The sequence below is a fragment of the Streptomyces sp. NPDC031466 genome (assembly GCF_055581265.1).
Window position 1 is genome coordinate 111266 of the sequence record NZ_JBVIJT010000005.1, and the last position, 56856, is coordinate 168121.

The 56856-nt window shown below is 70.6% G+C and carries 49 protein-coding genes and 3 pseudogenes (2 of these 52 only partly in view); 18 read left to right on the forward strand and 34 right to left on the reverse strand.

All coding sequences use genetic code 11. The features are described 5' to 3' along the window. From tmk to bldG, 8 genes are all read right to left on the reverse strand, one after another. Window positions 1-2882, reverse strand: the 5' portion of a protein-coding gene (gene tmk, locus ACZ5GP_RS12450; RefSeq protein ID WP_468750822.1) for a dTMP kinase. It extends 427 nt beyond the left edge of the window; only the first 2882 of its 3309 coding nucleotides appear in the window; the start codon lies at window positions 2880-2882; the stop codon falls past the left edge of the window. Between the two features lie 141 nt (window positions 2883-3023). Beyond that, window positions 3024-5876: a type I DNA topoisomerase gene (topA, locus tag ACZ5GP_RS12455; RefSeq protein WP_468750823.1), complete on the reverse strand. Its 2853-nt coding sequence runs from the start codon at window positions 5874-5876 to the stop codon at window positions 3024-3026. 414 nt (window positions 5877-6290) lie between these two features. Further along, the gene (locus ACZ5GP_RS12460; RefSeq protein ID WP_358586141.1) at window positions 6291-6488 is read right to left on the reverse strand and encodes a hypothetical protein; all 198 of its coding nucleotides are present in this window, start codon (window positions 6486-6488) and stop codon (window positions 6291-6293) included. A gap of 144 nt (window positions 6489-6632) precedes the next feature. Next, window positions 6633-8147 carry a DUF7059 domain-containing protein gene (locus ACZ5GP_RS12465; protein WP_468750824.1) on the reverse strand — a complete coding sequence of 505 codons (1515 nt, stop codon included), beginning with the start codon at window positions 8145-8147 and terminating at the stop codon, window positions 6633-6635. Between the two features lie 90 nt (window positions 8148-8237). Next, a complete protein-coding gene (locus tag ACZ5GP_RS12470) occupies window positions 8238-8810 on the reverse strand; it encodes a small secreted protein (RefSeq protein WP_468750825.1) in 573 nt (190 codons plus the stop codon). Window positions 8811-9059: 249 nt separating this feature from the next. After that, window positions 9060-11462, reverse strand: a complete 2403-nt coding sequence (locus ACZ5GP_RS12475) for a sodium-translocating pyrophosphatase (RefSeq protein ID WP_468750826.1) — start codon at window positions 11460-11462, stop codon at window positions 9060-9062. A 515-nt stretch (window positions 11463-11977) separates the two neighbouring features. Next, window positions 11978-12418 (reverse strand): ATP-binding protein, encoded by a 441-nt coding sequence (locus tag ACZ5GP_RS12480; protein WP_468750827.1) that lies wholly within the window; start codon window positions 12416-12418, stop codon window positions 11978-11980. An 81-nt stretch (window positions 12419-12499) separates the two neighbouring features. Next, a complete protein-coding gene (gene bldG / locus ACZ5GP_RS12485; protein WP_003975386.1) occupies window positions 12500-12841 on the reverse strand; it encodes an anti-sigma factor antagonist BldG in 342 nt (113 codons plus the stop codon). A gap of 80 nt (window positions 12842-12921) precedes the next feature. Here bldG and ACZ5GP_RS12490 point away from each other — a divergent pair, with 80 nt between their 5' ends. Then, window positions 12922-15384, forward strand: coding sequence for a DEAD/DEAH box helicase (locus tag ACZ5GP_RS12490; protein WP_468750828.1), 2463 nt, complete (start codon window positions 12922-12924; stop codon window positions 15382-15384). Between the two features lie 111 nt (window positions 15385-15495). On the opposite strand, the gene ACZ5GP_RS12495 is transcribed toward ACZ5GP_RS12490, so the two are convergent. From ACZ5GP_RS12495 to ACZ5GP_RS12545, 11 genes and pseudogenes are all read right to left on the reverse strand, one after another. Then, window positions 15496-15948: an Rv3654c family TadE-like protein gene (locus tag ACZ5GP_RS12495; protein WP_468751267.1), complete on the reverse strand. Its 453-nt coding sequence runs from the start codon at window positions 15946-15948 to the stop codon at window positions 15496-15498. A gap of 224 nt (window positions 15949-16172) precedes the next feature. Further along, window positions 16173-16559: a TadE family type IV pilus minor pilin gene (locus ACZ5GP_RS12500; RefSeq protein WP_468750829.1), complete on the reverse strand. Its 387-nt coding sequence runs from the start codon at window positions 16557-16559 to the stop codon at window positions 16173-16175. Then, window positions 16546-16749 (reverse strand): DUF4244 domain-containing protein, encoded by a 204-nt coding sequence (locus ACZ5GP_RS12505; RefSeq protein ID WP_468750830.1) that lies wholly within the window; start codon window positions 16747-16749, stop codon window positions 16546-16548. Before ACZ5GP_RS12505 ends, ACZ5GP_RS12500 begins: the two co-directional genes overlap by 14 nt. Before the next feature lie 118 nt (window positions 16750-16867). Continuing rightward, on the reverse strand, window positions 16868-17413 hold the full coding sequence (locus ACZ5GP_RS12510; RefSeq protein WP_468750831.1) for a type II secretion system F family protein: 546 nt from the start codon (window positions 17411-17413) through the stop codon (window positions 16868-16870). A gap of 239 nt (window positions 17414-17652) precedes the next feature. After that, entirely contained in the window at window positions 17653-18528 is an 876-nt protein-coding gene (locus ACZ5GP_RS12515) for a type II secretion system F family protein (RefSeq protein ID WP_468751268.1), read from the reverse strand. An 8-nt stretch (window positions 18529-18536) separates the two neighbouring features. Continuing rightward, window positions 18537-18851: pseudogene (locus tag ACZ5GP_RS12520) on the reverse strand (ATPase, T2SS/T4P/T4SS family); the annotation flags it as partial. Window positions 18852-18967: 116 nt separating this feature from the next. Further along, window positions 18968-20026 (reverse strand): TniQ family protein, encoded by a 1059-nt coding sequence (locus ACZ5GP_RS12525; RefSeq protein WP_468750832.1) that lies wholly within the window; start codon window positions 20024-20026, stop codon window positions 18968-18970. Between the two features lie 164 nt (window positions 20027-20190). Next, on the reverse strand, window positions 20191-21303 hold the full coding sequence (locus ACZ5GP_RS12530; protein ID WP_468750833.1) for a TniB family NTP-binding protein: 1113 nt from the start codon (window positions 21301-21303) through the stop codon (window positions 20191-20193). A gap of 9 nt (window positions 21304-21312) precedes the next feature. Beyond that, window positions 21313-23406 carry a Mu transposase C-terminal domain-containing protein gene (locus tag ACZ5GP_RS12535; protein WP_468750834.1) on the reverse strand — a complete coding sequence of 698 codons (2094 nt, stop codon included), beginning with the start codon at window positions 23404-23406 and terminating at the stop codon, window positions 21313-21315. Further along, the gene (locus ACZ5GP_RS12540; RefSeq protein WP_468750835.1) at window positions 23403-24170 is read right to left on the reverse strand and encodes a TnsA-like heteromeric transposase endonuclease subunit; all 768 of its coding nucleotides are present in this window, start codon (window positions 24168-24170) and stop codon (window positions 23403-23405) included. The genes ACZ5GP_RS12535 and ACZ5GP_RS12540 overlap by 4 nt, the downstream gene beginning before the upstream one ends. Continuing rightward, window positions 24167-26008 (reverse strand): TniQ family protein, encoded by a 1842-nt coding sequence (locus tag ACZ5GP_RS12545; RefSeq protein ID WP_468750836.1) that lies wholly within the window; start codon window positions 26006-26008, stop codon window positions 24167-24169. Before ACZ5GP_RS12545 ends, ACZ5GP_RS12540 begins: the two co-directional genes overlap by 4 nt. A gap of 32 nt (window positions 26009-26040) precedes the next feature. Here ACZ5GP_RS12545 and ACZ5GP_RS12550 point away from each other — a divergent pair, with 32 nt between their 5' ends. Further along, window positions 26041-26280, forward strand: a complete 240-nt coding sequence (locus ACZ5GP_RS12550) for a helix-turn-helix domain-containing protein (protein ID WP_468750837.1) — start codon at window positions 26041-26043, stop codon at window positions 26278-26280. Window positions 26281-26505: 225 nt separating this feature from the next. Here ACZ5GP_RS12550 and ACZ5GP_RS12555 read toward each other — a convergent pair whose 3' ends face one another. Continuing rightward, window positions 26506-27906, reverse strand: coding sequence for an NAD(P)-binding domain-containing protein (locus ACZ5GP_RS12555; RefSeq protein ID WP_468750838.1), 1401 nt, complete (start codon window positions 27904-27906; stop codon window positions 26506-26508). Window positions 27907-28011: 105 nt separating this feature from the next. On the opposite strand from ACZ5GP_RS12555, the gene ACZ5GP_RS12560 reads away from it, so the two are divergent. The 4 genes from ACZ5GP_RS12560 (at window position 28012) to ACZ5GP_RS12575 (ending at window position 30877) form a co-directional block, all read left to right on the forward strand. Next, complete coding sequence (locus ACZ5GP_RS12560; protein ID WP_468750839.1) at window positions 28012-29085, forward strand: flavin-containing monooxygenase; 1074 nt, start codon at window positions 28012-28014, stop codon at window positions 29083-29085. 84 nt (window positions 29086-29169) lie between these two features. Beyond that, complete coding sequence (locus ACZ5GP_RS12565; protein ID WP_468750840.1) at window positions 29170-29538, forward strand: ArsR/SmtB family transcription factor; 369 nt, start codon at window positions 29170-29172, stop codon at window positions 29536-29538. 26 nt (window positions 29539-29564) lie between these two features. Next, on the forward strand, window positions 29565-30080 hold the full coding sequence (locus ACZ5GP_RS12570; RefSeq protein ID WP_468750841.1) for a GNAT family N-acetyltransferase: 516 nt from the start codon (window positions 29565-29567) through the stop codon (window positions 30078-30080). A 56-nt stretch (window positions 30081-30136) separates the two neighbouring features. Next, a complete protein-coding gene (locus ACZ5GP_RS12575) occupies window positions 30137-30877 on the forward strand; it encodes a TIGR02391 family protein (RefSeq protein ID WP_468750842.1) in 741 nt (246 codons plus the stop codon). 23 nt (window positions 30878-30900) lie between these two features. On the opposite strand, the gene ACZ5GP_RS12580 is transcribed toward ACZ5GP_RS12575, so the two are convergent. From ACZ5GP_RS12580 to ACZ5GP_RS12590, 3 genes are read right to left on the reverse strand one after another with little or no spacing between them, the layout of a single operon-like run. Next, complete coding sequence (locus tag ACZ5GP_RS12580; RefSeq protein ID WP_468750843.1) at window positions 30901-31959, reverse strand: ArsO family NAD(P)H-dependent flavin-containing monooxygenase; 1059 nt, start codon at window positions 31957-31959, stop codon at window positions 30901-30903. Then, on the reverse strand, window positions 31956-33074 hold the full coding sequence (arsB, locus tag ACZ5GP_RS12585) for an ACR3 family arsenite efflux transporter (RefSeq protein ID WP_468750844.1): 1119 nt from the start codon (window positions 33072-33074) through the stop codon (window positions 31956-31958). The genes ACZ5GP_RS12580 and arsB overlap by 4 nt, the downstream gene beginning before the upstream one ends. Further along, window positions 33071-33379 carry an ArsR/SmtB family transcription factor gene (locus ACZ5GP_RS12590; RefSeq protein ID WP_468750845.1) on the reverse strand — a complete coding sequence of 103 codons (309 nt, stop codon included), beginning with the start codon at window positions 33377-33379 and terminating at the stop codon, window positions 33071-33073. The genes arsB and ACZ5GP_RS12590 overlap by 4 nt, the downstream gene beginning before the upstream one ends. Before the next feature lie 95 nt (window positions 33380-33474). Between ACZ5GP_RS12590 and ACZ5GP_RS12595 the strand changes: the two genes are divergently transcribed. Beyond that, the gene (locus ACZ5GP_RS12595; protein ID WP_468751269.1) at window positions 33475-33897 is read left to right on the forward strand and encodes an arsenate reductase ArsC; all 423 of its coding nucleotides are present in this window, start codon (window positions 33475-33477) and stop codon (window positions 33895-33897) included. Continuing rightward, on the forward strand, window positions 33894-34868 hold the full coding sequence (gene trxB / locus ACZ5GP_RS12600; RefSeq protein ID WP_468750846.1) for a thioredoxin-disulfide reductase: 975 nt from the start codon (window positions 33894-33896) through the stop codon (window positions 34866-34868). Before ACZ5GP_RS12595 ends, trxB begins: the two co-directional genes overlap by 4 nt. 186 nt (window positions 34869-35054) lie before the next feature. On the opposite strand, the gene ACZ5GP_RS12605 is transcribed toward trxB, so the two are convergent. From ACZ5GP_RS12605 to ACZ5GP_RS12625, 5 genes are all read right to left on the reverse strand, one after another. Beyond that, window positions 35055-35852 (reverse strand): protein kinase domain-containing protein, encoded by a 798-nt coding sequence (locus ACZ5GP_RS12605; RefSeq protein WP_468750847.1) that lies wholly within the window; start codon window positions 35850-35852, stop codon window positions 35055-35057. Between the two features lie 138 nt (window positions 35853-35990). Then, window positions 35991-36737 carry a class I SAM-dependent DNA methyltransferase gene (locus tag ACZ5GP_RS12610; RefSeq protein ID WP_468750848.1) on the reverse strand — a complete coding sequence of 249 codons (747 nt, stop codon included), beginning with the start codon at window positions 36735-36737 and terminating at the stop codon, window positions 35991-35993. An 80-nt stretch (window positions 36738-36817) separates the two neighbouring features. Then, window positions 36818-37243, reverse strand: coding sequence for a hypothetical protein (locus ACZ5GP_RS12615; protein ID WP_468750849.1), 426 nt, complete (start codon window positions 37241-37243; stop codon window positions 36818-36820). A gap of 80 nt (window positions 37244-37323) precedes the next feature. Beyond that, complete coding sequence (locus tag ACZ5GP_RS12620) at window positions 37324-37536, reverse strand: hypothetical protein (RefSeq protein WP_468750850.1); 213 nt, start codon at window positions 37534-37536, stop codon at window positions 37324-37326. Further along, window positions 37533-37973 (reverse strand): hypothetical protein, encoded by a 441-nt coding sequence (locus ACZ5GP_RS12625; RefSeq protein ID WP_468750851.1) that lies wholly within the window; start codon window positions 37971-37973, stop codon window positions 37533-37535. The genes ACZ5GP_RS12620 and ACZ5GP_RS12625 overlap by 4 nt, the downstream gene beginning before the upstream one ends. A gap of 170 nt (window positions 37974-38143) precedes the next feature. Between ACZ5GP_RS12625 and ACZ5GP_RS12630 the strand changes: the two genes are divergently transcribed. Then, complete coding sequence (locus ACZ5GP_RS12630; protein ID WP_468750852.1) at window positions 38144-39499, forward strand: tetratricopeptide repeat protein; 1356 nt, start codon at window positions 38144-38146, stop codon at window positions 39497-39499. A 25-nt stretch (window positions 39500-39524) separates the two neighbouring features. Here ACZ5GP_RS12630 and ACZ5GP_RS12635 read toward each other — a convergent pair whose 3' ends face one another. The 4 genes and pseudogenes from ACZ5GP_RS12635 to ssd form a co-directional block, all read right to left on the reverse strand. Then, window positions 39525-40085: a hypothetical protein gene (locus tag ACZ5GP_RS12635; RefSeq protein ID WP_468751287.1), complete on the reverse strand. Its 561-nt coding sequence runs from the start codon at window positions 40083-40085 to the stop codon at window positions 39525-39527. 129 nt (window positions 40086-40214) lie between these two features. Beyond that, a pseudogene (locus ACZ5GP_RS12640) lies at window positions 40215-40688 on the reverse strand (TniQ family protein); the annotation flags it as partial. Between the two features lie 91 nt (window positions 40689-40779). Continuing rightward, a pseudogene (locus tag ACZ5GP_RS12645) lies at window positions 40780-41646 on the reverse strand (TadA family conjugal transfer-associated ATPase); the annotation flags it as partial. Further along, a complete protein-coding gene (gene ssd, locus ACZ5GP_RS12650) occupies window positions 41643-42788 on the reverse strand; it encodes a septum site-determining protein Ssd (RefSeq protein ID WP_468750853.1) in 1146 nt (381 codons plus the stop codon). The pseudogene ACZ5GP_RS12645 and the gene ssd, both read right to left, overlap by 4 nt. 605 nt (window positions 42789-43393) lie before the next feature. Between ssd and ACZ5GP_RS12655 the strand changes: the two genes are divergently transcribed. Next, a complete protein-coding gene (locus ACZ5GP_RS12655; RefSeq protein WP_468750854.1) occupies window positions 43394-44218 on the forward strand; it encodes an HAD family hydrolase in 825 nt (274 codons plus the stop codon). 440 nt (window positions 44219-44658) lie between these two features. On the opposite strand, the gene ACZ5GP_RS12660 is transcribed toward ACZ5GP_RS12655, so the two are convergent. Continuing rightward, on the reverse strand, window positions 44659-45474 hold the full coding sequence (locus ACZ5GP_RS12660) for a Fic family protein (protein WP_468750855.1): 816 nt from the start codon (window positions 45472-45474) through the stop codon (window positions 44659-44661). A gap of 101 nt (window positions 45475-45575) precedes the next feature. On the opposite strand from ACZ5GP_RS12660, the gene ACZ5GP_RS12665 reads away from it, so the two are divergent. After that, entirely contained in the window at window positions 45576-46556 is a 981-nt protein-coding gene (locus tag ACZ5GP_RS12665; protein WP_468750856.1) for an ATP-binding protein, read from the forward strand. Window positions 46557-46575: 19 nt separating this feature from the next. On the opposite strand, the gene ACZ5GP_RS12670 is transcribed toward ACZ5GP_RS12665, so the two are convergent. Next, on the reverse strand, window positions 46576-47892 hold the full coding sequence (locus ACZ5GP_RS12670) for a polysaccharide deacetylase family protein (protein ID WP_468750857.1): 1317 nt from the start codon (window positions 47890-47892) through the stop codon (window positions 46576-46578). Window positions 47893-48190: 298 nt separating this feature from the next. Between ACZ5GP_RS12670 and ACZ5GP_RS12675 the strand changes: the two genes are divergently transcribed. From ACZ5GP_RS12675 to ACZ5GP_RS12705, 7 genes are all read left to right on the forward strand, one after another. After that, complete coding sequence (locus tag ACZ5GP_RS12675; RefSeq protein WP_468750858.1) at window positions 48191-50539, forward strand: bifunctional SulP family inorganic anion transporter/carbonic anhydrase; 2349 nt, start codon at window positions 48191-48193, stop codon at window positions 50537-50539. 188 nt (window positions 50540-50727) lie between these two features. Then, window positions 50728-51291 carry a DUF1707 SHOCT-like domain-containing protein gene (locus ACZ5GP_RS12680; RefSeq protein WP_468750859.1) on the forward strand — a complete coding sequence of 188 codons (564 nt, stop codon included), beginning with the start codon at window positions 50728-50730 and terminating at the stop codon, window positions 51289-51291. Window positions 51292-51471: 180 nt separating this feature from the next. Continuing rightward, window positions 51472-53433, forward strand: coding sequence for an acetate--CoA ligase (gene acs, locus ACZ5GP_RS12685; protein ID WP_468750860.1), 1962 nt, complete (start codon window positions 51472-51474; stop codon window positions 53431-53433). Window positions 53434-53698: 265 nt separating this feature from the next. Beyond that, window positions 53699-55099 (forward strand): Na+/H+ antiporter NhaA, encoded by a 1401-nt coding sequence (gene nhaA / locus ACZ5GP_RS12690; protein WP_468750861.1) that lies wholly within the window; start codon window positions 53699-53701, stop codon window positions 55097-55099. 84 nt (window positions 55100-55183) lie between these two features. Then, complete coding sequence (locus ACZ5GP_RS12695) at window positions 55184-55681, forward strand: phage holin family protein (protein WP_468750862.1); 498 nt, start codon at window positions 55184-55186, stop codon at window positions 55679-55681. After that, window positions 55678-56673 carry an alpha/beta fold hydrolase gene (locus ACZ5GP_RS12700; protein WP_468750863.1) on the forward strand — a complete coding sequence of 332 codons (996 nt, stop codon included), beginning with the start codon at window positions 55678-55680 and terminating at the stop codon, window positions 56671-56673. Before ACZ5GP_RS12695 ends, ACZ5GP_RS12700 begins: the two co-directional genes overlap by 4 nt. Window positions 56674-56795: 122 nt before the next feature. After that, a protein-coding gene (locus tag ACZ5GP_RS12705) for a hypothetical protein (protein ID WP_358581329.1) crosses the window boundary here: on the forward strand, window positions 56796-56856 show its start. Its footprint extends 128 nt past the window's final position; the window shows 61 of its 189 coding nt (coding positions 1-61); it begins with the start codon at window positions 56796-56798; the stop codon falls past the right edge of the window.

Consider the following 56856-nt stretch of genomic DNA (forward strand, 5'->3'; position numbering starts at 1 on the left):
GCCCCGGGAGGCGTCACGACGGGAGTCGGCACCGTGGTCTCGTTGTCCGGCACGGACGGGGTGGACGGCGCAGAAGGCACGGACGGCGCGGACGGGGCGGAACGCTTCGCCGACCCGGCACCCCCAGAAGGCCTGGCCGCCCCGGAGGACTTGGCCGCCCCCGGGGACTTCGCGGGCGCGGAGGGCCTCACCGACGCCCCCGGCACCGCGCCGGAACCGGACGCGGAAGCCGACGTAGAGGACGGCGCAGACGTAGAGGCCGACGTAGAGGCCGCCTCCGCCGCAGCCGCCGCCGCGGAAGCCGCGGACGCCGCCGCGAGCCGCCGCGCCTCCTCGGCACGCAGCAGCGCCTCCTCGGCCTTGCGCTGCTTCTCCCGCCGCCGCTCCTCCGCCTCGGCGCGCAGCCGGGCCTCTTCCTCGGCCTCCCGGCGGCGCCGGGCCTCCTCGGCGGCCCTGAGCTGCTCCTCGGCGAGCAGCCTGGCCTTCTCCTCCTCGGCCTTGCGGCGCGCCTCCTCGGCACGCTTGCGGGCCTCCTCGGCCTGCCGCTCGGCCTCGCGGCGCTGGGCCTCCTCCAGCTCGCGCCGCTTGCGCTCCTCCTCCTCGGCCCGGAGCTTGGCGAGCTGCGCCTGGCGCTCGCGCTCCAGGCGCTCCTCCTCGGCCTTGCGCGCGGCCTCTTCCTCGGCCTTGCGCCGCGCCGCCTCCTCGGCGGCCTTGCGGGCCTCCTCCTGTGCCTTCACCTCGGCCTCGGAGAGCGGCAGGACCATGTCGAGCCGGTGCCGGATCACGGTCGTGACGGCCTCGGGCTCCTTAGAGGCGTCGACGACGAGGTAGCGGCCGGGGTCGGCCGCGGCGAGCGTGAGGAAACCGGACCGCACGCGCGCGTGGAACTCGGCGGGCTCCGACTCGAGCCGGTCGGGCGCCTCCGTGAACCGCTCGCGGGCGGCCTCGGGCGCCACGTCGAGCAGGCACGTCAGGTTCGGTACGAGGCCACCGGTGGCCCAGCGGTTGATGCGGGCGACCTCGGTCGGCGACAGGTCGCGGCCCGCGCCCTGGTAGGCGACGGACGAGTCGATGTACCGGTCGGAGATGACGATGGCGCCGCGCTCCAGGGCGGGCCGTACGACGGTGTCGACGTGCTCCGCGCGGTCGGCGGCGTACAGCAGGGCCTCGGCACGGTGCGAGAGACCGGCCGACGACACGTCGAGCAGGATCGACCGCAGCCGCTTGCCGACGGGCGTCGCGCCCGGCTCGCGGGTGACGACGACCTCGTGCCCCTTGGCGCGGATCCACTCGGCGAGCGCCTCGGCCTGGGTGGACTTGCCGGCGCCGTCGCCGCCCTCCAGGGCGATGAAGAAGCCGGTGGCGCAGGGCGCCTGCGTGGGGTCGTCGCCGCCGCGCAGGGCGTCCCGCAGGTCGTGCCGCAGGGGGACGCCCTGCCGGTCGTCGGCCTTGGCGAGGACCAGCGCGGCCACGGGCAGGAGCAGCGCGCCGACGAGCATCAGGGTGAAGGCGGCGCCTCCGTGGTCGAAGACGAACTTGCCGTTGACCATGCGGTGCGGGCCGATGACGGCGGCGAGCGCGGGGGCCACCAGAGCACCCAGCGCGACGCTCAGCCGGGCGACGGCCTGGAGGTGCTCCGCGGTGCGCGTCCGGCGGTAGTCCTCGACCTCCTGGTCGAGCAGGGCGTGCCCGATGTTCGCGGCGACGCCCGCGCCGATCCCGGCGAGGGCCAGGAGCAGCAGCACGGTCGTCACGTCCGGCACGAGGCCCGCGGCGAGCAGCGCGACGCCGGTGAGGGCGATCGCCAGGGCGAGCAGCCGGCGGCGCGAGAGCGTCCTCAGCAGGGAGGGCGCGGTACGGATGCCGACGACGGAGCCGCCGGTCAGCGCGAGGACGATCAGGCCGTACGTGGCGGGCCCGCCGCCCAGGTCCTTGGCGTGCAGCAGGGCGACGGCGACGGCCGCGGCGATGGCGGCCGCGACGGCGGCGCAGGCGGCGACGAACAGCGGGATCGCGCCCGTGCGCCCCTTGTCGGCGCCGCTGCCGGTGCGCGGCCTGCGCAGCCCTTCGAGCGGGCTCCGCGCGCGGGGCGTCTGCGCGGCGGGCAGTTCGAGGAGGTAGACGATGGAGAGCGACGCGGCGAACAGCCCGGCCGCGAGGAACGAGGCGAGCCCCGCCTGGTGGGACTGGAACCAGTCGAGGCCGGCGCCCAGCAGATTGCTGATGAGCGTGATGCCGACGAGCGCGGCGGCCGCGAGGGGCAGCGCCACGAATCCCGTACGGAGCGACAGGCGCCGCAGCGCGTCCATGTGGTCCGGCAGCGGCCGTACGGTCGCCCCCTCCAGGGGCGGCGCGGGCAGCAGCGCGGGCGCCGCGCTCTCCCGGGCGACCGTCCAGAACCGCTCGGCGACACCGACCACGAAGGACGTCACCAGGATCACCGCGAGGGCGTTGTCCGGCGTCCAGTCGATCCACAGCGGGGCGACGATCAGCAGCGCGGCGCGCACGCCGTCGGCGCCGACCATGGTCCAGCGCCGGTCGAGCGGCCCGTCCGGTGAGGTGAGGGAGGTGAGGGGGCCCAGGAGCACCGCTCCGAAGAGCAGCGTCGCGAGGACGCGTGCTCCGAAGACCGCGGTGATGGCGAAGGCCACGCCGCGGTAGCCGCCTCCGAAGGCGCCTTCCACGATGGCCGACTGGAGCGCGAGAATCACCAGCACGAGAAGGGCGAGCGCGTCGCCGACACTGCCGACGAGTTGCGCGCTCCACAACCGCTTCAGCTGCGGTACGCGCAGCAGAGCGCGGACCGCACGCTCTCGGGAATCTGCGACCAGGGCGTCGTCGGGGGCCGGGATTCCGGCCGTTGGCTGCTCGGCACGCGTCATCCGTCCAGCCTATCTGGACGCGCCGCTTCCCCGTATGCCCACCCGAACATGCGCGCGGCCCGCCCGCCCGAGGCCAAGGGCCTGCTCAGGACGTGCCGGTGCCGGGTGCCTCGTCATGGGGCACCCGGCGAGGGCGGGAGGTCACTCCTCCGTCGAAGCCGCCTTGCTGGAAGCCGCCGTCTTCTTGGCAGCGGTCTTCGTGGCCGTGGTCTTCGTGGCGGCCGTCTTCTTGGCCGTGGTCTTCTTGGCGGCCGTTTTCTTGACGGTCGTCTTCTTGGCGGCGGCCTTCTTGGCGGGGGCCTTCTTGGCGGGGGCCTTCTTCGCCGTCTTCTTGGCCGGCCCCTTCGCCCGCTTCTCCGCGAGCAGCTCGTAGCCCCGCTCGGGGGTGATGTCCTCGACGGAGTCGGCCGCCCGCAGCGTCGCGTTGGTCTCGCCGTCGGTCACGTACGCCCCGAAGCGGCCGTCCTTGACGACGACCGGCTTTCCGCTGACCGGGTCCTCGCCCAGCTCCTTGAGCGGCGGCTTCGCGGCCGCACGGCCCCGCTGCTTGGGCTGGGCGTAGATAGCCAGGGCCTCTTCGAGCGTGATCGTGAAGAGCTGCTCCTCGCTCTCGATGGAGCGCGAGTCGGTGCCCTTCTTCAGATACGGGCCGTACCGGCCGTTCTGCGCGGTGATCTCGACGCCCTCGGCGTCCGTGCCGACCACGCGCGGCAGCGACATCAGCTTCAGCGCGTCCTGGAGGGTGACCGTGTCGAGCGACATGGACTTGAAGAGCGAGGCCGTGCGCGGCTTGACCGCGTTCTTGCCGGTCTTCGGGGTGCCCTCGGGCAGGACCTCGGTGACGTACGGGCCGTAGCGCCCGTCCTTGGCGATGATCTGGCGGCCGGTCTCCGGGTCCGCGCCCAGCTCGAAGTCGCCGCTCGGCTTGGCGAGCAGTTCCTCCGCGTACTCGACGGTCAGCTCGTCGGGCGCCAGGTCATCGGGGACGTCCGCGCGCTGGTGGTTCTCGGAGTCGCGCTCGCCGCGCTCGATGTAGGGGCCGTAGCGCCCCACGCGCAGCATGATGCCGTCGCCGACCGGGAAGGACGACACCTCGCGGGCGTCGATCGCGCCGAGGTCGGTGACGAGTTCCTTGAGGCCGCCGAGGTGGTCGCCGTCGCCGTTGCCCGCGTCGGCCGCGCCGCCGGCGGCCTCGCCGCCGCCCTCGCCGAAGTAGAAGCGCCGCAGCCACGGCACGGCCTGCGCCTCACCGCGCGCGATGCGGTCGAGGTCGTCCTCCATCCTGGCGGTGAAGTCGTAGTCGACGAGTCGCCCGAAGTGCTTCTCCAGGAGATTGACGACGGCGAACGACAGGAAGGAGGGGACGAGCGCCGTCCCCTTCTTGAAGACGTATCCGCGGTCGAGGATCGTGCCGAGGATCGACGCGTACGTAGAGGGGCGGCCGATCTCGCGCTCTTCGAGCTCCTTGACCAGCGAGGCCTCGGTGTAGCGGGCCGGGGGCTTGGTGGCGTGGCCGTCGACCGACAGCTCGTCGGCGGTCAGCGCGTCGCCCTCGGCGACCTGCGGGAGCCTGCGCTCGCGGTCGTCCAGCTCGGCGTTGGGGTCGTCGGCGCCTTCGACGTAGGCCTTGAGGAAGCCGTGGAAGGTGATGGTCTTGCCGGACGCGCTGAACTCGGCGTCGCGGCCGTCGGCGGCACGGCCACCGATCTTGACCGTGACGGAGTTGCCGGTCGCGTCCTTCATCTGGGAGGCGACGGTCCGCTTCCAGATCAGCTCGTAGAGCCGGAACTGATCACCGGTCAGGCCGGTCTCGGCGGGCGTGCGGAAACGATCACCCGAGGGACGGATCGCCTCGTGCGCCTCCTGCGCGTTCTTCACCTTCCCGGCGTACGTACGCGGCTTGTCCGGCAGGTAGTCGCCGCCGTAGAGCTGGGTGACCTGTGCGCGGGCGGCGGTGACCGCCGTGTCGGACAGGGTCGTGGAGTCCGTACGCATGTAGGTGATGAAGCCGTTCTCGTACAGCTTCTGGGCCACCTGCATGGTCGCCTTCGCACCGAAGCCGAGCTTGCGCGAGGCCTCCTGCTGCAGCGTCGTCGTACGGAACGGGGCGTAGGGCGAGCGGCGGTAGGGCTTGGACTCGACGGACCGTACGGAGAAGGCCGTCTCCTGGAGGGCGGCGGCCAGGGAGCGGGCGCCCGCCTCGTCCAGGTGCAGGGTGTCGGACTTGAGCCGGCCGACGGAGTTGAAGTCACGGCCCTGCGCGACGCGCTTGCCGTCGACCGCGGCGAGCCGGGCGACCAGCTGCGAGGGGTCGGAGGCGTCACCGGCGCGGCCGGTGCCGAACGTGCCGGTCAGGTCCCAGTACTCGGCGGAGCGGAAGGCGATGCGCTCGCGCTCCCGCTCGACGACGAGGCGGGTGGCCACCGACTGGACGCGGCCGGCCGACAGGCGCGGCATGACCTTCTTCCACAGGACCGGCGAGACCTCGTAGCCGTAGAGGCGGTCGAGGATGCGGCGGGTCTCCTGGGCGTCGACCATGCGCTTGTTGAGCTCGCGCGGGTTGGCGACGGCGCTGCGGATCGCGTCCTTGGTGATCTCGTGGAAGACCATCCGGTGGACGGGGACCTTGGGCTTGAGGACTTCGAGGAGGTGCCACGCGATGGCTTCGCCCTCGCGGTCCTCATCGGTGGCCAGGAAGAGCTCGTCGGAGTCCTTCAGCAGGTCCTTGAGCTTCTTGACCTGGGCCTTCTTGTCGGCGTTGACGACATAGATGGGCGCGAAGTCATGCTCGACGTCCACGCCGAGGCGGCGCACCTCGCCGGTGTACTGGTCGGGTACCTCCGCGGCACCGTTGGGGAGGTCGCGGATGTGCCCGACGCTGGCCTCGACTACGTAGCCGGGGCCGAGGTAGCTCTTGATCGTCTTCGCCTTGGCAGGCGACTCGACGATGACGAGTCGGCGGCCGCCCTGTGCGGTCTCGCTGGTCGGGGACAACTTCGCTCTTCTCTCCGGTCGACGCTCGGTGGCAGTGCGCGGTGGCATCGCTTGGTCGCGGTGCTCGTGACAGTGCGGTGGCAGTGCCCGCATGGCTTGCGTTGCGCTGTCGCTGCGGAGTGTGACGGTACATCCCGCCCCCGTGTCAAACGGGAAAAGCCCGCAACGGCCACTCGAACGGTAACCCGACTACCGCCATTCCTGCCGCCCGGAGTGGCGACCCGCTGTTTCGGCGCCCGGCCCGGCCGTGGCGCGGGACGCGGCCCGGCGCCGTCCCCGCGATCACCGGAGCGATCCCTTCCGGTCCACCGGATCACGGCCGTCCGGCCGCCCCGGCGCGGCGCCCCGACCCTGCTGGAACCCGAGGTTCCGGCCCACCGGAAGGAAGCGGTCCGGGGCTGCGGCCCGGCGGTTTCACAGCCGCGTGAAACACCACACGCCGAGCAGCAGGGCGACGAGGCCCACGAGCGCGGCGAGCGTCGCCGATGCGACGGGGCTCACACCCTGGGCGACGGGCGCGCGGTGCGCGACCCGGGCCCCGGTCCACAGCAGCAGTCCGGCGCCGAACAGCGCGAACACCGTCCCCGCGAAGATCGCTGGTGCGCTCTCCATGGTCTTTGCCTCCCCGTACAGCCTCGCCCGACGCTTGTGGTGCGGCCGTGCGCGTGCTGGTGCGCGGCCGTGGCCTGGAGGCTGGCACGCGCGGGAATCGGGGGCGCGAAATCGGGGTGAACGGCGGAGGGCCGCCGCGCGCCCCTACGCCTGGACCGGCAGCAGGAAGCCCTGCTCCACCAGGAGCCTGATCTGCGCGGGCGTGCGGTCCCGCAGCAACACCGGGTCCTCGCCGACCAGTTGGGCGATGGCGTCCAGGATCCGTCCGGCGCTCAGCGATCCGTCGCACACGCCGGCGAACCCGGCGCCGACCGTGTCCACCTTGGTGGCCCGGCGCATGCCCCGGTGCTGGCGCAGCACGACGTGCTCGGGGTCCTCGGCGCCCGGCAGCCCCACCTGCTCCTGCACCACCTCGTCGGCGAGCTTGAAGTGCGCGCCGAGCAGGGCGGCGTCGTCGTGGGCGCGCAGGTAGTCCTGGCGGTCGAAGAACTCCCGCACCGTCTCGCCGAGCGGCTGCTCGACGGGGTGCGGCCACTCCTCGATGGTCACGCTCGGCTCGGCCGCCCCGGTCTTGCGCAGCGTGATCCAGCCGAATCCGACGGCCCGCGTCCCGCGCGCCTCGAACTCGTCCAGCCACGCCTCGTACCGCTCCGCGTACGACGTGGGGTCCTGGCGGTGGTCCCCCGCGTCCCGCAGCCACAGCTCGGCGTACTGCGTGATGTCCTGCACCTCGCGCTGCACGATCCAGGCGTCGCAGTCACGCGGCACCCAGGAGCGCAACCGGTCCTGCCACTCCTCGCCGTCCACGTGCTGCCAGTTGGCCAGGAAGTGCGCGTACCCCCCTTCGTTCAACCGCTCCCCCGCCTCCTGAACGAGCGACCGGCACAGATCGTCCCCGCCCATCCCGCCGTCCCGGTAGGTGAGCCGGGCGCCGGGCGAGATCACGAAGGGCGGGTTCGACACGATCAGGTCGTACGTCTCCTCGCCCACCGGCTCGAAGAGCGAGCCCTCCCGCAGATCGGCCTCCGGGGCGGCGGAGAGCGCCAGCGTGAGCCGGGTGAACCGCAGCGCCCGGGGATTGAGGTCGGTCGCCGTCACGCGCGTGGCGTGCTGCGCGGCGTGCAGCGCCTGGATGCCGGAGCCGGTACCGAGGTCGAGCGCGCTGTCGACCGGCATCCGCACGGTGATCCCGGCGAGCGTGGTGGAGGCGCCGCCGACGCCGAGGACGACGCCTTCGTCGTGGTTCCCGATGCCGCCGGCGCCGCCGACCGCGCAGCCCAGGTCGGAGACGATGAACCAGTCCTCGCCGCCGGGTCCGCCATAGGGCCGTACGTCCACCGTCGCCCGCAGCCCCGCGTCCTGCCCAGCCAGCCAACCGCTCTCCAGGAGCGCGTCGACGGGCAGAACGTCGGCCACGCGCGCGTGAGGGACGGTTTCCTGGAGCAGGAAGAGGCGCACGAGGGCCGCGAGGGCGCCGTCCGCGCGCGTGGCCCGCAGGGCGGGCACGGTCTCGCCGCGGGCCAGCGCGGTGTAGGCGGGCGCGCCGAGCAGTTCGAGCAGCCCGTCGGCGGTGAAGTCGGCGGCGAGCAGGGCCCTCCGCAGGGAGGCGGCTGCGTCGGCGCGATCGGGCGAGGGCAGGGGGAGGCTGGCGTTACTCACCCCCCCATTGTGGCCCGCGGGGGGACACCGGCGCCCTCGGCGCCGCCATGGGCGCCGAGGGCGTGGCAAAGAACGTACGGCCGGAAGGGGTCAGTTCTTGGCCGACGGCGTGGCGGACGCGCTCTTGCAGCTGTCCTGCTTGCCCATCGCCTCGCCGACCTCCCCCTCCTGGAGCTTCTCCAGTGCTTCGTTGCCGCTCTTGCTCAGCTTGTCCAGCTCGCCCGCGACGTCCTTGAGGCCGTCGGCGAAGTCCGCCTGGTTCTTGGTGTCCAGGCCGTCGACCTGCTTCTTCAGGCCGTCGTACGACTTGGAGATGGCGTTGAGCTCCTTGACGGCGTCGTCCGTCTTCTTCTTGCCGTCGTCGACCGGCGGGGCGCCCGCGCCCTTCACGGAGTCGCCCATCGCCTTGTAGGCGTCGGACATGTCCTGGAACGCCTTGGAGTCGGTCTTCTGGACGGCGGCCGGGGAGCTGTTGTCGGAGGTCTCCTTCTGGATCGCGGCGTTGGCGGCCGCGATCTTCTTCGACTGCGGCTGGACGCCGTCACAGACCTTCTTGGCCCAGCCGTCCAGTTCCTCATTGCCGTCGTCACTGCTGCTGCACCCTGAGATCGCGAGTACCAGTACCGCACCGCCGGACAGTGCGGCTGCAAGCTTCTTGTTCACCGGATTGGTCCCTTCCGTGGCTCTCGGCCCCGGAACTTACACGCCAAACGAGCGACAAACGCATGTCCGGGGTCCGACGCATCCCCTATTGCAGCCATTTGCACCAAGGGGAGCACGGGAACCGGGAGAGAAGGCTCACGGACCGTCCGGGTCAGGTCCGGTGTCCGGGGGCGGGGGCCCGCACGCCGACGGGCGGACGGCGCGTCAGAATGCGCCGGCCGCCCGCGTGTTGGACGCGTCCTTCCCGCGTTACGAAACGACCGCCGGATCAGCCGACTTGGCCGCCCGTCCGGCGTTGCCCTCGTCCCCGACGGCGATGCCCCGCCGCTTGGAGACGTAGACCGCGCCGATGATGACCGCGATGGAGAGCACCGCGATCAGTACCCGCATGCCGACGCTGGCGTCGTCCCCGTAGCTGAACTTGATGACGGCGGGCGCGATGAGCAGCGCCACCAGGTTCATCACCTTCAGCAGAGGGTTGATCGCCGGGCCGGCGGTGTCCTTGAACGGGTCGCCCACGGTGTCGCCGATGACGACCGCGGCGTGGGCCTCGCTGCCCTTGCCGCCGTGGTGGCCGTCCTCGACGAGCTTCTTCGCGTTGTCCCAGGCGCCGCCGGAGTTGGCGAGGAAGACCGCCATCAGCGTGCCCGTGCCGATCGCGCCGGCGAGGAACGAGCCGAGCGCGCCGACGCCGAGCGAGAAGCCGACCGCGATCGGCGTGAGCACGGCGAGCAGACCTGGTGTGGCCAGCTCGCGCAGCGCGTCCTTGGTGCAGATGTCGACGACGCGCCCGTACTCCGGCTGCTCGGTGTAGTCCATGATCCCGGGGTGTTCGCGGAACTGCCGCCGCACCTCGTAGACCACGGCCCCGGCCGACCGCGACACCGCGTTGATCGCCAGCCCCGAGAAGAGGAAGACGACCGCGGCGCCGAGGATCAGGCCCACCAGGTTGTTGGGCTGTGAGATGTCCATCACCAGGTTCATCGGGGCGCCGTCGCCGAGTTTCTCGCCGACGTCCTTGGCCGCGGTCGCGATGGCGTCGCGATACGACCCGAAGAGCGCCGATGCCGCGAGGACCGCGGTGGCGATGGCGATGCCCTTGGTGATGGCCTTGGTGGTGTTGCCGACGGCGTCCAGGTCGGTGAGCACCTGCGCGCCCGCGCCCTCGACGTCACCGGACATCTCGGCGATGCCCTGCGCGTTGTCGGAGACGGGTCCGAAGGTGTCCATGGCGACGATGACGCCGACCGTGGTCAGCAGGCCCGTGCCGGCCAGGGCGACCGCGAAGAGGGCGAGCATGATCGACGTACCGCCGAGCAGGAACGCCCCGTACACGCCGAGCCCGATCAGCAGCGCGGTGTAGACGGCCGATTCCAGGCCGAGCGAGATGCCGGCCAGGACGACGGTCGCCGGGCCCGTCAGCGAGGTCTTGCCGATGTCCCTGACGGGGCGCCGGTTGGTCTCGGTGAAGTAGCCGGTGAGCTGCTGGATGAGGGCCGCCAGGACGATGCCGATGGCCACGGCGACGAGGGCGAGGACCCGGGGGTCGCCGCCGTGGCCGGCGATCGCCGTGTCCGTGACGCCTTCCAGCTCCGCGTACGAGGACGGGAGGTAGACGTACACGGCCGCGGCGACGAGCAGCAGCGAGATCACCGCGGAGATGAAGAAGCCGCGGTTGATGGCGCTCATGCCGCTGCGGTCGGCGCGCCGCGGTGCCACCGCGAAGATGCCGATCATCGCCGTCACGACGCCGATGGCCGGAACGATCAGCGGGAAGGCGAGCCCGGAGTCGCCGAACGCCACCTTGCCGAGGATCAGCGCGGCGACGAGCGTGACGGCGTACGACTCGAAGAGGTCGGCGGCCATGCCGGCGCAGTCGCCGACGTTGTCGCCCACGTTGTCGGCGATGGTCGCGGCATTGCGCGGATCGTCCTCCGGAATGCCCTGCTCGACCTTGCCGACCAGGTCGGCGCCGACGTCGGCGGCCTTGGTGAAGATGCCGCCGCCGACACGCATGAACATCGCGATCAGCGCGGCACCGAGTCCGAATCCTTCGAGCACCTTCGGCGCGTCGGCCGCGTAGACGAGCACCACACAGGAGGCGCCCAGCAGACCGAGCCCCACCGTGAACATGCCGACGACGCCACCCGTGCGGAAAGCGATCTTCATGGCTTTGTGCGAGACGGCGGTGAGATCCTTTTCCGGCTCGCCTTGTGCCGGGGTGGCCTCTCGGGCCGCGGCCGCCACGCGCACATTGCTGCGCACCGCGAGCCACATACCGATATAGCCGGTGGTCGCCGAGAACGCCGCTCCGATCAAGAAGAAGACCGATCGTCCGGCGCGCTGATTCCAGTCGTCCGCGGGCAACAGCATGAGCAGGAAGAACACGACGACGGCGAATACGCCGAGCGTGCGGAGCTGGCGGCCCAGATAGGCATTCGCGCCTTCCTGGATCGCCCTGGCGATCTTCTTCATGCTGTCGGTGCCCTCGCCGGCCGCGAGCACCTGGCGCACCAGGACCCCGGCGACGACGAGCGCCGCGAGCGCGACGGCCGCGATGACCATCACGATAAGACGATTGTCGTCCGTCAGGACTGCGGCTGCGAAGGTTGAGGGGTGGTCAAACTGATGAGGGGTAGAAAGCCCCGCCATTCGTCCTCCTTGACGCTTGGGCTGAGCTCAAGATGTGGACGGATTGTAGGGAGCGGAACCTGATCAAAACAGAGCGCCACTAACGCAATTGGCCTGAGATTGCTTCTCAGCAAACGATCGCGGCCAAAGTTTGGCCCCAAAAGCGGTAATGCCTCAAAACCGTTGACGACGGATCATTGATCTAGAACGATAAATGATCAGAATAAGAAAAGGCCCTGTTCACCGTGGTGATGACAAGGCCTGTCGGGGCGGCCCGCGCGGCTCAGGAGCGGCGTGGATGCGTCGCGGGAGCGCTCCGGGCGCGGGCGGAGAGGCGGGCGGAATCACGCCGCGAGCGGCGACGGCACAATCAGGTCACGAGCGGCGCGGGCGACACGGGCGGAATCACGTGATGAGCGGCGCGCGGGCAGGATCGCGGCGCGAGTGGTACCGGCCGGAACGGGCGCGATCGGCGTCGGCCGAGTCAGGGCACGATCGGCGTCGGCCGAGTCAGGGCACGAGTGGCGTCGGCCGAGTCAGGGCACGAGTGGCGCGGGGGTCGTAGGCCAGGTCATGCGGATCAGGCCGCCGGATTCACCCGCGGTGACCTCGACGTCGTCCACGAGGCCGCTGATGACGGCGAGACCCATCTCGTCCTCGCCCTCGGCCTCCAGCTCGTCACCCCGGCCGGGCCGCCCGCCGGGCGCCCGGTCACCAGGAGCCGAACGGGGCGCCTCGTCGCCGACCTCGATGGAGAACTGCTTCTCGTCCTCGGTCAGCGCGACCCGCACCGGGGCCGTGACGCCATTGCTCTGGTGCAGCCCGACCGCGCGCGTGCAGGCCTCGCCGACGGCGAGCCGGACCTCGTCGAGAACGGCCTCGTCCACTCCGGCCCTGCGCGCGACCGCGGCCGCCACCAGGCGAGCCGTCCTGACGTGCTCGGGCAGCGCGCTGAAACGAAGCTCAACGGTGGCCATGCATCCCCCTCGGACGTACGCGCGTGCTGTCAGGGGACCGGGCCGCAGGCCCGATCCCCTGCTGTACTGCCACCCCCGGCGTCAGTCGGTGGCGGCGACTGCTTCCTCGACCGAGGTGTGAATGGGGAACACCTTGGTCAGGCCGGTGATGCGGAAGATCTTGAGAATGCGCTCCTGGTTGCAGACCAGGCGCAGCGAGCCCTCATGGGCACGCACGCGCTTCAGGCCGCCGACCAGCACGCCGAGCCCGGTGGAGTCGAGGAAGTCCACGCCCTCCATGTCGACGACAAGGTGGAAGCTGCCGTCGTTCACCAACTCGACCAACTGCTCGCGCAACTTGGGCGCGGTATATACATCGATTTCGCCACCGACCTCGACGACCGTACGATCGCCGACGGTACGGGTCGACAGGGACAGGTCCACGGATCCTCCAGCACCTTGCTATCGAGCGGTCATCCCTCGGGACACCTCGGCAGAGCCCCCAGGACGGATAGCCAGCCGCGATGGCATTCAATCACTTACCGGCAGGCGTGCACGACGCCTTTGGACCATTGTCCATCCCGCCAGTGACACACTCGATGCCGATGGCCGAAATTTCTTCCTCCGGAGGAGCCTCTGTGGGCACCCCGGCACAGACGTCCCCGCAGGTGGTCCTCGACCGGCTCACCGCGGGGCCGAGCCGTGCGTCGCGCGTCACTCATACGGAGCACTTGCCCCCACGTGCGGCTCGGTATGCAGTCTGGCCCGACCGCATCCGTCCGGAGGTCATATCCGCCGTTCGGGCGGCAGGCATCGAGCGCCCCTGGGCCCATCAGGCGCTGGCGGCGGAGCACGCGCTGGACGGCGAGTCCGTGGTCGTCGCCACCGGAACCGCCTCCGGCAAGTCCCTGGCCTACCTCGCGCCCGTCCTCTCCGCGCTCGTCGACGGCTCCGAGGCGCCGAACGGGCGGGGCGCCACCGCCCTGTACCTGGCCCCCACCAAGGCCCTGGCGGCCGACCAGCGCCGCGCCGTCCGGGAACTCGCCGCCCCTCTCGGCAACGCCGTACGCCCCGCCGTGTACGACGGCGACACCCCCTTCGAAGAGCGCGAATGGGTGCGTCAGTACGCCAACTACGTCCTGACCAACCCCGACATGCTGCACCGCGGGATCCTCCCCTCCCATCCCCGTTGGTCCTCGTTCCTGCGCGCCCTGCGCTACGTCGTCATCGACGAGTGCCACACCTACCGCGGTGTCTTCGGCTCGCACGTCGCCCAGGTGCTGCGCCGGCTGCGCCGCCTCTGTGCCCGCTACGGTGCCGAGCCCGTCTTCCTGCTGGCCTCCGCCACCTCCGCCGAACCCGCCGTCTCCGCGGAGCGCCTCATCGGGCTGCCCGTGAAGGAGGTCGCCGACGACGCCTCACCGCGCGGCGACCTCGTCTTCGCCCTGTGGGAGCCGCCGCTCACCGACCTGCACGGCGAGAAGGGCGCCCCCGTGCGCCGCACCGCCACGGCCGAGACCGCCGACCTCCTCACCGACCTGACCGTCCAGGGCGTCCGCTCGGTCGCCTTCGTGCGCTCCCGGCGCGGCGCCGAGCTGATCGCGGTGATCGCGCAGGAACGTCTCGCCGAGGTCGACCGCTCCCTGGCCCGCCGTGTCGCGGCCTATCGCGGCGGCTACCTGCCCGAGGAGCGCCGCGCCCTGGAGCGCGCCCTGCACTCCGGCGAACTCCTCGGCCTCGCCGCCACCACCGCCCTGGAACTCGGCGTGGACGTGTCGGGTCTGGACGCCGTCGTCATCGCGGGCTATCCCGGCACACGAGCCTCCCTGTGGCAGCAGGCCGGGCGTGCGGGGCGCTCCGGGCAAGGGGCCCTGGCCGTGCTGGTCGCCCGGGACGACCCGCTGGACACGTATCTCGTCCACCACCCCAAGGCGCTGTTCCAGCAGCCCGTCGAGTCCACCGTCCTCGACCCCGACAATCCGTACGTCCTCGCTCCCCACCTGTGCGCCGCCGCCTCTGAACTGCCGCTCGTCGACGACGACTTGGCTCTCTTCGGTCCGGCCGCCGAGGAGCTGCTACCACAGCTGGAGGCCGCGAAACTGCTGCGCCGCCGGGCGCGGGCCTGGCACTGGACCCGCCGGGAGCGGGCCGCCGACCTGACCGACATCCGCGGCGAGGGCGGCAGGCCCGTGCAGATCGTCGAGGAGGGCACGGGCCGGCTCCTTGGCACCGTCGACGCGTCCGCCGCGCACACCACCGTGCACGAAGGCGCCGTCCACCTCCATCAGGGCCTCACGTATCTCGTGCGCCACCTCGACCTGGAGGACTCCGTCGCCCTGGTCGAGGAGGCCGCGCCGCCGTACTCGACGACCGCGCGCGACACCACGGCGATCTCCATCCTGGAGACGGATGTGGAGGTCCCCTGGGGCGAGGGCCGCCTGTGCTACGGCTCCGTCGAGGTGACCAATCAGGTCGTCTCCTTCCTGCGCAGGAAACTCATCACGGGCGAGGTCCTCGGCGAGACCAAGCTGGAACTCCCTCCTCGTACGCTGCGGACGCGCGCCGTCTGGTGGACGGTCACCGAGGATCAGCTGGACGCCGCCCGCGTCCATCCCGAGATCCTCGGCGGCGCCCTGCACGCCGCCGAGCACGCCTCCATCGGCATGCTGCCGCTGTTCGCCACGTGCGACCGCTGGGACATCGGCGGCGTCTCCGTGCCGCTGCATCCGGACACTCTCCTTCCCACGGTGTTCGTGTACGACGGTCATCCGGGCGGGGCGGGGTTCGCCGAGCGGGCTTTCCACACGGCGCGGGAGTGGCTGACGGCGACGCGGCAGGCGATCGCGTCCTGCGAGTGCGAGGCCGGATGCCCCTCGTGCATCCAGTCACCCAAGTGCGGCAACGGCAACGAGCCGTTGCACAAGCGGGGGGCCGTTCGGTTGCTTTCCGTGTTGCTGCGCGATGCGGAGGCCGGCCCCGGGGCCTAGGGGCGGGCCTCTGGGGCTGAGGGTGCGGGTCGGGGCGGGGTTGGGGCTGGGGGCACTTTGTCCCCGGGGACGTCGTCGGAGTGCGGCTGCTCACGGCATTAGATCCGCTGCTCACCGCAGTGGGCCCGCTGGGCCCGCGCGGGAGCGGGCGTGGGTCGAGAAGGGGCCGACGGAGGCGCCCGCCGTGACGTCGGAGACATCGCCCCGCACAGCGCAGCGCAGGAGGCGCGCACCCTGCGCGGAGACCACCCGGTCGGCCGCCGCGCAGGCCCCCGAGGGGCCCGCCGCCCAGTGGTCCGCCGCCGCCAGCGCCGCGAGGTCCGCCGCACCGCCCGCCCGGTGCCGGGCCACGACCGCCTGACCCATCGCGAACACGCCCCCGCAGATCACACAGAGCGCCGCCAGCACCACCGTCACCCACACCGTGGCTGCCCCACGATCGCGCGCCGCGCCACGCCAGTGCCCGCCTCCGAGCTGCCGTCCCCACCGGAGCCTCCTCCCCCGGCGTCCGTCCCGCGCGAACCCGCCCCTCTGGTGTCCGCCCAACGAACGGCCGCCCCACATGTGCCCGACCCGCGCGAACCCGCCCCCCTGGTGCCCATCCAACGAACGGCCGCCCCACATCTGCCCGACCCACAGGCGTCGACCCCACAAGCACCCGTCCCAGACGTGCCCGCCCCGCAGGTGCCGACGACCCCACAGGCAGCCGCCCCCTATGCGCCGACCCCTCGTACGCCCTCCCCGCATGCGCCCACCCCGCGCCCGCCGACTCCCCACACACCCGCCCCTCATACGCCCACCCCCACCGTCTCCTCCGCCAACGCCACCGCCTCGGCCCGCAGGCGCAGGCCGAGGTCCAGTGCCTTCGGCCCCGGCGCGGCGGCGACCACCTCGACCCGCACCAGGTCGCCGTCGCGCCGCACGGTCACCCGCGCTCCACGCGGCGCCGCCTGCCGGGCCGCCGCCACGGCCACCGTCTCGGGGTCCTGCCGCGCCGCCGCGCGAGCGCCGGCCCTCGCCGCGTCCACGCACTGGATCTGCGCGCACACCGCCAGCAGCGTCCACACCAGCGCCATGGTGAACAGCACCAGCGTCGGCAGCACCACCGCCGCCTCCGCCGTCACGAACCCCTGGTCCCTCGCGCGCGGTTCCCGCCTCCGATCAGAACGGCGCATCGAGTGCCTTCCCCACCAGCGCCTGCAAGGCCGCCCTGACCTGGTCGCTCGTCACCACCTTGTAGAGCAGCCCGGCGAATCCCACCGCCGCGATCAGCCCCATCGCGTACTCGGACGTCACCATGCCCGCGTCCTTGCCGGTCGCCCGGGCCCGCCGCAGCAGCGCCCGCGCGTAGTCGTGTCCACGCATCTCAACCCCCGTGAGTGTTCCGTTCGGCGCCTCGGCCCTGTAATGGCCGGGGCAGTCGTCGTCGTGTCCGTCTTTTCCAGTTCGCCGCTTCTTCCCGGCGCTTCTTCACCTCGCTGCTTCAGTTCGCTTTCAGCAGTCCCTCCGCGAGGCCGATCACCACCGGCAGCACCCCGACCGCGATGAACGCCGGGAGGAAGCACAGGCCCACGGGCATCGTCATCAGGACCGCCGCCCTGCGCGCTGTCGCCAGGGCTGCCCGGCCTCGCGCGGCCCGGGCCTCCGCCGCGAGGCGGGCCACCGGCTCGGCGGCCGGCGCTCCTGACTCGTCGGCGCGCTCCAGCAGCCGGGCCAGTGGAGCGGCGCCCGGTATCGCCGCCAAGTGGCTCCAGGCATCGGCCGGTTCGCCGCCCAGGCGCATCTCGGCCGCTCCCCGCGCGAGCCGCTCGCCCACCGGACCTCGCAGCGAGTCCCCGACGGCTCCGGCAGCCGCGACAGGGCTCGCGCCCGCGGCGACGCAGGCCGCCAAGAGATCAGCGGCCAGCGGGAGTTGGCGTACCCCCTCAGCGGTGTCGTCGGCGTCTTCCTGGTCCAGGGGCGGGGCGTGGGATCGCAACCGACGCCATGTGCCGTAGCCGACGGCCGCTCCCGCCAGGAGGCCGAGCACGCCGCCAAGCAGGACGCAGGCCGCGCTCGCCGCCCCGGCCACGGTGAGCCAGACACGTACTCGCGGCCTAAGGCCCGGCCACCGCCCCTGAAGCCGCGCAGCCGGCCTCTCGGCGCCCAGCGCCGCCCGGGCCCGCCGCCGCACCGCCCTTTCACGCCGTGCGGCCAGCACCGTCAGTGCCAGCCACAGCACCGCCCCACCTACCCATACCGCCATCCCCAGCCTGTGGACAGCACTCATCACCCCTCCGCCCTTCGCACGATCCGCAGCGCCCACCACGCCCCGACGCCCTCGAGCACCCCGCCCACCGCCAGGCAGCCGAGCCCCGCCCCGGTGTGCAGCAGCACCCGCAGCGGCTCGGCTCCCAGCGCGCCGCCCATCAGCAGCCCAAGGACCGGCAGACCCGCGAGCATCACTGCGGTCGACCGCGCGCCGGCCAGCTGCGCCCGCAGGTCCGCCCGTTGGTCGCGCTCGGCGCGCAGCGCGCCCTCCAGGCGTTCCAGCCCCGACGCGAGCCCCGCACCCCGGTCCACGGCGACCCGCCAGCACGCCGCGAGGCCCAGCAGGCCCTCCGCACCCGGCTCCCGCGCCGCCTCGCCCAGCGCTCCCGGCACGTCCCCGCCGAACCGCGCCGCCGCCAACAGCGCGCTCCGCCCCGCCCCGGCCCCATCGGCCGACCCGCCACAAGCACCGGCGGCTCTCTCGCCAGAGCCGGCCTCGGCAAGTGCCGATCGCAACGCCTCCCCCGGCTGGCGCCCCGCCCGCACCTCGCCGGCGAGCGCCCCGCACAGCGCGATCACCGCGTCACCGCGCCGCTCCCTCTCCCGGCGCGCATCCCGGACCCGCCTCGCCCGCCCCGCCAGCGGCACCCCCGCCGCACCCGCGACGAGCGGCAGCAAGGAGGCCCCAAGGAGGCCCACCACCGCCCCGGCCACCAGGCACCACCACTCATGCCGCACCCGCCCCCGCCCAACGGCGACAGCCCGCCGCCAGGACCAACCGCCTGCCCCATCAGGCACATCGGGGGCGAGCACCGCCCGGACCCGCTGAGCCGTGCGGTCCTTGCCGCCCATCAGGCAGGCCGCGCCTCCCGCGCACACGGCCGCCGTCCACATCGACGTACTCACACCGGATCACCCCGCTCGTCGCCACCCAGCAGGCCGTACAGCCGCTCCCAGCCGGGCCCTTCGGTGAACGCCTCTTCGCCCCATCGCAGCGCGGGCACCGTCACGACCAGGCCGGATGCGGCACGCTCCAGGACATGCACCTCGGCGACGCGGCGGCGGCCGGTCCGGTCGCGGACGAGATGGATCACCACCGACAGGGCGGCCGCCAACTGGCTGTGCAGGGCCGCCCGGTCGAGCCCCGCGGCCGTCCCCAGGGCCTCCAGGCGGGCGGGCACGTCCGCGGCGGCGTTGGCATGGACCGTGCCGCAGCCTCTGTCGGACGCGAGAAAAGAGTTCAGTCCCCAAGGCTTCTACCTGGGAACTGAACTCTTTCCTGCGCATCTGAGATCGTCTATCTGCGCACTGATCAGTTCAGTGCGCAGATCAGCTACAGGGTGTCGCGGATCACTCCGCGATCCGTGAGCATCTCGAACAGCCGTGGAGGCAGTAGCTGTCTCTGGTGCCATTGCAGGTATTCGGGTTCAGGCCCCCATGTCCGCCCCTGCTCAACGATCTTGGCGTGTGCAAGCTCGACGAACAGTTCCGACGCGGCGTGACGACTCTCCCCGGTAACGAGACGGAGTCCGAGGTGCATGGCACCTGCGACCAGCAGCGGGTGAGCCGTGGGACCGCGGCTGAGAGATGGACTCTGGGATGCTCCCTCGTCGTTCGCACTGGCGATGGCAGGGTCCGCGTCGTGAAACATGTCCGGTGAGCGGTACATGAGGATGAGATCGACGAGCAGCGGGAAGAGGAACAGTCGTAGTGCCGATCTGACGCCAGGTTGTACGGACGGGCTGTGCCCGAAGCCGTAGTCGATCGACTTCTGGATACTGAGCAGTACGGGATCGGTGACCGGGGTGGAGGGGACTTCGGTGAGCGGGTGGTTGCAGCGAGGGCCATAACGTTTGGTGGAACTGGTGTTGTGGGGGCGCCGCCCTGGGCAAAAGAGGCGCCTGTCTGCCGGCCCACCCCTGATCCAGTCCTGGGGCTCGTAGCAAGTGGGGCAGACGGCCGACAGAAAGACCTCGTGGTCGGTGCAGGCGTACGACCACGCGACCTTCCAACGTAGGTACCAGCGGCCGTTGTTCTCTTTGATGCACAGCGGGCACCAGCGGGAGTGATCGCGCAGTAGGAAACGGTCGCGGATGAAGCTGAGCGCTCGTGCATGCCCATCGTCATGCGGGTCAGAGAGTGCCGGTAGCGGCTGTTCGGTGTAGCGAGTCAGACGCATGCCGTTCAGCACCTGTGCTCGGATGCCGGTAGCAGCCTGGATCTGCCGCAGTTCCCGGTCAGTCAGCGTTGCCTCCAGCCGGGCCATCGAAGCGGTCGCCGATTTCCGGAGCCGCCAAGCCTCGACTACCAGTCGGTTTGGGTAGCAGCGGCTGTCACGAGCGACGGCGTCCAGCCAGCTGGTGAAGGATTCTCCCGTCACCGGGACGGGCACGCGAGGCATCCGTCGGGGCTGGCTGACCGCCGGAGGCGGCACCGTCTCCACCGTCGAAGGCACTGCCTGGAGACGAGGTGCCTCAACGGCGCGCTCAGGGCCAGGCTCACCGTCGTATGGCTGGCGCACCGAGCCCTGATGCACCGGGTACGCGGTGCCCATCGTCAGCTCGCTGCCGACTTCGTTCCTACGGGTGCCGCCTTACGGCGCTGTCGGACGACATGCCGGTACGCGGCCTGGGCGTATTCACTGATCTCGACCCGGTCCATGAGCTTGCGTGTGATCGCCTCCTCTTCGCTCATGACGGCTTCGATTGCGGATTCGCGAAGCAGGTCGGTCAGGGCGCAAATACTGCCGTCCGTCCTGTCGTAGAGGTACTGCGACAGTTTCACCAGCTGGCCGGGCTTGTGCCGGTAGAGCACGAGGGTGTCTTCGAGGGCCTTAACGGTCTGTGCCCATTCCAGCTTGTCCTTGTCGGTCGTGCAGCCGAACTTGCGGACCGCGTGGTGTGTGTATCGCCCCGAGGTCTGGGTGGCGCGTGAAGCGGCTTGTCCTTCGAGGTACAGTCCGGACTTCTTGAGGTCGACTCCGGTGTAGACGAAGGTCGCTGCGGTCTTGTTGGCGATGTACTTCAAGTGGTCGTTGACCACTCTTCCTTCCTTCGCTGACAGGTCGAGGAAGTGCACGTCGTCAATGATCACAAGTTCGGTGCCGACGTCCGCCAGCACGGAGAGAACATGGTTGGTGATGTCTGTCTGGGTGCCCCTGCCGCGCTGCACCATGCCGAGGTAGTCGGCCAGGAGGACGGACAGGTCCTTGGGGGTGGCTCGGGCCGGGATGCTGAGGTAGACGACCGGGGTGTAGTCGATGACCATTCCGTTGGCCTCGTAGCCCTCTTGGAACTTCTCCGGATGCTTTCGGCGCAGTCGGTTCTCGAAGCGCGCGGCGAAGAGCTTGACCAGGGTGGACTTGCCGACAGTCGGCGGCCCGTCAAAGACAAGGCCCGCTCTGGCGCCGGCGGGTCGCTTGGCGTTGGCCTTCATCCTGCGCTTCATCAGGTAGTGCAGGCGCTTGACCTGCTCGGTGTCGATGATCGCGAGTGCGCTGTGGTAGATGTCGCGATCCTCGTTCAGGTCGTCCTTGTCGTCCTGCGACAGCCTTGAATAAACCTGGTACGGCGGCATGGTGGGACGCTCGGGGGGCCGGTTGTCGCGGTAGCGCCGCCACTCTTCCTTGGTGTGGGGTTCGGCCAGGCCGGGGTGCCGGAAGATGCTCATGACGGGCTCCTAGAGGGCGTCGGGGTCCCAGACCTCTGCGGCCGTGACCTTGCTGAGATCGATCTCGCCCCACTCGCTGGGCGCCTCGTCCTCTTCTGGTGTGTCGGGGACAACGGTCAAGGGCGGGTGGTTATCCACGGGGGCTTCGCCGCGTTGCATGTCGCGGCTTTGTGCCGTGCCGCGGTGTTCGTCGCGGGTGTGGCGCTTGCGGTCGGTGCGCGTCCATGTCTCGGAGGCGTCTGTGCGGTTCTGTAGGTCGGTGAGTGCCTGGGCCACCGCTTCCTGGTCCTCAGGGGTGCGGCCGCGCAGGGTGATGAGCCGTTTGGCTTCCCGCAGGGTGATGTCGGTGAACGGCTGGTGTTCTCCGAGCGCGTGAGTCCAGCGCAGGACGTGCCAGCGGCCATCCGCAGGGTCGAGGAAGTAGGCGTGCAGCAGGTTTCGGGGGTCGTAGCGGATGGGCCACAGGCCGTCGGGATACGGCGCCTTGGCCTTTCGGTAGCGGTAGAGGATGTCCGCGTTGTAGGTCAGGTGGTTCAGTTCGACGCCGTAGGGGTGGATGACGCGCGGGGCGATCGGTAGCAGTTCGAAGTACACGTTGGGTTCGCGGGGGCAGTCGACGTATCCGGCCGAGCCGAGCGCCATGGTGTACGCCTCATTTGGGGAGACCCGCAGGTCCGGAAACCCGTGCAGGGTGAGCCCGCGGTGGTGCTTTCGTTGGTAGACGGCGATGACGTATTCGGCGAAGAACTCGGTCAACTCGTCGATGGTCCAGCGGGCTTGGTCCTCGACGGTGCGGCCGCGGTGGGCGACGTTGAAGCCCTTGTAGCCGGCGACGTGTTCGGCGAATTGTTCGCGGATGGTCTTGAAGAGCCGTTCCACGTGCGGCTTGTCGGTGGGCTGAAGCTTGCGGGCGTCCTGGAGGTCGATCTTCCAGCGGGTGCAGGCGCGCTGGACGACGTCGGACTTGTAGGGCTTGCCGTGGTCGTACAGCAGCGTCTCGGGGTAGATCACGGGCCGGGCGGCGGCTTCGGCCAGGCGTTCGTCCACGCTCAGCAGGCGCTCGTAGGGGACGCGCAGCATGCGGTAGCGCAGGGCGTCGGACCAGTCGGGTCGCATGATTTCCGGCGTCATGACGTCGGCCAGGAGTAGGCCGATGTCGATGGCTTTGGTGCCTTCGGGGGTCAGTCGCCAGGCGAGGATGGAGCGGGTGGCCACGTCGAGGGCGACGGTGAGTTCCACGCGGATGGTGGTCGCGGTGCCGGGGTCGTAGGCGAGGACGTCGAGTGGGGTGGTGTCGAGCATGACGACTTCGCCGGGGCGAGTGGCGATCACGTTGCCGAAGGGCCGGTCGGGCTGGTTGGCGGCCGAGGCGCGCTGGTAAGCGGGGGCGGAGGGGCTGATGTCCAGCAGGTAAGCGACCGCGCGGCGGAAGGTGTCCCGGCCGGGCAGCGGGACGGTGCCGGGGCTGTGTTCGGCATCCAGGCGGTTTTGGGTGCGGCGGTAGAAGCGGTTGCCGATGGTCGCGGAGCTGTCGGCGCGTTCAGCGGCTGCCTGGTCGCGGATGGCCTGGATCACGCGTGCGTCGAGGTTCTTCAGGGGGTTGCGGACGCGGGCCTTGCGTTTGTCCACCAGCCCCCACAGGCCGTTTTCCGTGCGCCGTTTCCACAGTTTCCACAGCCAGCGTTCGGTCACGCCCAGTTCCTCGGCTTTGGCCTGGATGCGGACGACTTGGGGCAGGGTGGGGTCGTAGGGCGGGCGGGGTTCATCCGGCCTGGCGCTGAGCGGGTCACCGGAGCTGTACCCCGTCATGGCCTCCAGGAGATGCCCCTCCAGTTCCAGGGCCGCCTGCTTTGCGGCGTCGTCTAGACCCTCCAGGATCCCGGCAGGATCAAGGTTGCCGAAGTCGGCGTCCCCCGGTGTCTTGGGCGGGGGTTCGACGGCAGCGCGGAAGGTAGCGTCGGCGAGGAGGACGGTGAGCATGATGGTCTGTATCCGTCCGTTCTCCGAGCGCAGCCGTGCGGTGGCACCGTTGAGTCCGGCGACTTGGTGACGTTCTTCCTCGAACTCGATCCAGTCGGTGACGGCGAGACGGTGGCTGGTCATGCGCTCCTCCGGGCGGTGGCGGCCTGCACGCGGGTGTGGTCGCGCAGCGGGCGGGTCTGGTCGAAGGTGAGCTGGTGGTGCCACATCAGGTGGTAGACCACGGCACGTGCCAACTCGGGTACGGGCTGGAAGCTCACCAGTTCGCCGATCGGCACGGGGCTTTGGGCAAGTTGCAGCAAGGGGCTGGTCAGGGGCTTCCCTGCGCGCAGGGGGCGGCGGTATCCGGCGAGCCAGGAGACGGTGGCCCAGCGCAGCGGATCGGGTGTGCCCACCATGTCGTAATCCCAGCCGAGCTGTTGACACAGCTCGTCGGTGCGCCGGGCCTGGTGTACGACCTTGGGCTCCCCGATGCGGCTGTCGTCCTTGACGTCCAACAAGAGCACCGAGCCGTCGCGTCGGCGGACGAAGAGGTCGGGGGTGTGCTGCCAGGCTCCCTCGGCGTCTTGGGCCTCGATGGTGAAGGGCTGAGCGCTGAATGCGTCCACCGCAGGGTCGAAGTCGAGCAGCTTCATCCACTTCGATTCGAGGTAGGACTCGTAGCCCACCATGCGGTCGGTGGTGGCCGCCCAGTAGTGGCCGGGGGTGTGCCGCTGTCCCGCGTAGGAGGGGATCTCCCGGGCGGGCAGTGCGTTCTCGAAGGCCACTGAGGCAGCCCGGCTCGCGGGAATGAGGCGTTCAGTGCCGCTGGGGTCGAGGTAGTGGATGTGGGCCCGGTCGGACGCCATGCGGATGGGGCGCAGGGTGCGAGGCCGGGGCGGGGTCATGCAGTTCCTTTCCGAGTCAGGCAGGCCCTTCCCCAGATGGTGAGGGCGTCGGCGGCGGGGGCGGGCAGGCGGGTGTGAAAGCGCCGCCAGCCCTCGCGTATCGACTCGGTGCTTGTGCCGTTCTCCCAGCCCAGGACGTAGGCGGGTGCTTCGCGGACGTCGCCGTTGGTGAGGTGCTGCCACACCCATGCGGCGGCGTGCCGCTGGCTCTGCCAGGTCACAACGCGGCCCAACGGGTGGAAGATCGGGGCCAAGTCGCGGTGGGGGACCTCGCGCAGGTCACAAAGTGCGGCCCGGCGGGCTGCGTAGTTGGTCAGGCCCCGCTCCTGCATGCGGTCAGCCGCTGTGCGGACCGCTGTCCAGAAGGCGTCGGGGTCGGCGATCCGCTGGACGAGGGTGTCGGCGGCGCGGGCGGCTTTGCGTTCGTCCATGCCGAGCACGGTGGCGGCCTCGGTCCAACTGCCTGCCCCTGCCAGGCGGGCGAGCGCGAGTGCGGTCAGCCGTCGTCCCGATGCTTCGGCGGTGCCGGGCAGATGGGCGGCCATCAGCGACTGGTAGTCGTCCCGATCGGCCAGGTGCGGGATGTGCCGGGGCTTGAGGGCCGACGGCTCCATGGCGGGCAGGGCTCCGGCGACGCGGGAGGTCCGACGGCCGACGGCGGCCGCCACGCGGTCGAGGACGGCAGGGCAGGGCATGTGCCGCAGCGGGTCGGTTCCCCCCAGGGTCCGCCGCAGGGCGGTCAGCCTCTCTGCCCACGGAGCGAGCCGGCGGGCACCGGATTCCGCAGTGGGGGCGTCCAGCACCGGGGAGGCGAGTGCCAGCGCGGCCAGTGCCTGGGCGGAAGCCGCGGGCATTGCCCCCAGCTGGCTGCCACCGCCCCCGCGTGGCCTGCTCGTACGCCGCTGCTGATCTTGAATGAATGCTTCGGCCACGAAGCCGGGAAGGTGCGCGAAGTCGTCCTCGCCGGCGGCGAGCCGGGCGAGGGCAGCGAGATAGCGCAGCGCGGCGAACCAGTCGGTGCCGCGAACGGGTTCGCCCACCAGAGAGGCCGGCGCGCCTTCGGCGATGGCCAGTGCGCGCCGTTGAAGGGCCACCAGGCCCTCCGGGACGGCGGTAGTGGGAATGGCGGCCAGCGGCTGACGACACAGGCCCGCACGGCCCTTGGGGCCATGCGGGGGCCGGTTGGCACACTCGCCCGGCTCGGGCAGCGGCGGGCGGGTCAGCAGCCCGCGAGGGAGACGTTCGTTTCCGCGCAGCAGCCGTACTCCGCACGCCGGGCACACGTCGATGAGCAGGCACCGATGGACCGGGCATACCGCTGCGATGCCCAACCGCCACCACAGCGGCCACACCGGGCTTTCCGCCAGACAGGACGGGCAGGCCCGGCTCCAGGTCAGCAGCATCCATTCGCCGGCCACGGCCCGCACGGACGCCTCTTGGGCCAGGTCGAGGCCAGTCAGGTCCAATGCGGTCCGGTCGTACCGGGCGAGTTGCATCCGGTGCAGTTCACGGGCTGTCAGCCCGGTCGCATCCCGCAGGCCGCCGAGGCTGACAGGGGTGAGCGCGATGCCAAAGAACTTCGGGCGCGTGGTGGACGTACCCTTTCGGCACTCCAGCCCCAGGGCATGAGCAGCCTGCCCCGGAGGGATGTCCAGCTTGGCCGCCACGCGGTCCACCCAGGAGGCGAATGCCTCACCGGGAACCGGCTTGGGGACCACAGGCAGGCGGCGGACACGGGGGACGGCGACGGGACGCGAGAGAGGGCGGGAGGCAGGCATCTCTGTCCGCCCGTGTGCTCCTGCTGTCACTTCACCCTCCCCGCCTGTATGAAATATCATACAGCGCTCAGGGGAGAGTTAAGTTCGTGGCCATGGAGAACCCGGAGGGCGCCACATCGAGCCCGGCCAGCCGTGCGGTCTTCGGGCGACGGCTGCGGGAGCTGCGGGAGCGTGCCGGGCTGACCCAAACCGCCACGGCCGCCGGGGCCGGGCTGAACCGGTCCTTCTATGCGGGAGTGGAGGCCGGGCGGACCAGCATTGCCGTGGACCGGCTGCCGGGCCTGGCCCGGACGTTGGGCGTCGAGATCTCCCAACTGTTCAACGACGAGTGACGTCCCGCGCGACGGCTCAGCTGGTATGCCGCACGAGCCCAGACGACGTCTGCAGCCCAAGGGCGCCGGGGTACAGCAGGGCTTAGCCGCCGCAGGCGAAGAAGGCGCCGCCCGGACCGCCGCATCTGGTGATCCGCGGGGCACAGAGGGCCGACAGCGCGCCGCAGGGCCGCGACCGGTCCCCTGTTCCGGTCGCGGCCCCGCGCGTAGGGGTGCCCAGGTCGGTCACGAGCCGCAGCAGCCGCCCGCCGAAGCCTGGTCAGTAGCCGCCCCGGCCGCGGCAGGGGCGGCGAGCTGGACGAGCTGCGGGGTAGGCGCGCAGCAGCCGCCGTCGGACTGGTCAGGGGCCGGGCTGTCGAAGAGTCCGGCGCCGCCGCACACCCCGGTCTCGGGGAGGGTGAGCTCAACCCGGTCGGCGGATTCGAGATCGCCTGCGATCGCGGCGGTGACGGAGCGGACCTGCTCGTAGCCGGTCATCGCCAGGAACGTCGGGGCGCGGCCGTAGGACTTCATCCCCACCAGGTAGATGCCCTGTTCGGGGTGGGAGAGTTCGCGGTGGCCGTGGGGGTAGACGGTGCCGCAGGAGTGCTGGTTGGGATCGATCAGCGGAGCCAGCTCGACCGGCGCCTGAAGGCGCTCGTCCAGGTTCAGGCGCAGCTCGTCGAGGAAGGACAGGTCGGGCCGGAAGCCGGTCAGGACGATGACCTCGTCGACCGCGTCCAGGCGGCGCCCGTCCTCGCCGACCAGGACCAGGCGGCCCTCGGCGTCGCGCTCGATCTCCTCGGTGCGAAAGCCGGTGACCGCGTCCGCGTGGCCGTCGTCGACGGCGGTCTTCGCCGCCAGCCCGAGTGCGCCGCGCGCGGGGAGCTGGTCGGCTTCGCCGCCACCGAAGGTGGAACCGGAGATGCCCCGGCGCAGGATCCACACCCCCTTTGTCCCTGCGCCGTCGTCGGACTTGGCCAGGTCGGCGAGGTAGGCGAGGGCGGTGAAGGCGGAGGCCCCGGAGCCGATGACGGCGGTGCGCTTGCCCACGTACCGGGCGCGCACGGCGGGGTCCTTGAGGTCGGGGACGCGGTAGGCGATCCGGTCCGCGGCTGCCTTCTCGCCGAGAGCGGGAAGGCCGCTGCCGCCGGCCGGGCTCGGAGTGGCCCAGGTGCCGGAGGCATCGATGACCGCGCGGGCGAAGACGCGCCCCTCGCGGCCGTCGGCCGTGGTGAAGTGCACGACGAAGGGCTGAGCTTCGCGGTCGGCGTCGACAACGCGGTCGCGACCGGTGCGGGAGACGCCGGTGACGGTGGCGCCGAAGCGGACGCGCTCGCCCAGGACATCGGCCAGCGGCTGCAGGTACTGCTCGGCCCAGTCCCCGCCGGAGGGGTACGTGCTCGCGTCGGGCCGCATCCAGCCGGTGGGCGCCAGCAGCTTCTCGGCAGCCGGGTCGGTCACCTCGCCCCAGGTGGAGAACAGCCGCACGTGCGACCACTCGCGCACCGCGGCGCCCGCGGACGCTCCAGCCTCCAAAACCAGCGGCGTGATGCCGCGTTCGGCGAGGTGGGCGGCGGCGGCCAGGCCGGTCGGGCCGGCCCCGACGACCACGACGGGCAGCTCGGTGGTGGTGGGCGCGTTCACGGCGACTCCTTTGTTTCGACGTCCGTCGATGGCTTGCGCCGCCAGGATGCCACCTGCTTCGATAGGCGTCAACATAGACATTCGTCGAATCGAGGGGTCTGGTTCATGGAGTACGTCGATGTCGCAGTCATCGGGGGCGGGCAGTCCGGGTTGGCCGCCGCCCACGTCCTGCGCGAGCGGGGGCTGGCGCCGGTGGTACTGGAAGCCTCCGGGCGGGCGACCGGGTCATGGCCCGGCTGCTACGACAGCCTCACGCTGTTCTCGCCCGCGGGGTTCAGCTCCCTGCCGGGCCTGGCGTTCGGCGGGGACGGGGACCGCTATCCGCACCGCGACGAGGTCGTGGACTACCTCACCCGCTACGCGGACCGGCTGGACGCGGAGATCCGCACCCACGCCCGTGTCGAGAGCGTGGAGAGCGATGGCAGCGGCTTCGTCCTGCACACCGCCGACGGCCGCCGCCTGGGTGCAGCCGGGATCGTCGCCGCGAGTGGAGCCTTCGGCAACCCGCTGCGGCCGGACCTGCCAGGACAGGACGGGTTCACCGGCGAGGTGCTGCATGTCGCCGACTACCGCAGCCCGGAGCCGTATGCGGGCAAGCGGGTCGTGGTGGTGGGCGGCGGCAACTCCGCCGTCCAGGTCGGCTACGAACTGGCCAAGGTGGCCACGGTGACCCTGGCCACCCGCGCCCCGGTCCGCTTCCTGCCGCAGATCCGCGACGGCAAGGACCTGACCCACTGGCTGACGGCCACCGGCTTCGACCACCTCCCGCCGCACTGGCTGATCCACTACGTCGGCGGCACCCTGGTCCTCGACACCGGCCGCTACCAGGACGCTCTGGAGGCGGGACGCCTTCAGCGGCGGCCGATGTTCACCGCCCTGGACGGCGATGAGGTCATATGGGACGACGGGAGCCGGGAGAAGGCCGACGTGGTACTGCTCGCCACCGGCTACCGGCCCCACCTCGACTACCTGGCCAAGCTCGGCGCACTCGACGAGCACGGGGCACCCCTGCACGCGGGGGGCATCTCCCTCACCCATCCCGGCCTGGTCTACCTCGGCCTGGAGTTCCAGCGGTCCTTCGCCTCCAACACGCTGCGCGGCGTCGGCCGCGACGCCGCGTACGTGATCGATCCACTGGCCGCCCATGTCGGCAAGGCCCCGGCCGCCGCCGGCCTGTAACGGCCGAGAGCTGGCCCGCGAGGGGCGGCGATGCGATCGGCTCCGCCCCTCGCTCCCTGATTCGACATGTGTCAACATAGATGTATGCCGAATACGAAGGCGCTGCCGCTGCTGGAGCCGGAAACCACGGTGCCGTGCTGCCCGCCGCTGACCGAGCGGCCGTTCACCGCCGAGGAGGCGGAGCGGACCGCGAAGATGTTCAAGGCGCTCGGCGACCCGGTCCGGCTGAGGCTGTTCTCCGCCGTGGCCTCGCACGAGGGCGGCGAGGCGTGCGTGTGCGACATCTCCGACGTCGGCGTCTCCCAGCCGACCGTCTCCCACCACCTGAAGAAGCTCAAGGAAGCCGGGCTGCTCACCTCCGAGCGGCGTGGCACCTGGGTTTACTACCGGGTGGAGGCGTCCGTGCTGGCCGCGATGGGCAAGCTGCTGACCACTACGCCGACCGCGGCCTGACAGCCACCAAAGAAGCAGGGGGAACAGTGTCCAGCAGTATCGGCCCATCGAGCGTGCTCGTCGGTCCGTTGACCGCAGATCACGCCGAGCAGGTCCTGGCGATCTACCAGGCGGGTATCGACGAGGGCAACGCCACCTTCGAGACCAGCGCACCGACCTGGGAGGCGTTCGATGCGGGCAAGCTGCCCGAGCACCGCTTCGTCGCCGTCGACGAGGACGGCACGGTGCTTGGCTGGGTCGCCGCATCGAAGGTGTCCGACCGATGCGCGTACACGGGCGTGGTGGAGCACTCGGTCTACGTCCACCCCGGTGCCCGGGGCCGCGGCGTTGCCTCCGCGCTGCTCAAGGCGCTCATCGACTCCACGGAGGCGGCCGGGATCTGGACGGTCCAGTCCGGGATCTTCCCCGAGAACACCGCCAGCCTCGCCGTGCACGAGCGGGCCGGTTTCCGTGTCATCGGCACCCGCGAGCGTATTGGGCGGCATCAGGGCCGCTGGCGTGATGTCGTGCTCGTCGAGCGCCGCAGCGCCGCCATCACCTGATCACTGGTGCGGCCAGGGCCGGTTTCGGTGTCAGTGGGGGTGTGGATGATGGCGTGATGAGTCTGGACACTGACTGGGCCCGCGGTGAGCTGGCCCGTTTCCTGGAACTGACCGAGCTGTACCGGCCGCCCGACCCTCCCGGTATGACCATCTTCAGCAGCAGCCTGTCCAACCGCGGTCCGCAGAAAGACATCATCGCCAGCGCACATGTGGTGGAGAAAATTTTCGACCGGGTGCTGCCGCGCTGGAAGAGTGAAGTCCCGGACGACCGCAATGAGAGCGTGAACCGGTGGTGCCAGCACCGGGAAGCCGCGCAGCGCGCCGATGCGGCTCTCCAGCGGGATGCCGAGATACGCGAGCGTCTGGGCGACGATGCTCCCCAGCTCAGTGCCGCCACGATGCACCCGTGGGTGTGGCAGGGGGCGCGGGCGCTGTGGCAGAGCGGCCATTTCCGCGAGGCGGTCACCGCGGCCGCGAGGAAGATCAACGCCGAGACGCAGAACAAGGTCGGACGCCGGGACGCGAGCGAGACCGCGCTGTGCCAGAGCGTTTTCTCCAAGGACGCGCCCAAGCCGGGCCAGCCCCGTCTGCGGCTGATGGCCGACGACGGGAGCGATACCTTCCGCAGTGTCCACCGCGGAGCGGCTGCCTTCGCTGAGGGTTGTTACGCCGGCATCCGCAATCCCAACAGCCATGAAGACGGTCTGCCCGAGCTGCCCGAGCATGAGGCGCTGGAGCAGCTCGCGGTATTCAGTGTCCTGGCGCGATGGGTGGACACCGCGACCGTCGCTCGTTGAACCCGCGCCCGGCGCGGGAGAGGTCAGCGCAGAAGATCCGTGATCTGCCGTGCTGCCTCCCGCGCCGGGCGCCCGACGCCGATGAGGGTGGCGGAGGCGGGGCCGGTCCAGTCGCCGTAGCCGAGCAGGTGCAGACGCGGCTCGCCGAGAGCGCGCGTGCCGTCGGTGGGGATATGGCCGTGCGGGCCGCGCAGGTTCAGCGGGGCGAGGTGGGCCAGAGCGGGCCGAAAGCCCGTGCACCAGATCACCGCGTCCGCGCTGGTCTTGCTGCCGTCGGCCCCCTGGACGCCGTCGGCGGTGAGAGCGGAGAACATCGCCTTCACGTTGAGGAGTCCGGCGTCGCGGGCGGCCCGGATTGGAGGTACGGCGACGATGTCGCCGAGCGAGGCCACCCCTTCGGTGTCGGTGCGGCCTTCTTCGAGGGCGCGGCGGCGGGCGGTGGCGACGTCGAACAGGGCACGCCCGTCGATGTCATCGGCGAGGAACCGGGGCGGGCGCTGGGTCACCCAGGTCACCTCGACGTAGCCGTCCAGGGCGAGGTCGGCGGCGATCTGGGCGCCGGAGTTCCCGCCGCCGACCACGAGGACGCGCTGCCCGGCGAAGTCGGCCGGTGAGCGGTAGTTCACAGTGTGCAGTTGCCGGCCGGTGAACACCTCGCGGCCGGGGGCGGAGGGGAGGAAGGGCCGCGACCAGGTGCCGGTGGCGCTTATGACCGCGCGGGCCTGCCAGGTGCCGGTGTCCGCCTCGACCAGGAGGTGGTCGCCGTCGGGGCGTACTGCGTCCACGCGGGTGCCGTGCTGGACGGGCAGGTTGTAGCGCTTTTCGTAGTCGGTGAGGTAGTCGACCACGTGCCCGGCGTCCGGGTAGGTCTCGCCTGCCTGGGCGGGCATGAGCCACCCGGGCAGCGACGAGTAGGCAGCCGGGGAGAACAGGTGCAGCGAGTCCCACATGTGCTGCCAGGACCCGCCCGGCGCCGGATCGGCGTCCAGGATCACAAAGTCGAGGCCCTGGCGCCGCAGGTGGTAGCCGGCGGCGAGCCCGGCTTGGCCGCCGCCGACCACCACCACATCCGTCTGCGTCACGGGGCCGTCGTTACCGCGTCGGCGGCGAACTTCCGGCGCCAGGCGAGCGCGACGTAGACCAGGCCGATCAGGACCGGGACCTCGATGAGCGGGCCGACGACGCCCGAGAGTGCCTGGCCGGAGGTGACGCCGAAGGTGGCGATGGCGACCGCGATGGCCAGCTCGAAGTTGTTGCCCGCGGCGGTGAACGCCAGGGTCGTGGTGCGGTCATAGGCGAGCCCCAGGCCCTTGCCAAGCAGGAAGGTGCCGAAGAACATGACCGCGAAGTAGACCAGCAGCGGCAGCGCGATCCGGGCGACATCCAGCGGCTGCGAGGTGATCGTCTTCCCCTGGAGGGCGAAGAGGATGACGATCGTGAACAGCAGCCCGTACAGCGCCCACGGTCCGATCTTCGGAAGGAAGTTGGACTCATAGCCCTCGCGGCCCACCCTCTTCTCCCCGACGCGGCGGGTCAGGAAGCCGGCCAGCAGCGGGACGCCGAGGAAGATGACCACGTTCAGAGCGATCTCCCACATGGAGATGTCCAGGTGCTCGCCGTCGCCCAGGCCCAGCCAGCCGGGCAGCAGGTCGAGGTAGAGCCAGCCCAGCAGACCGAACGCGATCACCTGGAATACGGAGTTGAGGGCCACCAGGACGGCGGCGGCCTCGCGGTCGCCGCAGGCGAGGTCGTTCCAGATGATGACCATGGCGATGCAGCGGGCGAGACCGACGATGATCAGGCCGGTGCGGTACTCGGGCAGGTCCGGCAGGAAGATCCACGCCAGCGCGAACATCACCGCAGGTCCGAGGACCCAGTTGATGACCAGGGAGGAGATCATCAGCTTGCGGTCGCCGGTGACGGAGTCCAGCTTGTCGTAGCGGACCTTCGCCAGCACCGGATACATCATGATCAGCAGGCCGAGCGCGATCGGCAGGGAGATCCCGCCGATCTCCACCTTCGCCAGCGCGTCATTCAGTCCGGGGATCGCGCGCCCGAGCCCGAGGCCGACGGCCATGGCGATCAGGATCCACACGGCGAGGTAGCGGTCGAGGGTGGAGAGCTTCTTGACGATCGAGTCGTCCCCGGCCGGGCCGGCGCCCTGGGGGGAGGCGGTGGTGGGCTCGGTGGAGGTCACGGGCAGGCCCTCTTGTTCTCGGCGGCGCTGCGGGCGGAGGCGGCGAGCTGGGCGAACTGCTCGGAGATCCCGGCCAGGACGTCGGGCTTGAGCTTGTAGTAGGTGAAGCGGCCGCACGGCTCGGTCTCCACCAGCCCGGCCTCGCGCAGCACCTTCAGGTGGTTGGACAGGTTGGTCTGCTTGGCTCCGGTCTCCTCGACCAGGTGCGTCGTACACAGCGTCTCGCGTGCCAGCAGGGTCACGATCTTCAGGCGGAGCGGATCGCCCAGCACCCGGATCACGTCAGGATCGACTGAAGTCAGCATGCACTGATACTCTCACATCATCGCCCGCTGATACCAGCGGGGGCTGAAGTCATTGGCGGCTGGGTTCCGCCATGCGACGAGAGAGAACGATCACCATGGCCGACAAGCCGTCCGTCCTGTTCGTCTGCGTCCACAACGCCGGCCGCTCCCAGATGGCCGCCGCGTGGCTGACCCACCTGGCCGGAGACCGCGTCGAGGTCCGCTCCGCCGGCTCCAACCCGGGCAGCGCCGTCAACCCGGCGGCCGTGGAGGCCATGGCCGAGGTCGGCATCGACATCTCCCAGGAGACGCCGAAGATCCTTACCGTCGATGCGGTCCGCGAGTCGGACGTCTGCATCACCATGGGCTGCGGCGACACCTGCCCGGTCTTCCCCGGCAAGCGCTACCTGGACTGGAAGCTGGAGGACCCGGCCGGACAGGGTGTGGAGGCCGTGCGCCCGATCCGCGACGAGATCAAGACCCTTGTCGAGGGCCTGATCGCCGAGATCGCCCCGGAGAAGCCGGAGGCGACGGCGTGAGCGAGATACGCGACGTCGTCATCATCGGCTCCGGCCCCGCCGGCTACACCGCCGCCCTCTACACCGCCCGCGCCCAGCTGCGGCCCCTGCTGTTCGGCAGCTCCATCTTCGTCGGCGGCTCGCTGACCACCACGACCGAGGTGGAGAACTTCCCCGGATTCCCCGACGGCGTCGACGGCCCGGCCTTGATGGAGAACATGCGGGCCCAGGCCGAGAAGTTCGGCGCCGAGATGATCGACGACGACATCGTGGCCGTCGACCTGGCCGGTGACATCAAGCTCCTCACCGACTCCACCGGTACCGTCCACTGCGCGAAGACGGTGATCATCGCGACCGGCTCCGGCTACCGCAAGCTCGGCCTTCCGAACGAGGACGAACTGTCCGGCCGCGGCGTCTCGTGGTGCGCGACCTGTGACGGGTTCTTCTTCAAGGAGCGCGACATCGTCGTGGTCGGCGGCGGCGACACCGCCATGGAGGAAGCCACCTTCCTCACCCGCTTCGCCAAGTCGGTCACCGTCGTCCACCGCCGCTCTACCCTGCGTGCCTCCAAGGTCATGCAGGAGCGGGCCTTGTCCAACGACAAGATCTCCTTTGCCTTCGACAGCGAGATCGCCGAGATCAAGGAGAGGAACGGCATGCTCGGCGGCGTCGTCCTGCGCGACGTCCTCACCGGCGCCACCCGCGACCTGGACGTGACAGGGCTGTTCATCGCGATCGGGCATGATCCGCGCACCGAACTGTTCATAAGCCAGCTCGACCTCGACGCCGAGGGCTACATCACCGTCGCCGCCCCGACGACACGCACCAGCCTGCCCGGCGTCTTCGCCGCCGGCGACGTCGTCGACCACACCTACCGCCAGGCCGTCACCGCTGCAGGCACTGGAGCAGCGGCCGCCCTGGACGCCGAGCGCTATCTCGCCTCCGGCAACACTGTGCAGGCCGAGCCGGAGGCCGCCGCGATCCCTGCTTGATCAGTGCAACGACGCGTGGGCTCTTCCCAGGCCTTCCTCGTGGAGAGGACAGTGAGGGTGTCGGCGCCCTGGCGGAGCCCGCCGAAGAGACTGGTGACCTGCGATGGCTGAACGAAGCCACGTGCTGATCCTTCTCAGCGTCCGAGCCTCGAACTGAGCCGAACCGGGATGGGGCAGCGGTGCACTTCATCCATCCGCTGAGATCAGGGCCTCGAAGGCGTGCTGGAGGATACGGGCGGAGGGACGGCGGCCGGGACTTGTCTGCAGGCCCGAGGTGAGGATGTCCTCGAACGCGGCGAACGGCCAGGGACGCGTGTCCGTCCAGGGCTTGACCTGGCCCAGGGCGAGTTCCTTGCGCAGTTCGGGGGTGGACTGTGTGGTGTCGCGGGTGCTGATCGGGTAGGTGCCGGTCCAGCAGGCGTAGATCACCGCGCACAGGGACCACACCTCGGAAGCTGTTGTGAGGGGCAGGTCGTCGCCCGGTGTGGTGGTGAGGCGGGCGTGCGCGAGCTCGGGGGACATGAACCAGTCGTAGGCGCCCCGGTAGACGACTGGCCCGGTGCCGGGCCGACGGTCGGGGGCGTGGGCCATGGCGAAGTCCAGCAGCGTGGCGCCGTGATCGTTGAGGATGAAGTGGACCTCTTGGAGATCTCCGTGGCGCCAGCCGCCCATATGGAGGTCGGCGACGGCCTTGCACATGGCCGCCGCGTACGCGGCGGCCAAGGCAGCATCAGGGGTCTGGCGGAGCTTGGCGAAGGCCGTTTCGGCGTCATCGCCGCCCACCCACTTCAGGGCCAGCCAGGAGCCCTCGCCGTCATCGAGGGTGCCGTGGGCTTCGTAGAGGCCGGTGAGGGTGCCGTCAGCGGCCAGGGCGAGCAGGATCTCGGCCTCGACGAGGGCGAGCCGCTCGGAGTCCACATGTCCTTGCGGGTCCGCGCACGGGACGGTGATCTTCAGCGCGTACGGGCCGTGTACGGTCTCCACACGCCACAGGCAGGTTCCGCGCCGCTCGGCGACGAGGACTGGGCCGGGCTGGGCTGCCTCCCCCCACACAGAAGCGATCAGACGGTGGGCGGTGGTGTAAGAGGAGGCGGTCACTCAAGATCCCGTTCGGCTGGTGCGTCAGCGTTCGTCCGAAGGGTCGAGAGTGTAGAGCGTCAGATGCCGGGTCGAGTCGCCTTTGAAGGGACCGCCCTGCCAGGTGCCGTAGCGGGCCTGGCGGTGCATCCCGGCGAGCCGGGCCATCAGATCCAGCTCGGACGGCCACGCGTAACGGGTGACCAAGGGAAGCATCGTCACCCCCTGGGGGGTGGTGAGAACCTCCTGGGAATGCACGGTCTGGGCCACCGGGTCGTGCTGCATCGCCGACCACCGCACATGCTCGTCGCCGACCTCGCGCACGCTCGTGCCCTGCACCTGGCCCGGCTGCCAGTCCGAGACGCGTGCCTCTACGACGAACATGCCGCCGGGTGCCAGATGGCGGGCGACGGCCCTGAAGCACGCCACCTGGTCCTCCTGAGTGGTGAGGGTGAACAGGGTCGAGGCCACCACGAAGATCAGCGCGAAGCGCTGGTCCAGGTCGATCCGCCTCATGTCGCCGACCAGAGCGCGGGCCGGGAGAGCGCCGATCTTGGCGTTGAACGCCTCGACCATCTTCGGGGAGGCGTCCAGGCCCGTGACGTCGGTGCCGAGCCGGGCCAGCTCGATAGCCACCAGGCCAGTGCCACACCCCAGTTCAAGAGCAGGGCCGGGCGGGGCCAGCTCCCGCAGGCGGCTGGCATCGTGCTGCGGGTCACGGCCGGTGGACAACGCGTCATAGTGCGGGGCCCACTGGTCCCACCGCTCGGCTTGTCGGTCGATCTCTTCCACGCTCAGCCTCCATCGCATGGTGCGGTCGGATACCAAGGGGCAGGGCCCGGCCATGCCGGGCCCTGCCTTCGGCGTTGCGGTCAGGCAGCGAGTTCCACCGGCCGCCAGTGCGTCACGTCCACGGCGCCGGGATCGATACCCAGGGCCTTGAACATGTGCTGGTGCATGTCGTTGCCGAACGCCTGTGACTTGCTGGTGAAGAACGACTCGTCGTACCAGGCGACACCGAACAGAACCCGACCCTGCTGCGGCTGCTGCGGGTCGATCTCGACGTAGGTGCTCTGCCAGTCGTAGAACTTCTCCGACTCGGGGCGGGCCTTGAGCTGCTCGTCAGAGGAGCGCAGGGCAGCGATGGCACGGGTGACGCTGTCCATGTCCGGGCAGGCCAGCGCGCACTGGGAGAGGGCGATGGGTGTCTTGGCACCCCGGCGTCCGGGGTCGTCGTCCTCGCCGGTCAGGACGCGGAAGCGGGTGAGCTGTCCGCCGGGGTGGAGGAGGAGATCCATGATCTTTCACCTTCCTGTTGGGTTGTGTGGTGCGACATCCCCGCCCGCCCGTGTCGTGGGACACCGGCCGCGGAGGTGGCTCAGGGGGCCGCTGGCCGCGCCGTGGCGTCAGCGTCCGGCTCGGATTGGACGGGCGCGGGGGCCTGGCTGTTGAGTTCGGTCTCGGCGGCCGCACCGAGCAGGACCACGCCCGCGACGGTGCAGGCCGCACCGAAGACCCCCATGAACGCGGCGACAAGGTCCCGGTCGCGGCCCGTCTGCGGGCGGGCACGGTGGTGACCCTGGCCGCTCACTTCTGGCCCCAGCGCTGGTCACGGTCGCCGAGCATGCGGCCGATTTGGGCATACAGGCGTTCCATGTCGGCGGGGGTGAGGATCAGGGCGGTCTCGCTCTGAGTGCCGTCCTCGAAGTGGGTCAGTATCCGCAGGGAGCCCTGGCTCGCCCGCGCGTCGTAGACGGCGTCCAAGGACTCCATGAGGGTGGCGCAGGTCGCCTTGGCCGGCACAGGAGCGAGCGCGCTCCCATCAGCGGGTGCGGCCCATTCCTCGCTGCCTGCGGGCGCACGGAGCTGGTAGTCGGTGCGACCCTCGCCGGGCAGGGCCACCACGACGCCGATGCGGCCGCCCTCCCGGCGGTCGGCGGCCAGTTCGCCGGCGCGGGGGTGGAACGGGGCCGCCGTGCCCAACCCGGCTCCCTGGGCGGGCAGATGGGATGTCGTCCTTCCGGTCATGATCATCTCCGTGTGTGGCGGTAACAACGGATCAGCCCCAACCTGGTGCCGTAAAGGCGGGGTTGGCCGGGGTGATGTTCAGTCAACGACCGGTCAAAGGCCCTGGGGAGGTGGCAGGGTGTAACCCCGCGTAGTCCCGCGTAACCCCAGCTGGAAGGGGGCACCGGAGAGTGGAGAGAGTCCAGCCCATCGCCGAGCTGATCCAGCAGGCATGCGCCGAACGCGGCTGGGGTCCGGCGAAACTGGCCCGTGAGCTGGGCATCGCCGAAGGGCGGGGCCCGACGGGGATGAGCCGCCAGTACGCCCGGAAACTGATGATCGGGGAGCGTAACCCCGACTACTGGCTGCCCTACCTGATCCAGGTCTTAGATCTTGATGTCGCCCCGTCCCGGCAGATGACCATGCCGGGTGCGGCACACGCCGATACCGTGGCAGATGTCCTGGCCCTTGGGAGGAGTGACGCAGTGGACCGACGGGGCTTTTTGACCGCATCCGGCGGTGCCACCCTCTCCCTTCTCGGTGTCCCCGACGCCGAGGCCATCACCCGCCGCGTCCAGAGTGCGCCCGCGGGTGCGGTCCGGGTCGGGCAGGGCGAGGTCTCCGCGATTTTGACCATGGTCAAGACGCTCGGCGACTCCGCTGCCGAGTACGGCGGCAGCCACGTTCGCCGCCTTGCCGAGTCCTACCTCACCGACAACGCCGGGCCCTGGCTGAATGGCCGCTACAGCCTCACCACCGGTCGCGAGTTGTGGGCCGCTACATCCCAACTCGCCCACCTCATCGGCTGGATGTACCAGGACGAGGGCGACAAGGACCAAGGCCAGGACAACGGCATCGACCCCCAGGCCCTGGCCAAGCACTACTACGCCTATGCCTACCGACTGGCTGCCGAAGCCGAGGAGCCCGAGCTCGCCGCAACCGCACTGCGCGGCATGACGGTCCAGTCCATCGGCCTTGGCCCCCGCCACCGCGCCGAGGCGTTCGCGCTGGCGGAGAAATGCGTCGAGCACTCCAAGGGCCTCGCCGACCCGCGCGCGGTCGCCTATTACGAGTCGACCTTCGCCGAAGCCGCCGCCCTGGACGGCAATCACCGCCTGGCCACCCAGGCCCTGGCCGCTTCACAGTCCGCCATCGAACGCACGGCCACCGAACCGCCGGGCCAATCGTGGGCATCGCACTTCACCATCGGCCGGTGGGCCCACGCCTCAGGGATGATCCTGGCCAAGATGGGCGACCTCACCGGCGCCCGCGAACAACTCCACCAATCCCTGGAAGTACACGGCTTGGACCGCCGCCGTAGCCGTGCGAGCGTGCTCGGAAACCTCGGCGAGATCCACCTCCAACAAGGCGACCTCGACGGTGCACTGAGCGTGTGGTCCGAATTCCTCGACTGCGCCGAGGGAGTTAAGTCCGTCCGCGTACGCGACGCGGCTACCGACATGCGCGTCCGCCTGACCCGCTACCAAGGCGTGTCCGGAGTGAGCACACTCGACCGCCGGGCCGCCGTCCTCCTCGCTAACCAGTAGCCACTGCGGGCGCCACTTTCCCTGCTCAGGATGGCTTTTGTCCTGATACTTGGCGGTTCACACCCGCGGATGTCTTTCGCTCTTTGCCTGTGGAAGCAGGCGCGCACACTGCACTCACAATCCGGGACAGGCGGGCCGTCGTGTTCTGCGGCGGGCGCTTGAGCCACGATTGATGCAGCAGCCGGACTGGCCGTTTGAGCGGGCGGACCGTGAAATCCGCCAGTTCCAAAGCAGCGCTCCATGGGTCCTTGCTGAACACGATCTGCGCGGCGATCCGTAGGCACGCCGTGCGAACAAACATCTCCGGGGCGTCACGCTCCTTCCTGGGCATCAGCCTGCCGGAGGCAGCCGAGTACCTGCGTGAGAACACCGCGAAGCGCTCCAGCACCACGAGGTCGGCCCCGCTCAAGTGATCCGGAGTCGCCAGGAACAGCGCCAAGTCAGCCATGGCCGCGAGGTCGGACAGGTCAGCACGTGCTGTGTCGGGGCACGGCTCCAGATCGGCCAGGTGAGCGTTGAGCCGTTCTTGCAGCTTGGCGAGCAATGGATCTCGCAGGAGTGGCGCCGTCATGTCGCGATACGCCACCGCGCACGGCCGCACCTCTCTTCGGACAGGGTCTCGCACGCTGCCGCGGCAGGCACCGTGAGCGAGGTCGATCTCACCTGCACGAACGGTCTGACGGCAGACAGGGCAGCCAGACAGCAGGTAGCACTGGTGTCTCAGGCATGCGAAGACCCACGGAGTGGACCACGCCAGGGGCCACCGGCCACCCCGCTCGTCTAGGCACCGCGGGCAGAAGCGGAGTTCACTGGGATCGATCCAACTCGATTTGACCATGCGGTAGTTATCCGCTCCCGCAGCGGTTCGCACCCTCTCCGGAAGAGCGCTGCCAGCGAAGCGCGCCCACGTCATCCGGCGCACCGCCGCAGGCGTAAGCCCGGTAGCGGCCCTGATCCTACGGAAGTCATCTTCACTCATTCCGAAGACGACGGATTGTGCGCTGGACGCCGAGACTCTTACGGCATTGTCGTGTGAGCGCGTGGCGCCACAAGCCTGGGCCGCGATGGCGCGACTGACGCCGTACACCGTGGACAAGTGGTCCAACCAGCTCAGCAGGGATTCATCCGGCAACGGAACTGGCACTACGGGGAGCCGCCGAGGCAGACCGATGGAGGCGGAGACGGTCACCCGCGTAACCTATGGCACTGAACAGTTCACTGCGTTACTGAACTACTCACTGAACTGTTTCGTGCGCGACTGAACTCTTCGGTGCTATTCAACAGCCTCCCTCGTGCCCTGTGTTCAGCGCGGCCAGCAGGTGAAGCACCTCGGCGCCCCGGACCTCACCGACGACCAGCCGGTCCGGCCGCATCCGCAGCGCCTGGCGAACCAGGTCGTCCAGACCGACGAGGCCGGCCCCCTCCTGGTTAGCGGGCCGGGACTCCAGGCGCACCACGTGAGGGTGCTCGGGCCGCAACTCCGCCGAGTCCTCGGCCAGCACGATCCGCTCCTTGGGCCCGACCAGGCCGAGCAGCGCGCTCAGCAGCGTCGTCTTGCCGCTGCCCGTGCCCCCGCTGATCAGGAAGGAGAGGCGGGCGTCGAGGAGGGCCCGCAGGACCCGGTCGCCGCCGGGTGGCACCGTCCCCGCGGCGACCAGTTCCGCCAGGGTGAAGGCGCGGGGGCGCACGACCCGCAGCGAGAGGCAGGTGGAGCCGACGGCGACGGGCGGCAACACGGCATGCAACCGGGTTCCGTCCGGGAGGCGAGCGTCCACCCAGGGTCTGGCGTCGTCCAGACGCCGCCCCGCCACGGCCGCGAGGCGCTGTGCGAGGCGCCGCAGCGCCGCCGCGTCCCGGAAGGTGACCCCGGTGAGTTCCAGACCGCCGCCACGGTCCACCCACACCCGGTCGGGCGCGCAGACCAGCACATCGGTCACCGAGGGGTCCGCGAGCAACGGCTCCAAGGGGCCCGCACCGACCAGCTCCGACCGCAACTGTGCGGCGGCGCCGAGCACTTCGGTGTCCCCGAGGACCCGTCCCTGGGCACGCAGCGCCTCGGCGACGCGGGCCGGCGTCGGTTCCGTGCCGCTCTCCGCGAGCCATTGGCGCACCCCGTCCAGCATGCGGGCCCCGACGACCGCGCTCATACGCCCCCTCCCGGGGCATCGGCGGGCACCCGGTCCCAGAAGGCGGCGCAGAACCTCGCCAGCGGGCCGCGCGCGGCGCCGCCGGGCGGTACCCCTGCCGCCTGGGCCGCCGACAGCCCCGATTCCCAGGGCAGCACACCGGCGAGCGGCAGTCCGAGCAGCCCGGCGACCTCCTCGGGATCGAGTACTCCCGTGCCGGGCGGGGCCGCGCCGGCGGGAACCACCACCCGAAGATCGCGCTGCACCATCCCCACTGCCGACGCCACCCGGCGCGCTCCCGCCACCGCGCGCAGCTCGGGCGGCACGACCAGCAGCCCGAGATCCACCTGTGCCAGCGCCTCGGCGACCGTCTCGTCCACCCGGCGGGGCAGGTCCACGACGACCACGCCACCGCGCCTGCGGGCCGCGGAGACGACCGCCCGCACCGCTTCAGGAGCCACCGCGACCGCCTCACCCCGGTCCCAGCTCAGGACTCGCAGCGCGTGCAGCTCGGGAAGGGACTCCTCCAGTGCTTCCCCGCCGACCCTGCCGCGTGAGTCGGCGAAGGCCGGCCAGCGCAGTCCCTCGGCCGTCTCGCCCCCGAGAAGGACGTCAAGGCCGCCGCCCAGAGGGTCGGCGTCGACGAGCATGGTGCGCCGCCCCTCGCGGGCCGCGGTGACCGCGAGGGCGCAGGCCAGCGTGGAGGCCCCCGCACCACCGCGCCCGCCGATCACCCCGACGGTGAGCGCCGACCGCCCCACGCCCTCGGCGACGTCCGCGATCCTGTCCACCAGCCACTGCTCGCCGTCCGGCAGGAGCAGCACATGTTCGGCACCGATCTCCACGGCCCGTCTCCAGACCCCGGGCTCGTCCTGATCCCGCCCGACCAGCACGACTCCGCGCCGATGGGTGGCGCCACGGACCCGGTCCGCCGCGTCATCCCCGACCAGGACGAGCGGGGCCGAGTCCCAGCCCTGCTCGCGCTCGGGCCCGCCGTGGTGCACCTCGGGCCTGGCCCCGGCCGCGGCGCACAGCCTCAGCAGGTCGTCGAGGAGCTCCACGTCCTCCGTGAGGATCAGCGGTCCGCCCCGGCCGCCCTCGGGCGGCGCGGTCCCACCCCATGAAATAGCTGCACCCACGATCTCCGTCCCCCTCTCGCACATCCCTCTGTGAATGCCGCGCTCCGCTCGGGCGAAGAACCGGGCAAAGCAATCCGGCCATGAACTTCGCGAGCGGAACGAGCGGAATCAGCGTGCAGCGATCCGGGAAATCGTGTGGATCTTGGTCAATAACTGTGGACAAGGCGATGCCTGTGCATATTCGCGTCACCCGAACCGGTGACATCGCCCCCGACCCCACGTCGGCTTCACGCCATGTTCCGGCCCCTTCTGGGCCTCTTCTGGGCCCCTTCCGGGCCTCTTCCCGTCGACTTCCCGGCAGCTTCCCGACCCGTTCTCGAAGGCTTCCAGAGAGCAGCGCGACAACTACACACAGTGATGAGTTCTGGGCAGGCCCCAAGAACGCCGAAGAGGCGCAGAGGGGGCCGAGAAGGTCGGAAGATGATCGACGGCGGGCCCAAAAACCCATCCGGACATGCGACGACCCCCGCCGGGGGGGAGAGCGGGGGTCGTCCCCACGGTCCGACTCGGGGGGGGAGGAGCCAGACCGGGTTAGCACGGTCGCGAACGATCCGTGACTTCCATGGTGTACCCGAGAGCCTTCTCAGGCAAACCCACGCGCCTCAGCTTACGCCGAATGGTGGGCGCCTATGCTCGGGCTCGTGGAAAACCACTCCCTGCCCCGCGCGGCCGCCTTCTTTGACCTGGACAAGACGGTCATTGCGAAGTCGAGCACGCTCACGTTCAGCAAGTCGTTCTACCAAGGCGGCCTGATCAACCGCAGGGCGGTCCTGCGCACCGCGTACGCGCAGTTCGTCTTCCTCGCGGGTGGCGCCGACCACGACCAGATGGAGCGGATGCGCGAGTATCTGTCCGCCCTGTGCCGCGGCTGGAACGTGCGACAGGTCAAGGAAATCGTCGCCGAGACCCTGCACGACCTGATCGACCCGATCATCTACGACGAGGCCGCCTCCCTCATCGAGGAGCACCACGCGGCGGGCCGTGACGTCGTCATCGTCTCCACCTCGGGCGCCGAGGTCGTCGAGCCGATCGGTGAACTGCTGGGCGCGGACCGGGTGGTGGCCACCCGCATGGTGGTCGGCGAGGACGGCTGCTTCACGGGTGAGGTGGAGTACTACGCGTACGGCCCCACCAAAGCGGAGGCGATCAAGGAGCTGGCCCGGTCCGAGGGGTACGACCTCGACCGCTGCTACGCCTACAGCGACTCGGCGACCGACCTGCCCATGCTCGGGTCGGTCGGGCACCCCTATGCCGTCAACCCCGATCGCGCACTGCGCCGCGAGGCCCTCGCGCGCGGGTGGCCGATCCTCGACTTCCACCGGCCGGTGCGCCTCAAGCAGCGCCTGCCCGCCCCACCGAGGCCGGCGCTCGTGGCGGCGGCCGCGGTGGGCGCGGCGGCGGCCACCGCGGGGCTCGTCTGGTTCGCCAGCCGTCGCCGTACGACCGTCGGCTGACCGGTTCAGGCGGCGGCGGAACCACCGGTTCGGGCATCGGCGGACCGCGGGAGAACCACGGCGGGACCGCACCGGAAAGCACGCCCGATTCACACCTGTTTGAACCTAAAAGTAAAGAAGTACGGCCAGGACTACCGCTCACCCCAGGACTGGAGTACAAAGGAGTCAACGGCCCGCGAGACCAAGGACATCCGAGAGGATCACCTTAAAACGCATTCACGGCCCCACGGACCGAAGCATGAACACCGGGCACCCACGCGACGTCGACCCGTCGATTACGGGCCAGCCGCACCAGGTGACGGGCGAAGTCCCCGACCTGATGGGCAACCTTCGAGGACGCTTGGTAACCCGGTGGACATGCCAGCGGCGGTACGGATTCCCGTACCGCCGCAACCCTGTTGTCACCACGCCTGTGTTCGGGCCCCCTGGGGCGGCCCGCCCTACGCCGCTCCGCGCTGAAGCGCCTCGCAGACGGCGGTCGACTCCCTGACGCCGAGTTCAACGGCCTTGCCGCAGTGGGCGATCCAGGCCGCCATCCCGTCCGGCGTACCGGACGTGTAGCCGTCCAGCGCCGCCACGTAGGCCGCCCGGCCCAGTTCCGCGTGGCCCGCCTCCGCGGGGCAGATCGACTTCGGGTCGAGGCCACTGCCCACCAGGACGATGCGCTCGGCGGCCCGCGCGACCAGGCCGTTGCACGAGCCGAACGGCCGCAGGCTGAGCAGCTCACCGTGGACCACGGCGGCCATCACGAGGGCCGGCGCCGAGCTGCCCGCGATGATCAGCTGCGACAGCCCCTCCAGGCGACCCGCCACCTCGTCGGCGTCGGGCACGGGAAGCTCGATGAGCGGCTCATCGACGGCCTCGCCCGCCAGCCGGGGCCGCCCCGCCCCCTCCGCCGAGTCAGCGGCGGCGACCAGGTGCAGCCGCGCGAGAACACGCAGTGGCGACTGGCGCCAGATGGACAGGAGCTGGCCCGCCTCGGCGGTGAGCCGCAGGGCCCCACCGACCGTGCGCGCCTGCGCGTCGCCGCTGAAGTCGCTGCGCCGGCGCACTTCCTCAAGGGCCCATTCGGCCCCGGAGAGCGCGGCGGAACCCCGGGCTCCGCGCAAGGCGGCCTCGGAGGTGATCTCGTTGCTGCGGCGCCGCATGATCCGGTGCCCGTAGACCCGGTCCACGGCCTTGCGCACGGAATCCACGGAGTCGGCCACGCCGGGAAGGGCCCCCAGGGCGGCGATCGGATCGGGTGTCGTACTCATGAGTACGACCCTACGTACTCCAGGCGCCCGCTCCACGAAGGAGTGGTCTTCTTCACCCACATCCCGCACCGCCCGTGAGCGACCCACTACGCTTGGTGGTCATGAAAATCGCTTTCGTGGGGAAGGGCGGCAGTGGCAAGACCACACTGTCCTCACTCTTCATCCGCCACCTCGCCGCCAGCGGCGCGCCCGTCATCGCGATGGACGCCGACATCAACCAGCACCTGGGGCCGGCCCTCGGTCTCGATGAGACGGATGCCGCCCGGCTGCCCGCCCTGGGGGAGCACCTGCCCCTGATCAAGGACTATCTGCGCGGCTCCAACCCGCGGATCGCCTCCGCCGACACGATGATCAAGACGACGCCGCCGGGTGAGGGCTCACGGCTGCTGCGGGTGCGCGAGGACAACCCCGTGTACGACGCGTGCGCCCGCCCCGTGGAACTCGATGACGCCACCGTGCGTTTGATGGTCACCGGGCCGTTCACCGAAGCCGACCTCGGTGTCGCCTGCTACCACTCCAAGACCGGAGCGGTGGAGCTGTGCCTGAACCACCTGGTCGACGGCCGCGACGAATACGCGGTCGTGGACATGACCGCGGGCTCGGACTCCTTCGCCTCCGGCATGTTCACCCGCTTCGACATGACGTTCCTGGTGGCCGAGCCGACGAGGAAGGGGGTCTCCGTCTATCGCCAGTACAAGGAGTACGCACGCGACTTCGGCGTCGACCTCAAGGTCGTCGGCAACAAGGTGCAGGGCCAGGACGACATCGACTTCCTGCGCGAGCAGGTCGGCGAGGACCTCCTGGTGACCGTCGGGCACTCGGACTGGGTGCGTGCCATGGAGAAGGGCCGCCCGCCCCGCTTCGAGCACCTGGAAGAGGCCAACCGCCGTTCCCTGCAGACACTTCGGGCCACCGTCGACGCGTCGTACGAGCGCCGGGACTGGGACCGCTACACCCGCCAGATGGTGCACTTCCATCTGAAGAACGCGCGGAGTTGGGGCAACGAGCGGACGGGGGTCGACCTGGCCGCCCAGGTCGACCCCGGCTTCCTCCTGTGCGAGCAGGCCGTCACCCCCGCCTGACCGACCGCGCCTCCGGGAGCTACGGCTTGACGGCCGGAGCTCCCGGGACGCCCTTCGGGGCCGGCGCGGGCGAGGCGGACAGGAACGCGTCCCAGCCCTCCTTCGGCGCCTTGCCGACCCGCAACTTCGTCAGCCGGGCCAGCACCTTGGGGTCCTGCGCGTCGAGCCAGTCGGCGAGCTGCCGGAAGGACACGCAGCGCACCTCCGGCTTGGTGCAGACCCCCTCGATCGTCTCCTCGATGGCACGCATGTACGTGCCGCCGTTCCACGACTCGAAGTGGTTGCCGATGATCAGCGGCGCGCGGTTGCCCTTGTACGCGCGCCGGAAGCCCTGGAGCAACCCGTCACGCATCTGGTCGCCCCAGTACTCGTGCTTGGCGGGGTCGCCGTTCGAGGTGGAGCCGGACTGGTTGACCATGAAGTTGTAGTCCATGGTGAGCGTCTCGAAGCCACGGCCGGGCACCGGGACGAGCTGCATGGACAGGTCCCAGAGCCCTTCCTTCTTCTTGGGCCAGACCTGGTTGTTGACGCCGCTGGTGTCATAGCGGAAGCCCAGCTGCCGCGCCGCCCGCATGAAGTTCTTCTGGCCCTCCAGGCAGGGGGTGCGGGCGCCGATCAGTTCCTTGTCGTAGTCGAAGGGCAGGGGCTGCGCCTTCTTCATGCCGGTGTTGGTCTTCCAGGCCTTGACGAAGGACTTGGCCTGACGGATCTCGCTCTTCCAGTCCGCGACGGACCACTCACCGACCCCGCGGCCCGCGCCGCAGAAGTGGCCGTTGAAGTGGGTGCCGATCTCGTTGCCCTCCAGCCAGGCGCCGCGGAGCTGCTCCACGGTGTTCTTGATGCCCTTGCGGTCGTTGAAGCCGATGTCCGAGCTGCCGGCCAGGTGCTGCGGCGGCTTGTAGAGGCCGCGCTTGCCCTCGGGGAGCATGTACACGCCGCTGAGGAAGTACGTCATCGTGGCGTCGTTGCGCTTGGCCACCTTGCGGAAGTGGGAGAACAGCTTCTGGCCGTCCTCGCCGGCGCCGTCCCAGGAGAAGACCACGAACTGCGGCGGCCTCTGACCCGGCTTCAGGCGGGCCGGTCTCGGCAGGTTCGGCTGCTTGCCCGTGAACGCCGTCGAGCCGTCCCCGATCAGCCGGACGGCACTCTTGGGAGCCGGGGCCCCGGGCGCTTTCTTCGCGCCGGGGGCGCCTTCCTTGGTACCGGCGTCCGCGGCGTTGTCGCCGCCCGCGCAGCCGGCCAGCGCCGCAGCGCAGGCCACGAGGGCGGTGAAGCTCGCGGTGATCCTCCGGGTGGCGATCCTCCGGGTGGCGGTGATCCTCCGGGTGGCGGCCATCTTCCGCCCACCTCTTTCCGTGCAAGTCGGGACATAACGGTCAGCAACTTCGCACAGGTGTCGGAATGGTCCGGTATGACAAGCCGACAAATATTTTTATTCATTCGTCCGGGTGATTGGTTGCCCCATTTGCCCGGAAAGTCTATCGAAAGTCTTTACTCTGCATTACTGTTCGTTTACCGAGAGTTGAGATCTCCCGCCGCTGCACGCCGTGACCCACGGCCGCGACCCGCTTTCCGAAGGCTTTTCGGAGGCCCCCATGTCCCGCGACCGCGCTGCCCCGGAGGAGACGGGAAATATGTCTGCCTGCGTCCCTGCTCGCCCCACCGACTCGGCCCCCACACCCGAAGCCCACAAGCCGCACGCCCCACCGCCCCGCAAGGGGTTCCGCATCGCGGGCGCCGATCTTTCGGCGTCGGTGGCCGTGTTCCTGATCGCCCTGCCGCTCTCCCTCGGCATCGCCCTGGCCACCGGGGCACCGCTCCAGGCGGGCCTCGTCGCGGCGGCAGTCGGCGGCATCGTCGTCGGACGGCTCGGCGGATCACCGCTTCAGGTCAGCGGCCCCGCCGCCGGGCTCACCGTCGTCACCGCCGACCTCATCCACCGGTATGGCTGGCGCACCACCTGCGCCATCACCGTCCTGGCCGGCGTCGCCCAACTGGGCCTGGGCTGCCTGCGCGTGGCCCGCGGTGCGCTCGCCGTCAGCCCCGCCGTGGTGCACGGCATGCTGGCCGGCATCGGCGTGACCATCGCCGTCGCCCAGCTGCACATCGTGCTCGGCGGCACACCGCAGAGCGCCGTGCTCGCCAATCTCCGCGCGCTGCCCGCCCAGTTGGCCGACCTGCATCCGGCCGCCCTGTCGATCAGCCTGCTCACCCTCGCCGTCCTGCTGCTGTGGCCGCGCATCCCCGGCCGGGCCGGGCGCATGGCCCGCGCCGTGCCCGCGGCCCTGGTATCGGTGGCCCTCGCGACGGGCGTGGCGGCGGCGGCACATCTGCGGCTCGACAAGGTCGAACTGCCCTCGTGGCGCAGCCACGCGCTGGCCGGCCTGCCCGAGGGACCGGCGCTCGGACTGGTCGCCGCCGTCCTCACCATCACGCTGGTGTGCAGCGTGCAGTCATTGCTGGGCGCGGTGGCCGTCGACAAGCTCGCCGCCAAGCAGCGCGACCTGCGTGCGGGCGTGCGCCGCTCCGACCTCAACCGCGAGCTGCTCGGCCAGGGCAGCGCCAACATCGTCTCGGGCGCGCTCGGCGGCCTGCCCGTCGCCGGGGTCGCCGTGCGCAGTGTGGCCAATGTGCGCGCGGGGGCCGTCAGTGGGAACTCCACGATGTTGCACGGCGTTTGGGTGGTGGTGGCCGCCCTGCTCCTGGTCCCCGTCCTGGAGCTGATCCCCCTCGCGGCTCTCGCCGCCCTTGTCATGGCCGTCGGCATCCAGATGGTCAGCCTGAACCACATCCGTACGATCACCCGCCACCGCGAGATCGTCGTCTACGCCGTGACGACCGTCGGCGTCGTCTTCCTCAACGTCCTCCAGGGCGTCGCGCTCGGCATCGCCGTGGCCGTGGCGGTGTCACTGCACCGCCTCGCCCGCACCCGGATCACGCACGAGGTGCGGGACGGCGTGCACCATGTGCGCGCACGCGGCCAGTTGACGTTCCTCGCGGTGCCGAGGCTCAGCAGGACGCTGCACCTCGTGCCCCACGGCGAAGACGTCATCGTGGAGCTGGACGGCTCCTTCATGGATCACGCGGCGTACGAATCACTGCAGTGCTGGCAGGACGAGCACACCGCGCACGGCGCCCGCGTCGAGATCACCGGGCGCGCCGGGACCCGTATCGCCGAGCCCGCGAGCGCCTCGCACTCCTGTTGCCGGCCGTGGACGCCGTGGCGCAATCACCACTGCGACCGGCCTCAGGAGGAGCAGGGAACCGGGATGCCCCGGGTCCACCAACTGGCCAGTGGCATCAGCGCCTTCCAGCGGAACACCGCGCCGCATGTGCGGGAGGAGCTGGCCCGGCTCGCCCGCGAGGGTCAGCGGCCCTCGCAGCTGTTCCTGACGTGTGCGGACTCCCGGGTCGTCACGTCGATGATCACCTCCAGTGGTCCCGGTGACCTCTTCGTCGTGCGCAATGTCGGCAATCTGGTGCCCTTGCCCGGCGCCGAGAGTGGCGACGACTCGGTGGCAGCCGCGATCGAGTACGCGGTCGAGGTGCTCAAGGTGCGGTCGATCACCGTGTGCGGGCACTCCGGGTGCGGTGCGATGCAGGCGCTGCTCAACACCCCGCCGGGAGGCGCCCAGACGCCGCTGCGGCGCTGGCTGCGGCACGGTCTGCCGAGCCTTGAGCGGTTGGGCGCGCAGGACAGGGCGTGGGCGCGACTCTCCGGGGGAGCGCCGGCCGACGCGGTCGAGCAGCTCTGTCTCACCAATGTGGTCCAGCAGTTGGAGCACCTGAAGGCGCACGAGGTGGTGGCCCGCCGCCTCGCCGAGGGTGAGCTCGAACTGCACGGCATGTACTTCCATGTCGGTGAGGCGCAGGCCTATCTCCTGACGGAGGGCAGCGGTGCCGAGCACCTTCCCGACGAGGTCTTCGACCAGGTGGCGCCCACCGCGCTGGTCAAGGTGGAAGGGGCGGGGACGCGGGGGTGAGCGCGTGATGCCGTATTCACCAAGGCGCCGACACGCCCCGGCACTACAGTGAAACGGTGACTTCTCCGCCGCCGGAAGACCCGCTGTCACTGGCCCGGCAAGACAGGGCCTCGCCGCCTCAAGACATGCGGTCACCCTTCCCGGGCGAGCGCCCATCCTCCCAAGGCGCGCACCCCTCGCCCCGAGACGTGGACCGGCCGGCCCAGGACGCGGACCGGCCGGTCCAAGACCTGGACCCGCCCGTCCAGGAGGGCGAGCGCGACACGGCCTTGCAGCAGTTGCAGGACGCGTACGCCGAAGGCCACCTCTCGCACGAGGAGATGGACGCCCGCCTCGACCGGGTGCTCACGGCCGACACGCGCAGCCGGCTCGGGTCGGCCCTGGCCTCGCTCCCGGCGCGGAGTGCGGGGACCACGTCCACCATCACCGCCGCCAGTGGTCGGATCCGGCGGCGCGGGGCGTGGCGGGTGCCCCGCACCCTCAAGGTGGAATCCGCCTTCGCCGGTGTGCGCCTCGACCTCTCGCGGGCGGTGATCGAACACGCGGTGACGGACATCGAGCTGCAACTGGGCACCGGCACGGCGAAGATCATCGTCCCGCGCGACGCACTGGTGGACATCGAAGGGCTGTACACCGGGTGGAAGGACTCGCCCTACACCGCCCCGCGACGGGCCCGCCCCGGCGGCCCCCGGATCCGCATCTCCGGAAGCATGGGTTTCGGCCGGTTGAAGATCCGCCACGCGTGGCGCTGACGTCCGCCCGCCGCGGTCCGCGACGCACCGCGGCGGGCGCCCCTGTATTTGGCGACCGTCGAGTGCCAGGATCGGAGGGGGGTTGACCTACTCCCGCAGGGCTTGAAGAATCCGACCGATCACGTTATTGGTCTAAACCACGCGGGGCCGGTGTGTCGTCCGCATGTTGGGAGCTTGCACATGAGCGAACGTCCGTCCATCGCCAACATGTTGAAGGAGGAGCGTCGCTTCGCGCCGCCGGCGGAGCTGGCGTCCGACGCCAACGTCACCGCCGAGGCGTACGAGCAGGCCGAGGCCGACCGGCTCGGCTTCTGGGCCGAGCAGGCCCGCCGGCTGACCTGGGCCACGGAGCCGACCGAGACGCTCGACTGGTCCAACCCGCCATTCGCCAAGTGGTTCGCCGACGGCAAGCTCAACGTCGCGTACAACTGCGTCGACCGGCACGTCGAGGCGGGCCACGGCGAGCGCGTCGCGATCCACTTCGAGGGGGAGCCCGGCGACAGCAGGGCCATCACCTACGCCGAGCTGAAGGACGAGGTCAGCCGGGCGGCGAACGCCCTGGTCGAGCTGGGCGTGCAGAAGGGCGACCGGGTCGCCGTCTACCTGCCGATGATTCCCGAGGCCGTCGTCGCGATGCTGGCGTGTGCCCGTATCGGCGCCACGCACTCCGTGGTCTTCGGCGGCTTCTCCGCGGACGCCATCGCCACCCGCATCGAGGACGCCGACGCCAAGGTCGTCATCACCGCCGACGGCGGCTACCGCCGGGGCAAGCCGTCCGCGCTGAAGCCCGCCGTGGACGAGGCCGTCGGCCGCGTCGAGGGTGTGCGCAGCGTCCTGGTGGTGCGCCGCACCGGGCAGGACGTGGCGTGGACCGAGGGCCGCGACGTGTGGTGGCACGAGATCACGGGGAGGCAGTCCGCCGAACACACCCCCGAGGCCTTCGAGGCCGAGCACCCGCTGTTCATCCTCTACACCTCGGGCACCACGGGTAGGCCGAAGGGCATCCTGCACACCTCCGGCGGCTACCTCACGCAGACGGCGTACACCCACCACGCCGTCTTCGACCTCAAGCCTTCGAGCGACGTCTACTGGTGCACGGCCGACGTCGGCTGGGTCACCGGCCACTCGTACATCACGTACGGCCCGCTGGCGAACGGCGCGACGCAGGTGATGTACGAGGGCACCCCCGACACCCCGCACCAGGGCCGCTTCTGGGAGATCGTCCAGAAGTACGGGGTCACGATCCTCTACACCGCGCCGACGGCGATCCGTACGTTCATGAAGTGGGGCGACGACATCCCCGCGAAGTTCGACCTGAGCAGCCTGCGGGTCCTCGGTTCGGTCGGTGAGCCGATCAACCCCGAGGCGTGGATGTGGTACCGGAAGAACATCGGCGCCGACAAGTGCCCCATCGTGGACACCTGGTGGCAGACCGAGACCGGCGCCATGATGATCTCGCCGCTGCCGGGGGTGACCGAGACCAAGCCGGGCAGCGCCCAGCGCGCGCTGCCGGGCATCTCGGCCACCGTCGTCGACGACGAGGCGAACGAAGTGCCGGACGGCGGCGGTGGCTACCTCGTCCTGACCGAGCCGTGGCCGGCGATGCTGCGCACGATCTGGGGCGACGACCAGCGGTTCCTCGACACGTACTGGTCGCGTTTCCAGGACCGGTACTTCGCCGGGGACGGGGCCAAGAAGGACGAGGACGGCGACATCTGGCTGCTCGGCCGTGTGGACGACGTGATGCTCGTGTCCGGGCACAACATCTCCACCACCGAGGTCGAGTCGGCGCTCGTCTCGCACCCCTCGGTCGCCGAGGCGGCGGTCGTGGGCGCGGCCGACGAGACGACCGGGCAGGCCATCGTCGCGTTCGTCATCCTGCGCGGCACGGCGAACGCCGAGGACGAGGGCCTGGTGGCGGACCTGCGCAACCACGTGGGCGCCACGCTCGGCCCGATCGCCAAGCCCAAGCGGATCCTGCCGGTGGCGGAGCTGCCGAAGACACGGTCGGGCAAGATCATGCGGCGTCTCCTGCGGGACGTCGCGGAGAACCGCGAGCTGGGTGACGTCACGACGCTCACGGACTCCTCCGTGATGGAACTGATCCAGTCACGGCTCCCGGCCACGCCGAGCGAGGACTGACAGCCACCCCTACAGGGGCGCGTACAGAAGTACGTACAGGAGTTCGGGGAGGGCACCCGGCGACACGCCGGGTGCCCTCCCCGTGTGCCGGATGCCCTCCCCGTGTCCGTATGCGGAGCGAAGACCTCCGGATGCGCCCGCGCGTACGTTGGGTACGCTGAAAAGCGCGTCAACGCCGCGACGCCGCGACGAGAAGTACCAAGGTGCGCCGGGAAGTCTGGTCGGCAAGTGCTCAGTCCTGCCCACCAACCGGAGGTCGACTCACGTGACCGCGCCCGCCCCCGAGCCCCGCCGCAAGGTCCTCGGCCGTCTCTCACTGCCCGAGCGGAACTTCGTCGCCGAGGCACTGCGCGCCGAGACGGTCGGCGGGGTCCTGCTGCTCGTCGCCGCCGTCACCGCACTGATCTGGGCGAACACCGCCGGCGGCGCGTACGAGTCCCTACGCGGCTTCCACCTCGGCCCGGCCTCGCTGGGGCTCGACCTGTCCATCCAGCACTGGGCGGCCGACGGGCTGCTCGCCGTCTTCTTCTTCGTGGCTGGCATCGAACTCAAGCGCGAACTGGTCGCAGGCGACCTGCGCGATCCCAAGGCCGCCGCGCTGCCCGTCGTCGCGGCGCTCTGCGGCATGGCCGCGCCCGCGCTCGTCTACGTCCTGTCCAACACCCTCGGCGGCGGCTCGCTGGACGGCTGGGCCGTGCCGACCGCCACCGACATCGCCTTCGCGCTCGCGGTCCTCGCGGTCATCGGCACCTCGCTGCCGTCCGCGCTGCGCGCCTTCCTGCTCACCCTCGCGGTCGTCGACGACCTCTTCGCGATCCTGATCATCGCGGTCTTCTTCACCAGCGACCTGAACTTCGCCGCGCTCGGCGGCGCGGTGCTCGGCCTCGCCGTCTTCTGGCTGCTGCTGAGGAAGCGGGTGCGCGGCTGGTACCTCTACGTCCCGCTGGCGCTCGCCATCTGGGGCCTGATGTACAACAGCGGCATCCACGCCACCATCGCCGGTGTCGCCATGGGCCTGATGCTGCGCTGCCACAGGGAGGACGACAGCGAGCGGCACTCCCCCGGCGAGCACATCGAACACCTCGTGCGCCCGCTCTCGGCGGGCCTGGCCGTGCCGCTGTTCGCCCTGTTCAGCGCGGGTGTCTCCGTCTCGGGCGGCGTGCTCGGCGACGTCTTCACCACGCCGGAGACGCTCGGTGTGGTGCTCGGCCTCGTGGTCGGCAAGGCGGTCGGCATCTTCGGCGGCACCTGGCTCGCGGCCCGCTTCACCAAGGCGGAGCTCAACGACGACCTGGCCTGGCCCGACGTGTTCGCGGTGGCCTCGCTGGCCGGCATCGGCTTCACCGTCTCCCTGCTGATCGGCGAACTCGCCTTCACCGAGGACCCGCTGCTCACCGACGAGGTCAAGGCCGCCGTCCTGATGGGCTCGCTCATCGCGGCCGTGCTCTCCGGAATCCTGCTGAAGATACGGAACGCCAAGTACCGCAGGCTGTGGGAGGAGGAGGAACGCGACGACGACCTCAGCGGCGTACCCGACATCTACGAGATGGACGACCCGGAGTACCACCTCCGGATGGCCGCCATCTACGAGAAGAAAGCGGCCGAGCACCGCAGGCTTGCCGAAGTGTCGGGTGGGGAACGCGAGGATGGCAACGGTCCGGCATGATCTGAGCAGACATGATCTGAGCAGACCCATCTCAGAAGAGATCAGATCCATCAAAAGATCAGCAGAGAAAAAGGGGAGAACGCGATGAGCTCACCCGACGGCCCCGTCGGCGCCGAACGCAGCCTCGGCCAGCTGGTCGCCTCGGCGACCGGTGAGATGTCCGCGCTGGTGCACGACGAGATCGCACTGGCCAAGGCCCAGCTGCGCCAGGACGTCAAGCGCGGCGCGATCGGCGGTGGCGCGTTCGCCGCGGCCGGAGCGGTCCTCATCTTCTCGCTGCCGATGCTGAGCTTCGCGCTCGCGTACGGCATCCACACCTGGAGCGGCTGGAACCTCGCCGTCTGCTTCCTGCTGTCCTTCGCCGCCAACGTCCTGGTGGCCGGACTGCTCGCGCTGGTCGGCGTGGTCTTCGCCAAGAAGGCGAAGAAGGGCAAGGGCCCCCAGAAGGTCGCCGCCTCGGTTAAGCAGACGGCCGCCGTACTGGGGAACGTCAAGCCACACCCCCGTGCGGTGCAGCCCGCGGGCACCGTTGACGTCCGAATCGGTGAGACGGGGGCCACTGTGGCACGCTCGTCCTCATGACGGACCCCGCCCATCAGGACCACGCCCGCACCGGCACCACGCCCCATGGCCCCACGCTCGGTGCCACCGCCCATTCGGCGCAACCGGCCTCGGCCGTACGCGTCGAGGGGCCGTGGACCCACCGGGACGTGGCCGCCAACGGCGCGCGCTTCCACATCGCCGAGATGGGCGATGGGCCGCTGGTCCTGCTCCTGCACGGCTTCCCGCAGTTCTGGTGGACGTGGCGGCACCAGCTGGTGGCGCTCGCCGACGCCGGGTTCCGGGCCGTCGCGATGGACCTGCGGGGCGTGGGCGGCAGCGACCGCACACCGCGCGGCTACGACCCGGCGAACCTCGCGCTCGACATCACCGGTGTCGTGCGCTCGCTCGGCGAGCCCGACGCCGCGCTCGTCGGGCACGACCTGGGCGGATATCTCGCGTGGACGGCGGCCGTGATGCGGCCCAAGCTGGTGCGCCGGCTCGCGGTGTCCTCGATGCCCCATCCGCGGCGCTGGCGCTCGGCGATGCTGTCCGACAGGAAGCAGACCGCCGCGGGCTCCTACGTCTGGGGTTTCCAGCGGCCGTGGCTGCCGGAGCGTCAGCTGGTGGCCGACGGCGGCGCCCTGGTGGGCCGTCTGGTCCGGGACTGGTCGGGGCCCCGGCTGCCGGAGGACGAGGCGGTGGAGATGTACCAGCGGGCCATGTGCATCCCCTCGACGGCACACTGTTCGATCGAGCCGTACCGCTGGCTGGTCCGGTCGCTGGCCCGCCCCGACGGCATCCAGTTCAACCGCCGGATGAAGCGGCCGGTACGGGTGCCGACACTGCATCTGCACGGCTCGCTGGACCCCGTGATGCGCACCAGGAGCGCGGCCGGATCCGGTGAGTACGTCGAAGCCCCCTACCGCTGGCGGCTGTTCGACGGCCTCGGGCACTTCCCGCACGAGGAGGACCCGGTGGCGTTCTCCACGGAGCTGGTGAACTGGCTGAAGGACCCCGAACCGGACCGCTGAGCCGCGCCCGGTCACGAGCCCCGGGGAACACCTGTCCTACGAACGCCAATTGCCCGGCGCATAGGCCAATTGGGGTCGTTGGACACGGTTACCGACCATGAGGCCCGGGCAAACGTCGGGGTATGGGCTGGACGCACGACTACAGTGACGTAGCACGCAATCGCCGCTCGGCCGCAGCGCTGA

What these genes read in the sequence shown, in the direction of transcription:
- ACZ5GP_RS12460 (WP_358586141.1), bottom strand. Translation starts at nt 6,488, where the DNA reads ATGGAGAGCGCACCAGCGATCTTCGCGGGGACGGTGTTCGCGCTGTTC.
- ACZ5GP_RS12475 (WP_468750826.1), bottom strand. Translation starts at nt 11,462, where the DNA reads ATGGCGGGGCTTTCTACCCCTCATCAGTTTGACCACCCCTCAACCTTC.
- ACZ5GP_RS12480 (WP_468750827.1), bottom strand. Translation starts at nt 12,418, where the DNA reads ATGGCCACCGTTGAGCTTCGTTTCAGCGCGCTGCCCGAGCACGTCAGG.
- ACZ5GP_RS12490 (WP_468750828.1), top strand. Translation starts at nt 12,922, where the DNA reads ATGGCATTCAATCACTTACCGGCAGGCGTGCACGACGCCTTTGGACCA.
- ACZ5GP_RS12495 (WP_468751267.1), bottom strand. Translation starts at nt 15,948, where the DNA reads ATGTGGGGCGGCCGTTCGTTGGGCGGACACCAGAGGGGCGGGTTCGCG.
- ACZ5GP_RS12500 (WP_468750829.1), bottom strand. Translation starts at nt 16,559, where the DNA reads ATGCGCCGTTCTGATCGGAGGCGGGAACCGCGCGCGAGGGACCAGGGG.
- ACZ5GP_RS12505 (WP_468750830.1), bottom strand. Translation starts at nt 16,749, where the DNA reads ATGCGTGGACACGACTACGCGCGGGCGCTGCTGCGGCGGGCCCGGGCG.
- ACZ5GP_RS12515 (WP_468751268.1), bottom strand. Translation starts at nt 18,528, where the DNA reads ATGTGGACGGCGGCCGTGTGCGCGGGAGGCGCGGCCTGCCTGATGGGC.
- ACZ5GP_RS12530 (WP_468750833.1), bottom strand. Translation starts at nt 21,303, where the DNA reads ATGAGCATCTTCCGGCACCCCGGCCTGGCCGAACCCCACACCAAGGAA.
- ACZ5GP_RS12535 (WP_468750834.1), bottom strand. Translation starts at nt 23,406, where the DNA reads ATGACCAGCCACCGTCTCGCCGTCACCGACTGGATCGAGTTCGAGGAA.
- ACZ5GP_RS12540 (WP_468750835.1), bottom strand. Translation starts at nt 24,170, where the DNA reads ATGACCCCGCCCCGGCCTCGCACCCTGCGCCCCATCCGCATGGCGTCC.
- ACZ5GP_RS12545 (WP_468750836.1), bottom strand. Translation starts at nt 26,008, where the DNA reads ATGATATTTCATACAGGCGGGGAGGGTGAAGTGACAGCAGGAGCACAC.
- ACZ5GP_RS12550 (WP_468750837.1), top strand. Translation starts at nt 26,041, where the DNA reads ATGGAGAACCCGGAGGGCGCCACATCGAGCCCGGCCAGCCGTGCGGTC.
- ACZ5GP_RS12560 (WP_468750839.1), top strand. Translation starts at nt 28,012, where the DNA reads ATGGAGTACGTCGATGTCGCAGTCATCGGGGGCGGGCAGTCCGGGTTG.
- ACZ5GP_RS12565 (WP_468750840.1), top strand. Translation starts at nt 29,170, where the DNA reads ATGCCGAATACGAAGGCGCTGCCGCTGCTGGAGCCGGAAACCACGGTG.
- ACZ5GP_RS12575 (WP_468750842.1), top strand. Translation starts at nt 30,137, where the DNA reads ATGAGTCTGGACACTGACTGGGCCCGCGGTGAGCTGGCCCGTTTCCTG.
- ACZ5GP_RS12590 (WP_468750845.1), bottom strand. Translation starts at nt 33,379, where the DNA reads ATGCTGACTTCAGTCGATCCTGACGTGATCCGGGTGCTGGGCGATCCG.
- ACZ5GP_RS12595 (WP_468751269.1), top strand. Translation starts at nt 33,475, where the DNA reads ATGGCCGACAAGCCGTCCGTCCTGTTCGTCTGCGTCCACAACGCCGGC.
- ACZ5GP_RS12615 (WP_468750849.1), bottom strand. Translation starts at nt 37,243, where the DNA reads ATGGATCTCCTCCTCCACCCCGGCGGACAGCTCACCCGCTTCCGCGTC.
- ACZ5GP_RS12625 (WP_468750851.1), bottom strand. Translation starts at nt 37,973, where the DNA reads ATGACCGGAAGGACGACATCCCATCTGCCCGCCCAGGGAGCCGGGTTG.
- ssd (WP_468750853.1), bottom strand. Translation starts at nt 42,788, where the DNA reads ATGTGCGAGAGGGGGACGGAGATCGTGGGTGCAGCTATTTCATGGGGT.
- ACZ5GP_RS12655 (WP_468750854.1), top strand. Translation starts at nt 43,394, where the DNA reads ATGCTCGGGCTCGTGGAAAACCACTCCCTGCCCCGCGCGGCCGCCTTC.
- ACZ5GP_RS12660 (WP_468750855.1), bottom strand. Translation starts at nt 45,474, where the DNA reads ATGAGTACGACACCCGATCCGATCGCCGCCCTGGGGGCCCTTCCCGGC.
- ACZ5GP_RS12665 (WP_468750856.1), top strand. Translation starts at nt 45,576, where the DNA reads ATGAAAATCGCTTTCGTGGGGAAGGGCGGCAGTGGCAAGACCACACTG.
- ACZ5GP_RS12670 (WP_468750857.1), bottom strand. Translation starts at nt 47,892, where the DNA reads ATGGCCGCCACCCGGAGGATCACCGCCACCCGGAGGATCGCCACCCGG.
- ACZ5GP_RS12675 (WP_468750858.1), top strand. Translation starts at nt 48,191, where the DNA reads ATGTCTGCCTGCGTCCCTGCTCGCCCCACCGACTCGGCCCCCACACCC.
- acs (WP_468750860.1), top strand. Translation starts at nt 51,472, where the DNA reads ATGAGCGAACGTCCGTCCATCGCCAACATGTTGAAGGAGGAGCGTCGC.
- ACZ5GP_RS12695 (WP_468750862.1), top strand. Translation starts at nt 55,184, where the DNA reads ATGAGCTCACCCGACGGCCCCGTCGGCGCCGAACGCAGCCTCGGCCAG.
- ACZ5GP_RS12700 (WP_468750863.1), top strand. Translation starts at nt 55,678, where the DNA reads ATGACGGACCCCGCCCATCAGGACCACGCCCGCACCGGCACCACGCCC.